54 protein-coding genes and 2 riboswitches (1 of these 56 running past the window's edge) are annotated in these 56,192 nt (G+C 71.3%); of the genes, 18 read left to right on the top strand and 36 right to left on the bottom strand.

Going from position 1 to position 56,192, the window contains the following annotated elements:
* Both ABT057_RS37565 and ABT057_RS37560 read left to right on the top strand, forming a co-directional pair.
* Window positions 1–57 carry the final stretch of a TetR/AcrR family transcriptional regulator gene (locus tag ABT057_RS37565; protein WP_352348385.1) on the top strand. Its footprint begins 570 nt before the window's first position, so the window shows 57 of its 627 coding nt (coding positions 571–627); its start codon lies beyond the left edge, outside the window; it ends in the stop codon at window positions 55–57.
* Window positions 58–593: 536 nt separating this feature from the next.
* On the top strand, window positions 594–2,066 hold the full coding sequence (locus ABT057_RS37560; protein ID WP_352348384.1) for a phytoene desaturase family protein: 1,473 nt from the start codon (window positions 594–596) through the stop codon (window positions 2,064–2,066).
* Between the two features lie 66 nt (window positions 2,067–2,132).
* Here ABT057_RS37560 and ABT057_RS37555 read toward each other — a convergent pair whose 3' ends face one another.
* The 6 genes from ABT057_RS37555 to ABT057_RS37530 all read right to left on the bottom strand — a co-directional run bounded on the left by ABT057_RS37555 (window position 2,133) and on the right by ABT057_RS37530 (window position 7,023).
* Window positions 2,133–3,158: an SCO2102 family sporulation regulator gene (locus ABT057_RS37555; protein WP_352348383.1), complete on the bottom strand. Its 1,026-nt coding sequence runs from the start codon at window positions 3,156–3,158 to the stop codon at window positions 2,133–2,135.
* A gap of 56 nt (window positions 3,159–3,214) precedes the next feature.
* Window positions 3,215–4,138: a methylenetetrahydrofolate reductase [NAD(P)H] gene (metF, locus tag ABT057_RS37550; RefSeq protein WP_352348382.1), complete on the bottom strand. Its 924-nt coding sequence runs from the start codon at window positions 4,136–4,138 to the stop codon at window positions 3,215–3,217.
* Between the two features lie 118 nt (window positions 4,139–4,256).
* Window positions 4,257–4,904: a thiamine phosphate synthase gene (thiE, locus tag ABT057_RS37545; protein WP_352348381.1), complete on the bottom strand. Its 648-nt coding sequence runs from the start codon at window positions 4,902–4,904 to the stop codon at window positions 4,257–4,259.
* A 74-nt stretch (window positions 4,905–4,978) separates the two neighbouring features.
* Window positions 4,979–5,344 carry an Rv2175c family DNA-binding protein gene (locus ABT057_RS37540; protein WP_352348380.1) on the bottom strand — a complete coding sequence of 122 codons (366 nt, stop codon included), beginning with the start codon at window positions 5,342–5,344 and terminating at the stop codon, window positions 4,979–4,981.
* Between the two features lie 55 nt (window positions 5,345–5,399).
* Window positions 5,400–6,641, bottom strand: a complete 1,242-nt coding sequence (locus tag ABT057_RS37535; protein ID WP_352348379.1) for an NAD(P)/FAD-dependent oxidoreductase — start codon at window positions 6,639–6,641, stop codon at window positions 5,400–5,402.
* A gap of 28 nt (window positions 6,642–6,669) precedes the next feature.
* On the bottom strand, window positions 6,670–7,023 hold the full coding sequence (locus ABT057_RS37530; RefSeq protein ID WP_352348378.1) for an avidin-fold protein: 354 nt from the start codon (window positions 7,021–7,023) through the stop codon (window positions 6,670–6,672).
* A 52-nt stretch (window positions 7,024–7,075) separates the two neighbouring features.
* A riboswitch (TPP riboswitch) is annotated at window positions 7,076–7,187 on the top strand.
* Here ABT057_RS37530 and thiO point away from each other — a divergent pair.
* The 5 genes from thiO (at window position 7,185) to ABT057_RS37505 (ending at window position 12,320) form a co-directional block, all read left to right on the top strand.
* Complete coding sequence (gene thiO, locus ABT057_RS37525) at window positions 7,185–8,351, top strand: glycine oxidase ThiO (RefSeq protein WP_352348377.1); 1,167 nt, start codon at window positions 7,185–7,187, stop codon at window positions 8,349–8,351. Its footprint overlaps the riboswitch before it by 3 nt.
* Complete coding sequence (thiS, locus tag ABT057_RS37520) at window positions 8,348–8,548, top strand: sulfur carrier protein ThiS (RefSeq protein WP_352348376.1); 201 nt, start codon at window positions 8,348–8,350, stop codon at window positions 8,546–8,548. The genes thiO and thiS overlap by 4 nt, the downstream gene beginning before the upstream one ends.
* A 5-nt stretch (window positions 8,549–8,553) precedes the next feature.
* On the top strand, window positions 8,554–9,348 hold the full coding sequence (locus tag ABT057_RS37515) for a thiazole synthase (RefSeq protein ID WP_352348375.1): 795 nt from the start codon (window positions 8,554–8,556) through the stop codon (window positions 9,346–9,348).
* A gap of 100 nt (window positions 9,349–9,448) precedes the next feature.
* Complete coding sequence (gene pknB, locus ABT057_RS37510; protein WP_352348374.1) at window positions 9,449–11,395, top strand: Stk1 family PASTA domain-containing Ser/Thr kinase; 1,947 nt, start codon at window positions 9,449–9,451, stop codon at window positions 11,393–11,395.
* 34 nt (window positions 11,396–11,429) lie between these two features.
* Window positions 11,430–12,320 carry a deoxyribonuclease IV gene (locus ABT057_RS37505; protein ID WP_352348373.1) on the top strand — a complete coding sequence of 297 codons (891 nt, stop codon included), beginning with the start codon at window positions 11,430–11,432 and terminating at the stop codon, window positions 12,318–12,320.
* A gap of 73 nt (window positions 12,321–12,393) precedes the next feature.
* Here the strand turns inward: ABT057_RS37505 and ABT057_RS37500 are convergent, their stop codons facing one another.
* Window positions 12,394–13,026 carry a sulfite oxidase-like oxidoreductase gene (locus ABT057_RS37500; protein WP_352348372.1) on the bottom strand — a complete coding sequence of 211 codons (633 nt, stop codon included), beginning with the start codon at window positions 13,024–13,026 and terminating at the stop codon, window positions 12,394–12,396.
* Between the two features lie 201 nt (window positions 13,027–13,227).
* Here ABT057_RS37500 and bfr point away from each other — a divergent pair, with 201 nt between their 5' ends.
* Window positions 13,228–13,707, top strand: coding sequence for a bacterioferritin (bfr, locus tag ABT057_RS37495; RefSeq protein ID WP_129309588.1), 480 nt, complete (start codon window positions 13,228–13,230; stop codon window positions 13,705–13,707).
* Here the strand turns inward: bfr and ABT057_RS37490 are convergent.
* On the bottom strand, window positions 13,704–13,946 hold the full coding sequence (locus ABT057_RS37490) for a (2Fe-2S)-binding protein (protein WP_352348371.1): 243 nt from the start codon (window positions 13,944–13,946) through the stop codon (window positions 13,704–13,706). The genes bfr and ABT057_RS37490 overlap by 4 nt on opposite strands.
* A 122-nt stretch (window positions 13,947–14,068) precedes the next feature.
* On the bottom strand, window positions 14,069–15,421 hold the full coding sequence (locus ABT057_RS37485) for a class II 3-deoxy-7-phosphoheptulonate synthase (RefSeq protein ID WP_352348370.1): 1,353 nt from the start codon (window positions 15,419–15,421) through the stop codon (window positions 14,069–14,071).
* 84 nt (window positions 15,422–15,505) lie between these two features.
* Between ABT057_RS37485 and ABT057_RS37480 the strand changes: the two genes are divergently transcribed.
* Together ABT057_RS37480 and ABT057_RS37475 are read left to right on the top strand one after the other, a co-directional pair.
* Window positions 15,506–15,598 carry a trp operon leader peptide gene (locus tag ABT057_RS37480; protein ID WP_352348369.1) on the top strand — a complete coding sequence of 31 codons (93 nt, stop codon included), beginning with the start codon at window positions 15,506–15,508 and terminating at the stop codon, window positions 15,596–15,598.
* Between the two features lie 108 nt (window positions 15,599–15,706).
* Entirely contained in the window at window positions 15,707–17,560 is a 1,854-nt protein-coding gene (locus ABT057_RS37475) for an anthranilate synthase family protein (RefSeq protein WP_352348368.1), read from the top strand.
* A gap of 12 nt (window positions 17,561–17,572) precedes the next feature.
* Here ABT057_RS37475 and ABT057_RS37470 read toward each other — a convergent pair whose 3' ends face one another.
* The 3 genes from ABT057_RS37470 to ABT057_RS37460 all read right to left on the bottom strand — a co-directional run bounded on the left by ABT057_RS37470 (window position 17,573) and on the right by ABT057_RS37460 (window position 20,314).
* On the bottom strand, window positions 17,573–18,220 hold the full coding sequence (locus tag ABT057_RS37470; protein ID WP_352348421.1) for a response regulator: 648 nt from the start codon (window positions 18,218–18,220) through the stop codon (window positions 17,573–17,575).
* Window positions 18,221–18,294: 74 nt separating this feature from the next.
* The gene (macS, locus tag ABT057_RS37465) at window positions 18,295–19,530 is read right to left on the bottom strand and encodes a MacS family sensor histidine kinase (protein ID WP_352348367.1); all 1,236 of its coding nucleotides are present in this window, start codon (window positions 19,528–19,530) and stop codon (window positions 18,295–18,297) included.
* A gap of 25 nt (window positions 19,531–19,555) precedes the next feature.
* Entirely contained in the window at window positions 19,556–20,314 is a 759-nt protein-coding gene (locus ABT057_RS37460; protein ID WP_352348366.1) for a lysophospholipid acyltransferase family protein, read from the bottom strand.
* A gap of 158 nt (window positions 20,315–20,472) precedes the next feature.
* On the opposite strand from ABT057_RS37460, the gene ABT057_RS37455 reads away from it, so the two are divergent.
* Complete coding sequence (locus ABT057_RS37455) at window positions 20,473–21,252, top strand: alpha/beta hydrolase (protein WP_352348365.1); 780 nt, start codon at window positions 20,473–20,475, stop codon at window positions 21,250–21,252.
* On the top strand, window positions 21,245–21,934 hold the full coding sequence (locus ABT057_RS37450) for a hypothetical protein (protein WP_352348364.1): 690 nt from the start codon (window positions 21,245–21,247) through the stop codon (window positions 21,932–21,934). The genes ABT057_RS37455 and ABT057_RS37450 overlap by 8 nt, the downstream gene beginning before the upstream one ends.
* On the opposite strand, the gene ABT057_RS37445 is transcribed toward ABT057_RS37450, so the two are convergent.
* The 6 genes from ABT057_RS37445 to ABT057_RS37420 form a co-directional block, all read right to left on the bottom strand.
* Window positions 21,931–22,707: an endonuclease/exonuclease/phosphatase family protein gene (locus ABT057_RS37445; protein ID WP_352348363.1), complete on the bottom strand. Its 777-nt coding sequence runs from the start codon at window positions 22,705–22,707 to the stop codon at window positions 21,931–21,933. The two genes, ABT057_RS37450 and ABT057_RS37445, sit on opposite strands and share 4 nt — an antisense overlap.
* Before the next feature lie 68 nt (window positions 22,708–22,775).
* Entirely contained in the window at window positions 22,776–23,729 is a 954-nt protein-coding gene (locus tag ABT057_RS37440; protein ID WP_352348362.1) for an ROK family glucokinase, read from the bottom strand.
* 53 nt (window positions 23,730–23,782) lie between these two features.
* On the bottom strand, window positions 23,783–24,286 hold the full coding sequence (locus tag ABT057_RS37435) for a DUF5304 domain-containing protein (protein WP_352348361.1): 504 nt from the start codon (window positions 24,284–24,286) through the stop codon (window positions 23,783–23,785).
* 164 nt (window positions 24,287–24,450) lie between these two features.
* Window positions 24,451–25,617: an ArsA family ATPase gene (locus ABT057_RS37430; protein ID WP_352348360.1), complete on the bottom strand. Its 1,167-nt coding sequence runs from the start codon at window positions 25,615–25,617 to the stop codon at window positions 24,451–24,453.
* 32 nt (window positions 25,618–25,649) lie between these two features.
* Complete coding sequence (locus ABT057_RS37425; protein WP_352348359.1) at window positions 25,650–26,102, bottom strand: SRPBCC family protein; 453 nt, start codon at window positions 26,100–26,102, stop codon at window positions 25,650–25,652.
* Window positions 26,103–26,182: 80 nt separating this feature from the next.
* On the bottom strand, window positions 26,183–26,938 hold the full coding sequence (locus ABT057_RS37420) for a metallophosphoesterase family protein (protein ID WP_352348420.1): 756 nt from the start codon (window positions 26,936–26,938) through the stop codon (window positions 26,183–26,185).
* Window positions 26,939–27,252: 314 nt separating this feature from the next.
* Between ABT057_RS37420 and ABT057_RS37415 the strand changes: the two genes are divergently transcribed.
* On the top strand, window positions 27,253–29,049 hold the full coding sequence (locus ABT057_RS37415) for an AMP-dependent synthetase/ligase (protein WP_352348358.1): 1,797 nt from the start codon (window positions 27,253–27,255) through the stop codon (window positions 29,047–29,049).
* Window positions 29,050–29,066: 17 nt separating this feature from the next.
* On the opposite strand, the gene ABT057_RS37410 is transcribed toward ABT057_RS37415, so the two are convergent.
* Window positions 29,067–30,698: a GMC oxidoreductase gene (locus ABT057_RS37410; RefSeq protein WP_502974029.1), complete on the bottom strand. Its 1,632-nt coding sequence runs from the start codon at window positions 30,696–30,698 to the stop codon at window positions 29,067–29,069.
* Between the two features lie 53 nt (window positions 30,699–30,751).
* On the bottom strand, window positions 30,752–31,894 hold the full coding sequence (locus ABT057_RS37405) for a glycosyltransferase family 4 protein (protein WP_352348357.1): 1,143 nt from the start codon (window positions 31,892–31,894) through the stop codon (window positions 30,752–30,754).
* 86 nt (window positions 31,895–31,980) lie between these two features.
* Between ABT057_RS37405 and ABT057_RS37400 the strand changes: the two genes are divergently transcribed.
* Window positions 31,981–33,216: a glycosyltransferase 87 family protein gene (locus ABT057_RS37400; protein WP_352348356.1), complete on the top strand. Its 1,236-nt coding sequence runs from the start codon at window positions 31,981–31,983 to the stop codon at window positions 33,214–33,216.
* 93 nt (window positions 33,217–33,309) lie between these two features.
* Here the strand turns inward: ABT057_RS37400 and ABT057_RS37395 are convergent, their stop codons facing one another.
* From ABT057_RS37395 to ABT057_RS37375, 5 genes are all read right to left on the bottom strand, one after another.
* Window positions 33,310–34,536, bottom strand: coding sequence for a hypothetical protein (locus ABT057_RS37395; protein ID WP_352348355.1), 1,227 nt, complete (start codon window positions 34,534–34,536; stop codon window positions 33,310–33,312).
* A 39-nt stretch (window positions 34,537–34,575) separates the two neighbouring features.
* Window positions 34,576–35,592 carry a C40 family peptidase gene (locus ABT057_RS37390; protein WP_352348354.1) on the bottom strand — a complete coding sequence of 339 codons (1,017 nt, stop codon included), beginning with the start codon at window positions 35,590–35,592 and terminating at the stop codon, window positions 34,576–34,578.
* Window positions 35,593–35,823: 231 nt separating this feature from the next.
* Entirely contained in the window at window positions 35,824–36,864 is a 1,041-nt protein-coding gene (locus ABT057_RS37385) for a C40 family peptidase (RefSeq protein WP_352348353.1), read from the bottom strand.
* A 223-nt stretch (window positions 36,865–37,087) separates the two neighbouring features.
* Complete coding sequence (locus ABT057_RS37380; RefSeq protein WP_352348352.1) at window positions 37,088–38,431, bottom strand: NYN domain-containing protein; 1,344 nt, start codon at window positions 38,429–38,431, stop codon at window positions 37,088–37,090.
* A 35-nt stretch (window positions 38,432–38,466) separates the two neighbouring features.
* Window positions 38,467–38,706, bottom strand: a complete 240-nt coding sequence (locus ABT057_RS37375) for a hypothetical protein (protein ID WP_352348351.1) — start codon at window positions 38,704–38,706, stop codon at window positions 38,467–38,469.
* 167 nt (window positions 38,707–38,873) lie between these two features.
* Here ABT057_RS37375 and ABT057_RS37370 point away from each other — a divergent pair, with 167 nt between their 5' ends.
* Window positions 38,874–39,578, top strand: coding sequence for a rhomboid family intramembrane serine protease (locus ABT057_RS37370; protein WP_352348350.1), 705 nt, complete (start codon window positions 38,874–38,876; stop codon window positions 39,576–39,578).
* Window positions 39,575–39,856 carry an Lrp/AsnC family transcriptional regulator gene (locus ABT057_RS37365; protein ID WP_089101146.1) on the top strand — a complete coding sequence of 94 codons (282 nt, stop codon included), beginning with the start codon at window positions 39,575–39,577 and terminating at the stop codon, window positions 39,854–39,856. The genes ABT057_RS37370 and ABT057_RS37365 overlap by 4 nt, the downstream gene beginning before the upstream one ends.
* Window positions 39,857–40,028: 172 nt before the next feature.
* Here ABT057_RS37365 and ABT057_RS37360 read toward each other — a convergent pair whose 3' ends face one another.
* The 7 genes from ABT057_RS37360 to ctaE all read right to left on the bottom strand — a co-directional run bounded on the left by ABT057_RS37360 (window position 40,029) and on the right by ctaE (window position 49,403).
* Complete coding sequence (locus ABT057_RS37360; RefSeq protein ID WP_352348349.1) at window positions 40,029–42,179, bottom strand: protein kinase domain-containing protein; 2,151 nt, start codon at window positions 42,177–42,179, stop codon at window positions 40,029–40,031.
* 66 nt (window positions 42,180–42,245) lie between these two features.
* Window positions 42,246–43,619, bottom strand: coding sequence for an aminotransferase class V-fold PLP-dependent enzyme (locus ABT057_RS37355; protein ID WP_352348348.1), 1,374 nt, complete (start codon window positions 43,617–43,619; stop codon window positions 42,246–42,248).
* A 143-nt stretch (window positions 43,620–43,762) separates the two neighbouring features.
* Window positions 43,763–43,879, bottom strand: a riboswitch (SAM riboswitch).
* A 74-nt stretch (window positions 43,880–43,953) separates the two neighbouring features.
* Entirely contained in the window at window positions 43,954–45,018 is a 1,065-nt protein-coding gene (trpD, locus tag ABT057_RS37350; protein WP_352348347.1) for an anthranilate phosphoribosyltransferase, read from the bottom strand.
* A 133-nt stretch (window positions 45,019–45,151) separates the two neighbouring features.
* Window positions 45,152–46,816: a cytochrome bc1 complex cytochrome b subunit gene (gene qcrB / locus ABT057_RS37345; protein WP_352348346.1), complete on the bottom strand. Its 1,665-nt coding sequence runs from the start codon at window positions 46,814–46,816 to the stop codon at window positions 45,152–45,154.
* Window positions 46,813–47,874, bottom strand: a complete 1,062-nt coding sequence (gene qcrA, locus ABT057_RS37340) for a cytochrome bc1 complex Rieske iron-sulfur subunit (RefSeq protein ID WP_352348345.1) — start codon at window positions 47,872–47,874, stop codon at window positions 46,813–46,815. The genes qcrB and qcrA overlap by 4 nt, the downstream gene beginning before the upstream one ends.
* Complete coding sequence (gene qcrC, locus ABT057_RS37335) at window positions 47,871–48,683, bottom strand: cytochrome bc1 complex diheme cytochrome c subunit (RefSeq protein ID WP_352348344.1); 813 nt, start codon at window positions 48,681–48,683, stop codon at window positions 47,871–47,873. Before qcrC ends, qcrA begins: the two co-directional genes overlap by 4 nt.
* A gap of 99 nt (window positions 48,684–48,782) precedes the next feature.
* On the bottom strand, window positions 48,783–49,403 hold the full coding sequence (ctaE, locus tag ABT057_RS37330; protein ID WP_352348343.1) for an aa3-type cytochrome oxidase subunit III: 621 nt from the start codon (window positions 49,401–49,403) through the stop codon (window positions 48,783–48,785).
* Between the two features lie 146 nt (window positions 49,404–49,549).
* On the opposite strand from ctaE, the gene ABT057_RS37325 reads away from it, so the two are divergent.
* Window positions 49,550–49,951 carry a hypothetical protein gene (locus ABT057_RS37325; protein ID WP_352348342.1) on the top strand — a complete coding sequence of 134 codons (402 nt, stop codon included), beginning with the start codon at window positions 49,550–49,552 and terminating at the stop codon, window positions 49,949–49,951.
* Window positions 49,952–49,978: 27 nt separating this feature from the next.
* Here ABT057_RS37325 and ABT057_RS37320 read toward each other — a convergent pair whose 3' ends face one another.
* From ABT057_RS37320 to ctaC, 4 genes are all read right to left on the bottom strand, one after another.
* The gene (locus ABT057_RS37320; RefSeq protein ID WP_352348341.1) at window positions 49,979–51,241 is read right to left on the bottom strand and encodes a L,D-transpeptidase; all 1,263 of its coding nucleotides are present in this window, start codon (window positions 51,239–51,241) and stop codon (window positions 49,979–49,981) included.
* 130 nt (window positions 51,242–51,371) lie between these two features.
* Window positions 51,372–51,770: a cytochrome c oxidase subunit 4 gene (locus ABT057_RS37315; RefSeq protein WP_352348340.1), complete on the bottom strand. Its 399-nt coding sequence runs from the start codon at window positions 51,768–51,770 to the stop codon at window positions 51,372–51,374.
* Window positions 51,767–53,497, bottom strand: a complete 1,731-nt coding sequence (gene ctaD, locus ABT057_RS37310; RefSeq protein ID WP_352348339.1) for an aa3-type cytochrome oxidase subunit I — start codon at window positions 53,495–53,497, stop codon at window positions 51,767–51,769. Before ctaD ends, ABT057_RS37315 begins: the two co-directional genes overlap by 4 nt.
* Window positions 53,494–54,453 carry an aa3-type cytochrome oxidase subunit II gene (gene ctaC / locus ABT057_RS37305; protein WP_352348338.1) on the bottom strand — a complete coding sequence of 320 codons (960 nt, stop codon included), beginning with the start codon at window positions 54,451–54,453 and terminating at the stop codon, window positions 53,494–53,496. The genes ctaD and ctaC overlap by 4 nt, the downstream gene beginning before the upstream one ends.
* A 305-nt stretch (window positions 54,454–54,758) precedes the next feature.
* Between ctaC and ABT057_RS37300 the strand changes: the two genes are divergently transcribed.
* A partial coding sequence (locus ABT057_RS37300; protein ID WP_352348337.1) for a cysteine desulfurase/sulfurtransferase TusA family protein occupies window positions 54,759–56,192 on the top strand: 1,434 nt, incomplete at its 3' end.

Raw genomic sequence — 56,192 nt, 5'->3', positions numbered from 1 at the left:
GACGTCCACGCGGCGCTGTCGCGGCTGCTCCAGGGGCGGGTGAGCGGCGGCCGCTGAGCGGTGGGAACGCAGAAGCGCCGGTCCGCTGTGGCCGCGTCCCCCGCGGGCCACCCCGAACCGGCGCCTCCTTCTGCTCCCCCGTTCCCCCCGATCCCCGTTCCCCCCGATCCCCCGTTTCCCCCGATCGGTCGTTCACCCGGGACCCCCGTGCCTCGCTCCCGCCGAACCGAACGAACCGGCCGGCGGAAGGAGCGGATCGAGGGCCGCTCCGTTCCGGCGCCCCGTGTCGCCGGTGCCGGAGCCGCGCCCCTTTCCGTGCCTCCACTCTCCCGTTCGCGCAGGCCCGCCCCCATCCGCGCGTGTACTCAACTCCCTGCCTAGGTACGTGTACTCAGACCTGCGTGCTCAACCCCACGACTCCGCACGGCCCTCTGGTCACGAACGCGTCCGTGTCCGTACTCCCCGGGGTGAGCGGGATCTTCGCGGTGTTCCACCCGGGTGCGGCGGCGGGAGGAGCGGCGGCTCTCCCGTCCGCCGGGAGTCCCGCCGGGCTGACGGCGTCACTGTCGGTGGCGGCCGATAAAGTCGCGGGCATGGCACGGATTGCGGTGATCGGCGCCGGGATGGGCGCGCTGGCGACCGCCGCCCGGCTGGCCGTCGTGGGCCACCGGGTGGCGGTGTACGAGCGTACGGAGACGTACGGCGGAGCGGTGCGCCGCTTCGAGCGGGACGGCTTCGGCTTCGACACCGGGCCGGGGATCCTCCCCCTGCCCGCGGTCTACCGGGACCTGTTCGTCAAGACCGGCAAGGAGCCGCTGGAGGCCTGCGTCGAGCTGGTCCAGGTCGACCCGTCGTCCCGGCAGGTCTTCGCGGACGGCACCGAGGTGTCCCTGCCGAACGCCTCGCGCGCGGGTGTCGTCTCGGCCCTGGACGCCGGACTGGGCCCGGGCGCCGGACAGCGCTGGGGCGACTTCCTGGTCCGGGCCCGCGAGGCCTGGGACCGCACCCGCCGCCCGCTGCTGGAGGAGCCCCAGTGGCCGAACTGGTCGGTGCTGGCGGAGCGTGAGCCCTATCCGGCGGTCCCGCACAAGCGCCTGCTGCGCACACGCCGGGCCGGCACGCTCGCCGAGGTCGGCGCCTGGGAACTGCGCGATCCCCGGCTGGCCGCCCTGTTGGAGGGGCACGCGCTCGCGTACGGGCTGGATCCCCGGACCGCCCCGGCGAGCGCGGCCGTACTGCCGTACATGGAGCACGCCTTCGGCACCTGGTATGTGCGCGGCGGCATCCGCGAGCTGGCCCGGGCGGTGTACGAGCGCTGTCTGGCCCGCCGGGTCGAGTTCGTGTTCGGCGCCGAGGTGGCCCGGGTGCTGGAGAAGGACGGCCGGGCGACGGGCGTGGAGCTGAGCGGCGGCGAGGTGGTGGAGGCGGACTTCGTGGTCGCGCCCGGCAGCGCGCCGGGGCTTCCGGTCCGCGGCGAGGCCGAGGTCGCCCCTCAGCGGGGCCTGCCCAGCCGGCTGACGGTGCTGCTCGCGCTGAGCGGTGGCCGCCCGGAGGGGACCGTGCACCGCACGGTGGTGCACACCCAGGACCGCGAAGGCGAGCTGGAGAGCCTGTTCGGTGCGGCGCCGGGGGTGCCCGAGCGGCCGACGGTCACGGTGCTGCGGCCCGACGACCCGGCCCTGGTGCCGGACGACGGCCATGAGGCGGTCACGCTCAGTGCCGTGGTCCCGGCCGGCGCGGAGATACGCGAGGAGCACGTGGAGGCGCTGGTGTCGGCCGCCGAGCGGGCCGTACCGGGACTGCGGGAGCGCGTGCTGTGGCGTGCCGTGCGCACCCCCGCCGACATCGCGCGGGAGACCGGCGCGGCGGGCGGGTCCGTGCCGGCACCGGCGCTGGCCGCGGCCGGGGGCCGGCTGCTGCACCCGGCGAACTCCACGTCCCTGCAGGGCCTGTTCACGGCCGGAGGCTGGTCGCACCCGGGCGGCGGGCTGCCGCACGCGGGCATGTCGGGCGCGCTGGTGGCCGGACTCGTGGTGGAGGGACCGGAGTTCCGGGGCTCGCAGTGAGCGGTGAGCGGTAGGCGGCGAGCGGTGAGCGCGGCGAACCGCCTGTGAGAACCGATACTGCGCGCGTCAGAACCGGTACTGGTCGTCGTAGCCGTTGCCCTGGCCCTGCTGCCCCTGCTGCCCTTGCTGTCCCTCGCCCTGGTACGGGTACTGCTGCTCGGGCGGCAGGTCGGTGCCGAACGGGTCGTCGGTGTTGCGCTGTTGCGGGACCCATACCCCGCCGGCCGGGGTCTCGCCGTAGCCGCCGGTGCCGTACTGGTCCTGACCGTAGCCCTGCTGCCCGTACTGCTGCTGGCCGTAGCCGGCGTCGTAGGAGCCCCCGCCGTAGGTCTGGGTGCCGATGTACGGGTCGGAGTAGGCGGCGTACTGCTGCTCACCGGTGGTGTCGTAGCCGTACTGCTGCTGGTTGTACCCGGAGTAGCCGTCGTAGCCGTAGGTCTGGTCGGCGCCCTGGGCGGCCGTCGCGTACTGGTCCTGGGACTGGCCGGTGGCGGCGGCGTAGGCCGCGTCGCTGTATATGCCGTACGCGTTGGTGTCGTCGGGCATGGGCTGCGGCTCGTAGACCTGGGTGGTCTCGGCGGCGGAGGGCTGGGTGCCCCGGGCGGCCGGGGCGAAGACGTCGTCGCGGTCGAAGTCGTCGTCGGCGTAGGGGCCCTTGGCGGCGTAGGAGTCCGGGTCCTGGCCGTAGGCCGGGGCCTCGCCGCCGAAAGCGGTCCCGTCGTCGTAGGCCGCCTCGCCCGCCTGGGGGCCGGGGCCGTCCAGGGACGGGTCGTGGTCGTCTGCGTCCTGGCCCTTGCCGCGGCGGCGCCCCGGCAGCGCGGCCTGACCGTCACCGTCATTGCGCCGGACGGCCCAGCCCTCGGCGAAGCCGCGGCGGAACGACAGGGTGACGTAGGTCTGGCCGACCGCGAAGGCGACAGCGCCCAGCCCGATGACGATGACCGACGGGATCAGGACACCGAGCACCACGCCGAGGAAACCGACGAACGCGAGCAGCCGCCAGCGCAGTCGTGCCTTGTACTGCAGCAGCACCTCGCCGAGCAGCCACAGCGCGACGATGCCGAACGCGATGTAGAGGACCGTCCAGCCCATGTACGCCCCTCTCCCAGTGGCCGCTACGCAGTGTGTCTTATGTGGGTGCGACCGGTCTAGGCCTGCGGCGGGTGGTGCAGACCCAGGTTCTCGTAGATTTCCAGCGTCGCCGTGGAGTTGTTGAGCGTGATGAAGTGCAGCCCGGGCACTCCCTCGGCCAGCAGCCGTGCGCAGAACTCCGTGGCAAAGTCGATACCAATGGAGCGTACAGCGGCCGCATCGTCTTTGGCTGTGAGGATCCGCTCTTTGAGCTCGGCCGGGAAGTGGGCGTTGCTGAGCTTGGGCAGCCTTTCCAGCATCTTCACACTCGTCACCGGCAGGATCTCGGGGATGACCGGGGTCGCACAGCCGGCCGCCGCCACCCGGTCACGCAGCCGCAGGTAGGACTCGGGCTGGAAGAACATCTGGGTGATGGCGTAGTCCGCGCCGGCCCGGCACTTGTCGACGAAGTGCTCGACGTCCCTGTCCCAGTCGCTGGAGCGCGGGTGCATCTCGGGGAAGGCGGCGACGCCCACGCAGAAGTCGCCCGCCTCCTTGATGAGCCGGACGAGTTCGGCGGCGTAGGTGAGGCCCCGCGGGTGCGGGACCCATTCGCCCATCGGGTCGCCCGGCGGGTCGCCGCGCACGGCGAGGATGTTGCGGATCCCGGCGTCGGCGTACTGGCCGATGATGTTGCGCAGCTCGGCGACGGAGTGGTCCACGGCGGTGAGGTGCGCGACCGGCGTGAGCGTGGTGTCGACGACGATCTGCTGGGTCTCCTTGACCGTGGTCGTCCGGGTCGAGCCGCCGGCGCCGTACGTCACCGAGACGAAGTCCGGGGCGACCGCCTCGACCCTGCGCAGCGCGTTCCACAGGCTCCGCTCACCCTTGGGCGTCTTCGGCGCGGCGAACTCAAACGAGTACGTCGTCTTGCCGGTCTCCAGGATGTCGCGCACGGTGCGTGCGCGGTCCGTCCGGGTGGATGCGGTTCCAAAGGCCATACCCGCAGGTTAACCAGGGGGCGACGGTCACCCAACCGAACGTGGGGCATTTGCCCGAATTGTCGGCCTGTTTGTCCACCCTTCGGACAGGCGTTCCGGCCGGAAACCGCCCCGCCGGTCAGAGCTGACGCAGCCGCTTCGTGAACTCCGCGGCCGCGGCTCCCGGGTCGTCCGCCTCGGTGATCGCGCGCACGACCACCACCCGGCGGGCGCCCACGTCGAGCACCTCGTCGAGGTTGGCGAGGTCGATGCCGCCGATGGCGAACCAGGGGCGGTCGGTGCCCAGGGCGGCGGTGGAGCGGACCAGACCGAGGCCGGGGGCGGGCCGGCCGGGCTTGGTGGGGGTGGGCCAGCACGGGCCGGTGCAGAAGTAGTCCACGCCCTCCTGGACGGCGGCGGCGCGGGCCTCCGCGTCGGAGTGGGTGGAGCGGCCCATCAGGACGTCGTCACCGAGGAGGGCGCGGGCCGCGGGGACGGGCAGGTCGCCCTGGCCGAGGTGGAGGACGTCGGCGCGGGCGGCATGGGCGACGTCCGCCCGGTCGTTCACCGCGAGCAGCTTTCCGTGCCGGGCGCAGGCGTCGGCGAACACCTCGAGGTGTTCCAGTTCCTCGGCGGCCTCGATGCCCTTGTCGCGCAGCTGCACGATGTCGACACCGCCGGCGAGGACCGCGTCCAGGAACTCCGGAAGGTCTCCCTGGCGGGTGCGGGCGTCCGTGCACAGGTAGAGGCGGGCGTCGGCGAGGCGGCCGCGGGCGGTGTCAGGCATACGAAGGTCCCCCAGGGAGGTGCGCACGGGGGCGTCGGGCCCCCGTGCACCGGGTGTCGGCTCTGCTGTGCTGGTCAGACGGCGAGCGCCTGGGCGCGGCGCTTCACCTCCGTGCCGCGATTCTCGCTGAGGGCCTGCGCGGGGGTGCCGGGCAGGCTCTCGTCGGGGGTGAAGAGCCACTCCAGCATCTCCTCGTCGGAGAAGCCGTCGTCCCGCAGGAGCGTCAGGGTCCCGGACAGGCCCTTGACGACCTTGTCCCCGTCGATGAAGGCGGCGGGGACGTGCAGCGCACGATTCTCCCCGCGGCGTACGGCGATGAGCTGGCCCTCCTTGACCAGCTGCCGGACGCGCGTCACGTCGACATCGAGCATTTCCGCGATGTCGGGCAGCGTGAGCCAGGCGGGGACGAGAGCATCGATCTTTGCGTCAATCTCGGTCACGACAACAAGCCTGCCATCTGCCACTGACAGTCGGAAGCCGGACGGGCCGTCCCCGCTACGCGATGGCCGCCTTCAGCGGTCGCGCCGGGTCCGCGAGCAGCCGCGGATCCATGGGCGTGCCGGCCTCGATCAGGCGCCTTCCCTGGGCGAGGTCGCGCGGCCGGCCCACGGCCAGCAGGGCCATCAGGCGGTCCCCGCGCAGCCAGCACACGGTCCAGGCCGGTCCGGTCGGGTCGCCGCGCCACAGGAGCGTGTCGGCGGCGGCGTGGTGGCCGGCGTACTGGACGAAGCGGCCGAACTGTTCGGACCAGAAGTACGGGACCGGGTCGTAGACCACCGGGGGCTCGTCGGTGGCGGCGCCGAGGATGTTCGCGGCGACCGTGCGCGGCCCCTGGAGGGCGTTGTCCCAGTGGTGGACGAGCAGCCGCTCGCCGTACCGTCCCGAGGGGAAGGAGGCGCAGTCGCCGACCGCGTACACGTCCGGCACGGAGGTGCGCAGACGGTCGTCGGCCACCACCTCGCGGTGGGCGCCCAGCTCGACGCCGGAACCGGCCAGCCAGGCGGTGGCGGGGCGGGCGCCGATGCCGACCACGACGGCGCCGGCGGGCAGCCGGGAGCCGTCGTCCAGGACGACCGCGCCGGGCTCGACGGCCGCCACGCGCGCGTGGGTGCGCAGAACGATGCCGCTGTCGGCGTACCAGGAGGTCATCGGGGCGGCGACCTCGGCGGGCAGGGCGCCTGCGAGGGGCCGGTCGGCGGCCTCCACGACGGTGACCGCGCAGCCCGCCTCGCGCGCGGCGGTGGCGAACTCCGCGCCGATCCAGCCGGCGCCGACGACCACGATGTCGTGCTGGCGGGCGAGCACCGGCCGCAGCCGCTCGGCGTCGTCGAGGGTGCGCAGCAGATGGACGCCGGGCACGCCCTCGGCGCCGGGCAGCCGGACCGGTTCGGCGCCGGTGGCGAGGACGAGGATGTCGTACGGGACGGGGCCGGCCTCGGTGTCCACCTCGTGGTCGGCGGGGCGCAGCCCGAGCACCTCGCGGCCGAGCACCAGCTCGATGCCGAGGCTCTCGAAGTCGACGTCGAAGGCGGAGCCCTCCGCCTTGCCGAGCAGGACGGCCTTGGAGAGCGGTGGCCGGTCGTAGGGCTGGTGGGGTTCGGCACCGATCAGTGTGACGTCGCCGTCGTAGCCCTGTTCGCGCAGCGCGACCGCGGTCTGTACACCGGCCATCCCCGCGCCGACGACGACCACCCGCCGCCCGCCCGGCCTGTCTTCTCCCTGCGTCTGCTCGCTCACCTGATCACCATAGACAACTGACGAAGAGTCAGTCAGTGGTCTGCGCCGTGACCTGCTCCACAACGCTCGTACCGCTGCCCTCCTGCGACTCCCACGCCCAGGTCTCGTCCAGGCGCACCCGCCCGTCGGGCAGTTCGACGACGGTCGAGACGCAGTGCCCGGCGGACGTCGACCCGTCGTGCTTCAGCTGGACGTACCGGAAGTCGAGCCGGTCTCCCTCCCGGGTACCCACCAGATGCCCGCGTACGACGTCGCCGCCCGCGTAGTCGGCCCAGATCACACCGTCGCGCTCGTGGTACGTGAAGCGGGTGCGGGTGCCGACCTGGCCCGGCGCCTGGTCGGTGACGGGGGCGAGGACGAGACCGTCGAGCGAACGCGGCACGGGCGGAGGCTCCCTTACTGAGGCATACGGCGTCGGGCTAGGGTGGCCCCAGTAGAGCACTCGCGGGAGCCCGGACGCACCGGGCTGAGAGGGAGGCTGGCGGCCTCCGACCGTACGAACCTGATCCGGGTCATGCCGGCGAAGGGAGGGGCTGGACGCCCATGTCGCGTACACGCACAGCAGACGTCCTCGTCGTGGGGGGCGGGATCATCGGGCTGGTCACGGCGTGGCGGGCCGCGCAGCGCGGGTTCGCCGTCACGGTGGTGGACCCCGAGCCGGGCGGCGGGGCCGCTCGGGTGGCGGCCGGGATGCTGGCCGCGGTCACCGAACTGCACCACGGCGAGCAGACCCTGCTCGGTCTGAACCTGGCCTCGGCCCGCCGCTATCCGGAGTTCGCGGCGGAGCTGACGGAGGTGACCGGCCAGGATCTCGGCTACCGCCGGTGCGGCACGCTCGCGGTCGCGCTGGACGCCGACGACCGTGCCCATCTGCGCGAACTGCACGCGTTGCAGGCGCAGTCGGGGCTCGAGTCGGAGTGGCTCGCGGGACGGGACTGCCGGCGTCTGGAGCCGATGCTCGCACCCGGCGTGCGGGGCGGGCTCCGTGTCGACGGCGACCACCAGATCGATCCCCGGCGGCTGGCCGACGCGCTCGTCGTCGCCTGCGAGCGGACGGGCGTGGTCTTCCACCGGGCGTGGGCCGAACGGCTCTCCGTGGCGGGCGAGCGGGCCGCGGGGGTCGTGACGCGTGCGGGTGCCGCCCTGGACGCCGGGCAGGTGGTGCTGGCGGCGGGGAGCCTGAGCGGGCGGCTCGCGGGCGTCCCGCAGGACGTGCTGCCGCCGGTGCGGCCGGTGAAGGGGCAGGTGCTGCGGCTGACCGTGCCGCCCGCTCACGCGCCGTTCCTGAGCCGGACCGTACGGGCCGTGGTGCGCGGCAGCCAGGTCTACCTGGTGCCGCGGGAGAACGGTGAGCTGGTCGTGGGCGCGACGAGCGAGGAACTGGGCTGGGACACGACGGTGACGGCGGGGGGCGTGTACGAGCTGCTGCGGGACGCGCACGAGCTGGTGCCGGGGATCACCGAGCTGCCGCTGACGGAGACGCGCGCGGGGCTGCGGCCGGGCTCACCGGACAACGCGCCGCTGCTCGGGCCGACGGAACTGGACGGGCTGCTGCTGGCGACCGGGCACCACCGCAACGGGGTACTGCTGACGCCGGTGACCGGGGACGCCATGGCGCACGCCCTGGTCACCGGTGAACTCCCCGAAGAGGTCCGCCCCTTCACTCCGCGGCGCTTCGGTGCCGCCGTCCTCACGGAGCAGCCCGCGTGAACATCTCGGTGAACGGTGAGCGGCGGGTGGTCGCTCCCGGTACGGCCCTCGACAGCGTCGTACGGTCTTTGTCGCCGGCGCCCTCCGGAGTGGCCGCCGCGCTGAACGAAACCGTCGTCCCGCGCGCGGAGTGGTCCGCGACGGCCCTCGCCGACGGCGATCGTGTGGAAGTCCTGACCGCCGTGCAGGGAGGCTGAGCGCCATGGCCGACGATCCCCTGGTTCTCGGGGACACGACCTTCTCGTCCCGTCTGATCATGGGTACGGGGGGCGCTCCCAGCCTCGAGGTGCTGGAGCGGGCGCTCGTGGCGTCCGGGACGGAGCTGACGACGGTCGCGATGCGGCGGGTGAACCCCTCGGTGCACGGCTCCGTGCTGTCCGTGCTCCAGCGGCTGGGCATCCGGGTGCTGCCGAACACGGCGGGGTGCTACACGGCCGGCGAGGCGGTGCTGACGGCCCGGCTGGCGCGGGAGGCTCTCGGGACCTCGCTGGTCAAACTGGAGGTCATCGCCGACGAGCGGACGCTGCTGCCGGATCCGGTGGAGCTGCTGGAGGCGGCGGAGACGCTGGTGGACGACGGGTTCACGGTGTTGCCGTACACGAACGACGATCCTGTGCTGGCGCGGAAGCTGGAGGACGTCGGCTGCGCCGCGGTCATGCCGCTCGGGTCGCCCATCGGCTCCGGCCTGGGCATCCGCAACCCCCACAACTTCCAGCTGATCGTGGAGCACGCGCGGGTGCCCGTGATTCTGGACGCCGGGGCCGGTACGGCGTCGGACGTGGCACTGGCGATGGAGCTGGGCTGTGCGGGGGTGATGCTGGCCTCGGCGGTGACGCGGGCGGCGGATCCCGAGCTGATGGCGTCGGCGATGCGGGCGGGCGTGGAGGCGGGCAGGCTGGCCCGCCTGGCGGGACGCATCCCCCGGCGCTACTTCGCCGAGGCGTCGTCTCCCGCGGAGGGCCTGGCCAGCCTGGATCCGGAGCGCCCGGCGTTCTGACCCCGCGCTCCGGCGTGTGGCGCGTCACAGGTCGGCTGCAGTCCTGCTCCGAAGGGGTGGAAGCCGGGGTGCTGTCAGTCGTGGCTCGTAGACTCGCTGCGTGGACACGACCCTTCAGGACCCTCTGATCGGGCAGGTGCTCGACGGTCGGTACCGCGTCGACGCGCGGATCGCGGTGGGCGGGATGGCCACGGTCTACCGGGCCGTGGACACCCGCCTCGACCGCGTGCTCGCGCTCAAGGTGATGCATCCGGCGCTCGCGGCCGACGGGTCGTTCGTCGAGCGGTTCATCCGGGAGGCCAAGTCCGTCGCGAGGCTCGCCCACCCCAATGTCGTACAGGTGTTCGACCAGGGGACGGACGGGTCGTATGTGTATCTCGCCATGGAGTACATCGCCGGCTGCACCCTGCGTGACGTGCTGCGCGAGCGGGGCGCCCTGCAGCCGAGGGCCGCGCTCGACATCCTGGAGCCGGTGCTCGCCGCGCTCGGCGCCGCACACCGGGCCGGGTTCGTCCACCGGGACATGAAGCCGGAGAACGTGCTGATAGGGGACGACGGCCGGGTCAAGGTCGCCGACTTCGGACTCGTGCGCTCCGTGGACACGGTGACCAGTACGACCGGCGCCGTGCTCGGCACGGTCTCCTATCTCGCCCCGGAGCAGATCGAGCAGCCCGGCGCCGCCGACCCCCGGGTCGACGTCTACGCGTGCGGTGTCGTGCTCTACGAGATGCTCACCGGTGAGAAGCCGCACGACGGCGACTCCCCCGCGATCGTGCTCTACAAGCACCTGCACGAAACGGTCCCGCCGCCGTCGGCCGCCGTACCCGGCCTGGCGTTCGAGCTGGACGAGCTCGTGGCCGCCGCCACCGCCCGCACCCCGGACCTCCGGCCGGTCGACGCCGTCGCGCTGCTCGGGCAGGCCCGGGAGGCGCGGGGCGCGCTGAGCGAGGAGCAGCTGGACGCCGTACCCCCGCAGGCGGTGTCCGCCGAGCACGACAACCGTGAGGACCGGACGAGCGTCATTCCGCGCTCGTTGACCGTGCCGCGGCTGCTGCCGGTCAACGAGGACGAGGCGGGTCGCGGTGGTCACGGCGACCCGTTCAACCGGACCTCCCTGTTGCAGAGCCCGCCGCCCCTGCCGCCCCGGCGCCGTTCCGTGCGGCCCCGTCGTGGACTGGTCGCGCTCGTCACCGTCGTCCTGCTGGTCCTCGGCGTCGGTGCGGGCGTCTGGTACATCAACTCCGGGCAGTTCACCAAGGTCCCGGCGGTGCTCACCCAGACCCAGGCGAGGGCGGAGAAGCGGCTGGAGGCGGCCGGGCTGGAAGTGGGCAGGGTCCGGCACGCCTACAGCGACACCGTGAAGCGCGGCACCGTCATCAGCACCGATCCCGAGCCGGGCGCCCGGATCCGCAAGAACGACTCGGTCACCCTCACCGTCTCCGACGGTCCGCAGACCGTGAAGGTGCCGGACGTGACGGGGTCCCGGCTGGCCAAGGCCAAGGAGCTGCTGAAGTCGGGCGGCCTGGCACCGGGGCTGGTCACCGAGGAGTTCAGCGACGACGTCACCGAGGGCGCCGTGATCAGCACCAGCCCCGCGGCGGGGACCGAGCGCCGCGCGGGCTCGGCGGTCTCCATCGTCGTCAGCAAGGGCAGCCCGATCGACGTGCCGGACGTCACCGGCGAGGACCTGGACGACGCCAAGGCCGAGCTGGAGGAGGCCGGGCTGAAGGTCGAGGTCTCCTCCGAGCAGGTCAACTCCGAGTTCGACAAGGGGCAGGTCGCGGCGCAGACCCCCGAGGCGGACAGCCAGGCCGCCGAGGGTGACACCGTCACGCTGACCCTGTCCAAGGGGCCGGAGATGGTCGAGGTCCCCGACGTGGTCGGCCAGAGCGTCGGCGACGCGAAGAAGTCGCTGAAGGCCGCCGGCTTCGAGGTCGACGAGGACCGCGGGATTCTCGGCCTGTTCGGCGACACGGTGAAGAGCCAGTCGGTGGAAGGCGGAGACACCGCGCCCAAGGGATCGACGATCACGATCACCATCCGGTGACCGGGAGGGGTTGGGGGCATGACACCCTGAACGGGTGAGTCAGCGCCCCCGCCAGAAGTCCCCCTTCCCGTCCCGCAACCCCGTCGGCGGCCATGTCCCCGTGGCCGGCGGACTGCACTCCGTGGGGCTGTCGTACGCCCGTGACCTGCGGGCGGAGACGGTCCAGGTCTTCGTCGCCAACCCGCGCGGCTGGGCCACCCCGGCCGGCAATCCGGCGCAGGACGAGGCGTTCCGGGAGGCCTGTGCGGCGGAGTCGGTCCCGGCGTACGTCCACGCGCCCTATCTGATCAACTTCGGTTCGCACACCGAGGCGACGGTGGAGCGGTCGGTGGAGTCGCTGCGGCACTCGCTGCGCCGGGGGCGGGCGATCGGTGCGCTGGGCGTGGTCGTGCACACCGGGAGCGCGACGGGCGGGCGGGAGCGGTCCGTGGCGTTGAAGCAGGTACGGGAGCACCTGCTGCCGCTGCTGGACGAGCTGACCGAGGACGACGACCCGTTTCTGCTGCTGGAGTCCACCGCCGGGCAGGGGGCCTCGCTCTGCTCCCGGACCTGGGACTTCGGGCCGTACTTCGAGGCGCTGGACGCCCATCCGAAACTCGGCGTCTGCCTCGACACGTGCCATGTCTTCGCCGCCGGACACGACCTGACGGGACCGTCCGGCATGCACGAGACTCTGGATCTGCTGGTGGAGACCGTCGGCGAGGGCCGGCTGAAGCTGATCCACGCCAATGACTCCAAGGACGTGGTCGGCGCGCACAAGGACCGGCACGAGAACATCGGCGCGGGTCACATCGGTGAGGACCCGTTCCGTGCGCTGATGACCCACCCGGCGACGGCGGGCGTCCCGCTGGTCATCGAGACACCCGGCGGCAAGGAGGGCCACGCGGCGGACGTGGAGCGGCTGAAGAAACTCCGGGACGGGTGAGGCGGCTGTCCTCGTTCTCGAACAGCACGTGGGCTCGTCACCGGAGACGGGCGACGAGATCTTGGTGCGGGGCTCAGAGCTCCGGCCCGTCCCCCGGCTCCTCCTGGTAGGAGTACCGCTGTTCCTTCCAGGGGTCGCCGATGTTGTGGTAGCCCCGTTCCTCCCAGAAGCCGCGGCGGTCGGCCGTCATGTACTCGACGCCGCGGACCCACTTGGGGCCCTTCCAGGCGTAGAGGTGGGGGACGACCAGCCGGACCGGGAAGCCGTGCTCGGCGGTGAGCAGTTCGCCGTCCTTGTGGGTGGCGAAGACGGTGCGCTCCGAGGCGAAGTCCGCGAGCCGCAGATTGGAGCTGAAGCCGTACTCCGCCCACACCATCACATGGGTGACGTCGGCGGCGGGCGGCGCGAGGTCCAGGACGGCCCTGGCCGGGATCCCGCCCCACTCGGCGCCGAGCATGCTGAACTTCGTCACACAGTGCAGATCGGCCACCACGGAGGTGTACGGCAGGGCCGTGAACTCCTCGTGGTTCCAGCACCGCTTCCCGCCCTCGGCGGTGGCACCGAACACCCTGAACTCCCAGCGTTCGGGCCGGAACCTCGGTACCGGGCCGTAATGGGTGACGGGCCAGCCCCGCTGCAGTCGCTGTCCCGGCGGGAGCTCGGACGATGCTGCTTCTCCCGTTGCGCGCTCCTCCGGCTGACCCATGTCTCCATCCTGACAGACCCGACACAGTGCACATGACCAGGCATGTACCGCCTTCTGTGGAATCGGGCAACTACTACTAAGCATGGACTAACTTACTAAGTACGCACTTACTGGACGATCTTCGGTGCCGGTGAAATCATGCGGCGGCAACCTCCCCCCATTCCCCCGTCCCGTTCCCCCCAGGCGGAAGGAGCCTCTGCGATGCAGGGCGACCCCGAGGTCATCGAGTTCCTCAACGAGCAGCTCACCGGCGAGCTCACCGCGATCAACCAGTACTTCCTGCACGCCAAGATGCAGGAGAACTTCGGCTGGACGAAGCTCGCGAAGTACACGCGCCACGAGTCCTTCGACGAGATGAAGCACGCGGAGGTGCTCACCGACCGGATCCTGTTCCTGGAGGGGCTGCCGAACTACCAGCGACTGTTCCATGTGCGCGTGGGCCAGACCGTCAAGGAGATGTTCGAGGCCGACCGGCAGGTCGAGGTCGAGGCGATCGACCGGCTGCGGCGCGGCATCAAGGTGATGCGGGAGAAGGGCGACATCACGTCCGCGAACATCTTCGAGGACATCCTGGCCGACGAGGAGCACCACATCGACTACCTCGACACCCAGCTGGAACTGGTGGAGAAGCTCGGCGAGGCCCTCTACATCGCCCAGCTGATCGAGCAGCCGGAGAGCTAGGCCGCTTCTTCCAGCCCTTCCGGTCCCGACAGTTTCGAGAGAACCGCGTCCCTCCGGTCGGCCAGGTCCCGACGGGAGCACGCGCCCCGGCCGAGGATCGCCTGGATACGACGTACACACGAGCCGCAGTCCGTCCCGGCCTTGCAGGCGGAGGCGATCTGGCGGGGTGTGCAGGCGCCGTTGTCCGCATGCTGCTGGACCTGCGCTTCAGTCACTCCGAAGCAGCTGCAGACGTACACGCGGATTCACCTCCCGCCGAGATCGATAAGGCTAACCTAACCTTACCCGGCACTCGGCGACCACAAAAGTGGAGTGGGGCGCGGATCACATACGATCCGCGCCCCACTGTCATGACCGATGCCTACTGGTCCCGGTACATCTCCGCGACGAGGAACGCCAGGTCGAGGGACTGGCTGCGGTTCAGCCGCGGGTCGCAGGCCGTCTCGTAGCGCTGGTGGAGGTCGTCGACGAAGATCTCGTCGCCGCCGCCGACGCACTCGGTGACATCGTCACCGGTGAGCTCGACATGGATGCCGCCCGGATGGGTGCCCAGGCCCTTGTGGACCTCGAAGAAGCCCTTGACCTCGTCGAGCACGTCGTCGAAACGGCGGGTCTTGTGGCCGGAGGCCGCCTCGAAGGTGTTGCCGTGCATCGGGTCGGTCACCCACGCCACCACCGCGCCGGACGCCGTGACCTTCTCGACCAGCTCGGGCAGCTTGTCGCGGACCTTGTCGGCGCCCATGCGGACGATGAAGGTCAGCCGGCCGGGCTCGCGGTCGGGGTCGAGGCGCTCGATGTACTGCAGCGCGTCCTCGGCCGTCGTCGTCGGGCCCAGCTTGATGCCGATCGGGTTACGGATCCGCGAGGCGAACTCGATGTGCGCGTGGTCCAGCTGCCGGGTGCGCTCACCGATCCACACCATGTGCCCGGAGACGTCGTACAGATGCCCGGTGCGGGAGTCGACCCGGGTCAGGGCCGCCTCGTAGTCCAGCAGCAGCGCCTCGTGCGAGGAGTAGAACTCGACGGTCTTGAACTCCTCCGGGTCGGTCCCGCAGGCCCGCATGAAGTTCAGCGCGCTGTCGATCTCGCGCGCCAGCTGCTCGTAGCGCTGGCCGGACGGCGAGGAGCGCACGAAGTCCTGGTTCCAGGCGTGCACCTGGCGCAGGTCGGCGTAGCCGCCGGTGGTGAAGGCGCGCACCAGGTTCAGCGTGGAGGCGGAGGCGTGGTACATCCGCTTCAGGCGCTCGGGGTCCGGGATCCGGGCCGCTTCGGTGAAGTCGAAGCCGTTGACGGAGTCGCCCCGGTACGTCGGCAGGGTCACGCCGTCGCGGGTCTCGGTCGGCTTGGAGCGCGGCTTGGAGTACTGGCCGGCGATCCGGCCGACCTTCACCACGGGCACGGACGCGGCGTACGTCAGCACGGCGCCCATCTGGAGCAGGGTCTTCAGCTTGTTGCGGATGTGGTCGGCCGACACCGCGTCGAAGGCCTCGGCGCAGTCGCCGCCCTGGAGGAGGAACGCCTCTCCCTTGGCGACGGCCGCCATCCGGGCGCGCAGCTGGTCGCACTCGCCCGCGAAGACGAGCGGCGGATACGACTCCAGCTCCGCAACGACTGCGCGCAGAGCCTCGGGGTCGGGGTACTCGGGCTGCTGCGCCGCGGGCAGGTCTCGCCAGGTGTTGCCGGCGCTCGGGCCGGTCTTAGCGTTCACGGTCACGCACTCAACATTACGGGGTCGTGTCGAGTCGTTTTCGCCCGGCTCGACAGGTGAGACGCCCTCCCGCTCAGGTGCGCATGGGGTATGGTGCGTCGCATGTTCGCGCCTTCGACCCGGAATTCGACCCTGAATTCCCTCCGGAACTGGTGGTGGACCGCTCATCCGGCGGCCCACTGACTGCGCGTACGCAAGACTTCGCGAAGGCCGCCCGAGGGGCGGCCTTCGGCGTTTCCGGGGTCCGTTCCTCACCGACATCGACGCAAGCCGAAAGACGGAAGAGGAAGCATGGACCTGACACAGCTCGTGCACGACGAACGCCCCTTCGCACTGCTCCGCCGCCGAACCCCCGGCCACGACGCGAGCGCGGTGGAACTCCTCCTCGGACCGGTCACCGCCCACGACCGCCTCGCCTCCCTCCCCGACGAGTGCCTCGCCCTGATCCCCTTCCGGCAGATCCGCGAGCGCGGCTTCGACGTGCGGGACGACGGGACACCGCTGGCGGTCCTCACCCCCGAGGAGCGCTACGACATCCCGCTCGCCGAGGCGCTGGAACAGCTCCCCGCGCACGAGGTGCGGGTCGAGGGCGGCGGCTTCGACGTCGGCGACGAGGAGTACGGCGAGATCGTCGGACGGGTGCTGCGGGACGAGATCGGGCGGGGCGAGGGCGCGAACTTCGTGATCCGGCGCACCTACGAGGGCGAGCTCCCGGGATTCGGCAGAGCCGACGCCCTCGCGCTGTTCCGGCGGCTCCTCACGGGCGAGCGGGGCGCGTACTGGACGTTCGTCGTGCACACCGGGGACCGGACGCTGGTCGGGGCCAGCCCCGAGGTGCACGTCCGGATGTCCGGCGGCACGGTCGTCATGAACCCGATCAGCGGGACGTACCGCTATCCCGCCGGGGGACCCACCCCCGAACACCTGCTGGACTTCCTCGCCGACGGCAAGGAGATCGAGGAGCTGTCGATGGTCGTCGACGAGGAGCTCAAGATGATGTGCACGGTCGGCGACATGGGCGGGGTGGTCGTGGGGCCCCGGCTGAAGGAGATGGCGCACCTCGCGCACACCGAGTACGAGCTGCGCGGGAAGTCCTCGCTGGACGTGCGGGAGGTGTTGAAGGAGACGATGTTCGCGGCCACCGTCACCGGCTCCCCGGTGCAGAACGCCTGCCGGGTCATCGAACGGCACGAGGTCGGCGGGCGCGGCTACTACGCGGGCGCGCTGGCGCTGCTGGGCCGGGACCCGAGCGGGACGCAGACCCTCGACTCCCCCATCCTCATCCGGACCGCCGACATCGACGCGGCCGGGCGGCTGCGGGTCCCGGTCGGCGCCACGCTCGTGCGGGGTTCGGACCCGGCGGGCGAGGTCGCGGAGACACACGCGAAGGCGGCGGGGGTGCTGGCCGCTCTGGGCGTGCGTCCGGCCCGGCCACGCGCGGAGGCCGTACGGCCGCGGCTCGCCGACGACCCCCGGGTGCGGGCCGCGCTGGACGGGCGGCGGGCCTCGCTGGCGCCGTTCTGGCTGCGGATGCAGGAACGGACCGGGGAACTCGCCGGGCACGCGCTCGTCGTGGACGGCGAGGACACCTTCACGGCGATGCTCTCGCACGTCCTGCGGGCCGGCGGCCTCGAGGTGACCGTGCGCCGCTACGACTCGCCCGGTCTGCGGGAGGCCGTCCTCACGCACGAGGGGCCGGTGGTGCTGGGCCCCGGTCCGGGCGACCCCTCCGACCTCACCGACCCGAAGATGCGCTTCCTGCGGGAGCTGACCGCCCGGGTGCTCCGGGAACACCGGCACGGGGTGCTCGGCGTCTGCCTCGGGCACGAGCTGGTCGCGGCCGAACTGGGGCTGGACATCGTACGGAAGGAGGTGCCGTACCAGGGGGCGCAGACGGCCGTCGACCTGTTCGGGCGGGAGGAGACCGTCGGCTTCTACAACAGCTTCGTGGCGCGGTGCGACGACGAGGCCGCGCTGGAACTCGCCGCGCACGGGACCGAGGTGAGCCGGTCCGCGAACGGCGAGGTGCACGCCCTGCGGGGGCCCGGGTTCGCCGGGGTGCAGTTCCATCCGGAGTCGGTGCTGACCCTGAACGGCGCGGTGATCGTACGGGAACTGCTGGGGGCCCTGCGGCCGGTCGGCTAGCCGGACGGGGCCTCACTCGTCGTCGAGGCCCCGCTCGATGGCGTACCGGACCAGTTCCACCCTGTTGTGCAGCTGGAGCTTGCCGAGGGTGTTCTGCACGTGGTTCTGGACCGTGCGGTGGGATATGACGAGGCGTTCGGCGATCTGCTTGTAGCTCAGGCCCTTGGCGACCAGCCGCAGCACCTCGGTCTCCCGGTCGGTCAGGCGCGGCGTGTCCGGCCCGTCGGTACCGGGCACGGGGCCGGGGTCGGAGGCCAGCCGGCGGTACTCGCCGAGGACCAGCCCGGCGAGACCGGGGGTGAACACCGGGTCGCCGACGGCCGTCCGGCGCACCGCGTCCAGAAGTTCGTCCGTGGACGCCGACTTCAGCAGGTAGCCGGTCGCGCCGGACTTCACCGCCTCCAGCACGTCGGCGTGCTCGCCGCTCGCGGAGAGCACGAGGACGCGCAGCGCCGGATTGGCGGCGACGACCTCCTTGCACACCTGGACACCGGGCTTGGCGGGGAGGTTGAGGTCCAGGACGAGAACGTCGGGCGTGACGGCCTTCGCGCGCCGCACCGCCTGCTCGCCGTCACCGGCCGTGGCCACCACGTCGAAACCGGACTCGGCCAGGTCCCGGGCGACCGCGTCGCGCCACATGGGGTGGTCGTCCACCACCATGACCTTGGTCCGCTCCGGTCCCGGCCCCTGGTCCGGCCCCCGCTCCCGGCCCTGTCCGGGTCCCTGTTCCTGGCTCATCGGCGTCCCGCCCTCCCCCGCTGCACGTCCTGCTCCTTCGGTACCGTCAGTTCGACCTCGGTGCCCTGGCCCGGTGTCGAGATCAGTTCGGCGCTGCCGCCGAGGTCGCGCAGCCGGCCCCGGATCGACTGGGCGACCCCGAGCCGCCCCTCGCCCTCGGCCTGCGCGAGCCGCCCCTCCGGGATGCCCGGTCCGTCGTCCCGGACCGTGACGATCACCTCGTCGGGCTCGTCCTCGACCAGGATCCAGGCCCTGGCCTCCTCCCCGGCATGCCTGCGCACGTTGTCCAGGGCGGCGCCGACGGCCGCGGCCAGTTCCCGCGCCGCGGCCGGAGTCAGCAGCACCGGGGCGCCGGGCTCGGCGAGGCTGACCCGGGCCGCGGCGTACGGGGCGAGCAGTCCGCGCAGGTCGACGGGGCCGTCGCCCTCTCCGGCCGCCTCGGGCTCTTCGACCAGGCGGACGACGGCCCCCTCGGCCTCGTCCTCCGACACCCGGGAGACCGGGACGAGCCCGCCGGAGACCAGGGTGCGCAGCGCGACCTCCTGCTCCCCCGCCATCCGGCCCAGCTCGGCCGCCTCGCCGCCGATGACCACACCCCTGCGCTGCACCATGGCCAGCACCTGGAGCACCCCGTCGTGGATGTCCCGGGCGAGCCGTTCCCTCTCCCGGGTGGCGGCCTCGATCTCCAGGGCGCGGGCGAGGGTGCGCTCGGAGGCGCGGGCGACCTCGACGACGTAGCCGATGGCGATGGAGGCGACCCAGACGAGGATCACGTTGTGGACGGTGTCGCGGGCCGGGTGGCCGCGCTCGATCAGGTTGGCGGCGGCGACCGGTGTGGAGGCGAACGCGGCCCAGCGCCAGCCGCCCTTGATGGCGAAGGCGAGGACCGATCCGGCCGTCCAGATCGAGGGCAGGGTGGGACCGCCGCGGTCGATGTGCTGCTGGGTCACGACCAGCGGGGTCAGGAGGATGCCGGTGAGCGCGACGGCGAGGTCGACGGCGAGGAAGCGCTTGGTGCAGGCGGTGGCGTTCTGCACCCGGGGGACGGTGGCCAGGGTCCAGACGAAGAGGACGGCGAAGTAGCCGATGGCGACGCCGGGGCGGTCGTAGTCGTCGTACGCGGAGGCGGACAGGCCGACCGCGTACAGCATCGTCAGGACCCGGTAGGCGGTGAGCGCGCGCCACAGCGGCAGCTCGACCGACATCCTCATGACTCTCTCGCGCCTGGCCATCCGTGCCCCCACCCGGCCTGTCGGCCTACTGCTCTCTTTCCTTGTCCGCCTGGTCCTTCTCGGCCTGGGCCAGCGCCGCCCTGGCGGCCTTCTCCGCTTCCTTGTCGGCCTTCGCCGCCTCCGCGATCTGCCGCTTGGCGGCGGTCGCGTAGATGTCGACGTACTCCTGGCCGGAGAGCTTCATGATCTCGTACATGACCTCGTCGGTCAGGGCGCGCAGCACGAAACGGTCGTGGTCCATGCCCTCGTAGCGGCTGAAGTCCAGCGGCCTGCCTATCCGGATGCCCGGCCGCATCACCTTCGGCAGGATCTTCCCCGGCGGCTGGATCTTCTCGGTGTCGATCATGGCGACCGGGATGACGGGCGCGCCGGCGGCGAGCGCCACGCGCGCGAGGCCGCCGGGCTTGCCGCGGTAGAGGCGGCCGTCGGGAGAGCGGGTGCCCTCGGGGTAGATCCCGAACAGCTCCCCGCGCTCCAGCACCTCTATCCCGCTCCTGATCGCGGCCTCACCGGCACCGCGCCCGCCGGAGCGGTCCACCGGGAGCTGGCCGACGCCCCTGAAGAAGGCGGCCGTCAGCCGGCCCTTCACACCGGGCGTGGTGAAGTACTCGGCCTTCGCGATGAAGGTGACCTTGCGGTCCAGGACCGCGGGCAGGAAGAACGAGTCCGAGAAGGACAGGTGGTTGCTCGCCAGGATCGCGGGGCCCTCGGCCGGGATGTTCTCGAGGCCCTCCACCCAGGGCCTGAAGGTGACCTTGAGTGGTCCCCCGACCGCAACCTTCATCGCGCCGTACAACAACCGAGTGCCTCCTGTATGTGTCCTCAGACCTTATCCCGGGGCGGCGGCAAAGGCTCCGACGGCCCTGGTCGGTGTCAGTGGGGTCGCGTACCGTGAACCACACGTCCCTCCCGTGAAGAACAGACGAAGACAGGAGACCGAAGGTGCCGGTCCTTCCTGGAGCCGAGCCGTACCGCCATGAGGGCGGGGAGACCGGGGTCCTCCTCTGCCACGGCTTCACCGGTTCCCCGCAGTCGCTGCGCCCCTGGGCCCGGTATCTGGCCGGGCAGGGTCTGACCGTCTCCCTGCCGCTGCTGCCCGGGCACGGCACACGCTGGGAGGACATGGCCCTCACCGGCTGGCCCGACTGGTACGCGGAGGTGGACCGCGAGTTGCGGGCCCTGCGCGAGAGGTGCGCGCAGGTGTTCGTCTTCGGGCTGTCCATGGGCGGTGCCCTCGCCCTGCGGCTGGCCGCGAAGCACGGCGAGGCGGTGCGGGGCGTGGCCGTCGTCAATCCGGCGAACAAGGTGCACGGACTGTCCGCGTACGCCCTTCCCGTGGCCCGCCATCTGGTGCGGTCGACGAAGGGGATCACCAGCGACATCGCGAAGGAGGGCGGCGAGGAGGTCGGGTACGACCGGGTGCCGCTGCACTCGGCGCACTCCCTGCGAATCTTCCTGCGGCAGGTCGACGGTGAGCTCCCGCAGGTCACCCAGCCGCTGCTGCTGTTGCGCAGCGCCCAGGACCATGTCGTACCGGCGGCGGACTCGGCCCGGATCCTTGGCCGGGTGTCGTCGGCGGACGTGACCGAGATCCTCCTGGAACAGAGCTACCACGTGGCAACGTTGGACCACGATGCGGACCGGATCTTCGAGGAGAGCTACGCGTTCATCGCCCGGATCGCGCCCAGTGTCGGCAAGGAAGGGACGGCCGTAGGTGGCTGAGCACGACTCCGACCGCGAGGACCGGGAGAACCGGGAGGAGCGGGACGGCCAGGGCGGCCTGGAGGGCCTGGACGCTCGTCAGGGCCCGGAGCCGGAGGAGCAGAGTGTGCCGTTCGACGAGGAGGCGGCGTGGGCGGCCATCGTCGCGGGGTACGGCGAGGAGCCGCCGGACCCGCCGGGGGCCAGGCCGTTCAGGTCGATCGAGGATCTGGCGCTGCCGGACATCGGGACCGACGACGACGGATCCGGGGCGGGCGGGGGCGAACCGGGCAGAGAGCCCGCCGAGGACCCGGGCGAGGACGCGGGCGAGGAGCAGAAACCGGCCAAGCCGCTGGGCAGCTCCATCTCCTTCGCGCCCGGCGTGGGCCCGCGCGACCACTCGCTGCGCGAGCCGGCCGAGGAAGCCTTCGACGAGGACGACGAGGACGACGACGAGGGTCACTTCGTCCCGCCGGAGCCGCCGCCCCTGCCGGAGGCCGACACCACGGCCAAGTTCGCCTGGCTCGGGGTGATCGGCGGGCCGGTGCTGCTGTTGCTGGCGGTGCTGCTGGGCTGGGACATGACGTGGTGGCTGACGACCCTCTGCCTCGGCGGCTTCCTCGGCGGCTTCGCCACCCTGGTGGCCCGGATGCGCCCGGACGACGAGGACGACGAGGATCCGGGGCGGGGAGCGGTGGTCTAGCGGGGAGCGGCGGTCTGGCCGTCGGCGGGGACGCGGAGGGCGGCGAGGACCGGCAGATGGTCCGTGGCCGCCCTCAGGTCGTCCTCGGTGATGCCGGGGAGTCCGGTGGGGACCCCGCAGCCCAGTACCTCCACTCCCTTGGTCGCGAAGATGCCGTCGATACGGCGGTCCGGGGCGGTGGCGGGGAAGGTGTGCTCGGTGCCCCAGGGCGCGGCGGTACGGCAGTCCCGGAGGTCGGTGGCCAGTCGGCCGAAGGTGCGTCCGTCGGGGCGTTCGTTGATGTCGCCGCCCGCGACCGCGTGTTCCACGCCCATCCCCGCGAGCCGGTCGAGGAGCATCCCGCCCTGCTCGTAGCGCTCCCCCCGCTCCAGACTCAGATGGCAGCTGAGGACGCCGAGGCGGACGCCCGCGATGCGGACGACCGCGGTGGCGAAACCGCGCCGGTACCGTCCGGGGGTGAGGGGCAGCAGGACGTCCTCGGTGCGTTCGACGGTCGCCCGCAGGCTGCAGAGGACGGCGGGGCCGGCCGCAGTGCCGCCGCCGGTGAGGATCACCTGGCCGGTGGCCGCGGCGAGCCGGGCGAGTTTCTTGCGCCATCGGAAGAAGATCGGGGCTTCCTGGATCAGCACCAGATCGGGGGCGCAGGCGGAGATGACGCGGGCGAGGGCGGCGGTGTCGTCCCGCATGGAGCGGATGTTGTAGGTGAGAACCCTGACGACGGCTGAACCGTCCGGCTCCGTGATCGAGTGGGGAAGCACCAAGGTGGTCTCCATGGCGATCAACATACGACGATGCCCGCCGTCCCGGGACCGGGCACGGCGGGCACTGCGGCCGGGGACGCCTACATGATCGGGTCGGGTTCTCTCGCCAGGTCCGCCGCGCCGACCAGGCCGGCCTTGTTGCCGAGCTGAGCCGCGATGACGTCCGCCACCGGGCGCCAGTTGCCGCCGACCAGCCAGCGCTTGTAGGACTTGCGGATCGGGTCGAGGACCAGCTCGCCCTCGTCCGAGAGGCCGCCGCCGACGATGAAGGCGGACGGGTCGAAGAGGGAGGCGAGGTCGGCGAGGCCGGCCCCGGCCCAGCGGGCGAGCTCGCGGTAGGAGTCGACGGCCACCGGGTCGCCCTGGCGGGCGGCCATGGAGATGTGCTTGCCCTCGATGCCGTCGGGGGTGCCGTCGCCGAGGCCGAGGAGGGTCTCGGCGTGTTCCGGGGTGGCGTTGGCGCGCTGCTTGGCGTACCTCACCAGCGCCCGCCCCGAGGCGTACTGCTCCCAGCAGCCCTGTGAGCCGCAGCCGCACAGCAGACCGTCGGGGACCATGCGGATGTGGCCGAACTCGGCGGCGACGCCGAAGTGGCCGCGGCGCAGCTTGTTGCCGATGATGATGCCGCCGCCGAGGCCGGTGCCGAGCGTGATGCAGATGACGTTGCGGTGGCCCTTGCCCGCGCCGAACTTGTACTCGCCCCAGGCCGCCGCGTTGGCGTCGTTCTCCACGACGACGGGGAGGCCCACGCGGGCCTCGACCTTGTCCTTCAGCGGTTCCTGGCGCCAGTCGATGTTGGGGGCGAAGTAGACGGTGGAGCGCTGCCGGTTGACGTAACCGGCGGCTCCGATACCCACGCCGACGATCTCGTGGCCCGCGCGGGCGCCCTCCACCGCGGAGGCGATGGCGTCCACGATCGCCTCCGGCGTGCCCGGGGTCGGCACCTTGTAGGTCGAGAGGATGTTTCCTTCCTCGTCGACCACGCCGGCCGCGATCTTCGTGCCGCCGATGTCGACGCCGATGGTGAGTCCCATGAATCCCTCAGTTCCGGTCGAGCCCCGCTACGGCCAACCGTACCCGAGCGGTGTCAGTCCAAATCGATGCGTTCGCCGGGGCCGGCGCCCGTCCCCTCGTCGCGGTCGTGGGCGGTGCGCGGGTCCTGCGGGTCCTTCGCGCGGGTGGTCCAGCGGGTCTCCTGGTGCTGGACGGCGGAGCGGTAGGCGGCGAGGAGTTCGCCGCCGGCCGCCGCGAGGTGGTCGAAGACGTCGGGGTTGCGCTCGATGACGGGTTCGACGGCGGCCTTCGCCTGCTGGACGACCTGGCGGACCACCTGCTGGGCGGCGGGTCCGGCGACGGCGCCGAGCAGCGGGGACTGGATGCCGGAGAGTTTGTCGGCGACCGCGTCGACGAGCCTGCGCAGCTCCTCGGCGGCCGAACCCTCCGGCCGGCCCTGCTCGGCACGGCGGCGGGCCTTCTCCCGGGCCAGGTCCTCGGCGCAGGCGGTGGCCCAGGCGTCGGCGTCGGTCGCGCGGGGCTCCTCGGCGGCGGTCTCGGCCCCGGCGGCGTCGGGAGTGGGACGCTCTTCACTCATGACGGACTCCTGACGGCTCCTGGCGGACGTCCGACGGGACCGGGTACGGCGGGCTCGTCGGAGGCGGCACGTCTGATTACGGCTCGTCCCTACGACGTTACCCGAACGGCGGTACGTCGTTCACCGTGTCCGCGGCCGAGTGCACCGTGTCCGCGGCCACAGCTTCACCGTGCCTGCGGCCACAGCCCCGGATCCGGCGCGAACCGGATGCCCAGCCCTCCGTCGCGGAGGGCGGCGCCGTCCACCGTGCACCGGCGCAGGGCCGAGGGCAGCGGCACGATCCGGCGGAACGGCCCCGCGGTGAGGACGAGTTCGTCGCCGCGCCGGACGAGGTCCAGCTCGTCGCGTATGGCGCCGGGCAACGGGATCTCCCAGACGAACACGCCGTCCTGCGCGAGCCGGTCGGCCACGGGCCACCCGACCGGGGAGGTCGCCGTGTTGACGCCGGGGACGGCGAGGGCGGTCAGGTCGTCGGCGCCCCGGGGGTCGTGGCCCAGGTGGGCGACCGGTCGGGCCGCCGCGCCCCACTCCCCCAGGACCTTGCGCTGCTGGGTGACCAGCCGGTCCGCCCAGCCGCCGTCGGCGGCCGTCTCCGGCAGGACCCGGTTGGCGACGAGCGACTCGACCGGCAGGGCGCGCAGGGCGAGGCCGAGACGGGCGTCGCGGACCGCGTCGGCGCCGGCCGGGCCGGGCTCGGCGACGAGCCGTACGACGGTGTCGCGGTCGGCGAGGACCGCCTCCACGGCGGCCAGCTCCACGTCCCAGCGGGCGGTCGTCTCGTACAGCCACTCGGCGGGCATCGGCACCCCCGCCAGGCGGCCCAGGACGGGGCGCAGGGCGCGTGCGGCCTGCCGTTCCGGCGGAAGGAGCCGGCGCAGATAGCGGCGCAGTTCCTCGGGGAGGGCGAGCAGGGCGAGGGCCTCGGCGGTGGGCGGCAGGTCGACGACGAGCAGGTCGTGCGCCTCGGCGAGGGCGGCGTCCCGCAGGGCGCGCAGCAGGGTCAGCTCCTCGGCGCCGGGCAGCGGGGTGACCTCCTCGGGGTCCAGCCGGGAGGCGCCGAGCAGGTCGAGGACGGTGGAGGCACGCTCCTGGAAACCGGCGAGGTCGTCTCGGAAACCGGCGGTGGCGTCCGGGCGCCAGGCGGAGAGGCCCTCCGCGACCCGGACCGGTTCGGCGCCCGTGCGCATGCCGAGCGCGGCGCCGAGGGTGTCGGTGCGGTCGGTGCTGAGGACGAGGGTGCGGGTTCCCTCGCGGGCGGCGGCGAGGGCGGTGGCGGCGGCGACGGTGGTACGGCCGCTGCCGCCGGGGCCGGTGATCAGGATGGTGCGCATGGGGGTGAACCGTAACGGAGGCGGGACCGCCGTCAGGACGGCTGCTTACCCCCAGACTCCACGCGCTTCTTCAGGCCCGCCAGCGCCCGGTCGATGATGACCTTCTCCGCCTTGCGCTTGATCATGCCCAGCATCGGGATCTTGACGTCGACCGTCAGCTGGTAGGTCACCTCGGTGGCGCCCGCGCCTGCCGCCTTGAGGAGGTAGGAACCGTCGAGCTGACGGAGCATCTGGGACTTGACCAGGGTCCAGGACACCTCGTGCTCGCCGGTCCAGGTGTAGCCGAGGACCTGGTCGTCCTTGATGGCGCCGGCGTCCATGACGAGACGGACCTGCTCGGCCCGGCCCTGGGCGTCCTCCTTGAGGACCTCCGCCTGCTTCACCTCGCCGGTCCAGTCCGGGTAGCGGGCGAAGTCCGCGATCACGGCCATGACGTCGGCCGGGGCCGCCTCGATCGTGATGCTCGAGCTGGTGTGTTCCGCCATCGCCGTGACTCCTCCGGATACGGGCCCGTAAAGGTACGTGTGTGCAGCGTGAAGGCTACCGCGCGCTCAACCGGGCGACTTCACCACTCCAGCGCCCACGGCCTGCCGCTCCCCGCGAAGTGCCCCACGTTCACGCACTCGGTCGCCCCGATCCGCATCCGCCGGGCCAGCGGCTGGTGGACGTGGCCGAAGAGGGAGTAGCGGGGGCGGGTGCGGCGGATCGCGTCCAGGAGGGCGCGGCTGCCGCGTTCGAAACGGCGCGCCACGGTGTCGTAGACGAGTTCGGGGACCTCTGGCGGGATGTGGGTGCACAGGACGTCGACCTCGCCGACGGCCTCGATCTTCGCCGCGTACTCCTCGTCGCTGATCTCGTAGGGGGTGCGCATGGGGGTGCGCAGGCCGCCGCCGACGAAGCCGAAGACCCGGCCGCCGATCTCCACCCGCTGACCGTCGAGGACGGTCGTGCCCTCGCCCGCGTACTCGGGCCACAGAGCCGGCATGTCGACATTGCCGTAGGTGGCGTAGGTCGGGGTCGGGAAGGCGGCGAACAGTTCGGTGTACTGCTTGCGCACGGCCTTCTCGATCAGCGCGGCCCGGTCCCCGCCGATCCCGCCCCACAGGCGGGCGCCGAACTCGCGGGCCTCCTCGAAGCGGCGGGCGGTGCGCAGTTCGACGAGCCGGTCGGCGTTCTCCGCGCCGAAGAGGTCGGGGAAGATGCCGCGGGAGTGGTCTGCGTAGTCCAGGAAGAGGACGAGGTCACCCAGACAGATCAGAGCATCGGCACCTTCCCCGGCCAGGGCCAGGTCGCGGGCGTTGCCGTGCACATCGCTGACCACATGGATGCGTGTGGATGCCATGACGATCAAGAGTAGGCGTGTGGGGCATACGTGAACAGTGCCGACGGGAATAGCGGTTACTGGCCAGTCAGTAAAGGGGTGGACTACTGTCGGGCCGGAACACCATCCGTGTGACGCGGCGAACATCTCTCCGTACCCCCCTGTCGAAGAAGCCATACCGGCGGGTAACGTCCGGGCAGTCCAGACGTGCTCAGAGATTCAACGATCGAAGCCCTGAGCGCAGCCCGAGCCTTGGACCGCACCGTCGCAGCACACAACGTCGTGGCGCCGGCGCCCTATGAGGAGCAGCAGTCTTGCGCGAGTTCAGCCTTCCGGCTTTGTACGAGGTCCCTGCGGACGGCAATCTGACCGACATCGTCCGCAGAAACGCCGCGCAGCATCCCGACGTCGCCGTCATCGCCCGCAAGGCCGGCGGCGGGTGGCAGGACGTGACCGCGAAGGCCTTCCTGGCCGAGGTGCACGCCGCCGCCAAGGGCCTCATCGCCTCCGGTGTCCAGCCGGGCGACCGGGTCGGCCTGATGTCGCGCACCCGCTACGAGTGGACGCTGCTCGACTTCGCGATCTGGAGCGCGGGCGCGGTGACCGTGCCGGTGTACGAGACCAGCTCCGCCGAGCAGGTGCAGTGGATCCTCTCCGACTCGGGCGCGACCGCCGTGATCGTCGAGCTGGACGGCCACGGCGCCGCCGTCGAGTCGGTGCGGGACTCGCTGCCCGCGCTGAAGCACGTCTTCCAGATCGAGGACGGTGGCGTCGAGGAGCTCGGGCGGCTCGGCAAGGACGTCTCCGACCGGGCGGTCGAGGAGCGCAGCTCGCTCGCCAAGGCCGACGACCCGGCGACCATCGTGTACACCTCGGGCACGACGGGCCGGCCCAAGGGCTGTGTGCTCACCCACCGCAGCTTCTTCGCCGAGTGCGGGAACGTCGTCGAGCGGCTGCGCCCGCTGTTCCGCACCGGCGAGTGCAGCGTGCTGCTGTTCCTGCCGCTCGCCCACGTCTTCGGCCGGCTGGTGCAGATCGCCCCGATGATGGCGCCGATCAAGCTGGGCATGGTCCCGGACATCAAGAACCTCACGGACGAGCTGGCGTCGTTCCGCCCCACGCTGATCCTGGGCGTGCCGCGCGTCTTCGAGAAGGTCTACAACTCGGCGCGGGCCAAGGCGCAGGCCGACGGCAAGGGCGCGATCTTCGACAAGGCGGCGGACACCGCGATCGCCTACAGCAAGGCGCTGGAGCTGCCGTCGGGCCCGCCGCTCGGGCTGAAGATCAAGCACAGGGTGTTCGACAAGCTGGTCTACAGCAAGCTGCGCGCGGTGCTGGGCGGCAAGGGCGAATACGCGATCTCCGGCGGCGCCCCGCTGGGCGAGCGGCTCGGCCACTTCTTCCGCGGTATCGGCTTCACGGTCCTGGAGGGCTACGGGCTGACCGAGTCCTGTGCGGCGACCGCCTTCAACCCGTGGGACCGGCAGAAGATCGGTACGGTCGGGCAGCCGCTGCCGGGCTCGGTGGTGCGGATCGCGGACGACGGCGAGGTGCTGCTGCACGGCGAGCACCTGTTCAAGGAGTACTGGAACAACCCGGGTGCGACGGCCGAGGCGCTGGCCGACGGCTGGTTCCACACCGGTGACATCGGCACCCTCGACGAGGACGGCTACCTCCGGATCACCGGCCGCAAGAAGGAGATCATCGTCACCGCGGGCGGCAAGAACGTCGCCCCGGCCGTGATCGAGGACCGGATCCGGGCGCACGCCCTGGTCGCGGAGTGCATGGTGGTGGGCGACGGGCGGCCGTTCGTGGGCGCGCTGATCACCATCGACGAGGAGTTCCTCGGCCGTTGGGCGGCCGAGCACGGCAAGCCGGAGGGATCCACCGCGGCGTCGCTGAACCGGGACCCGGACCTGCTGGCCGCGATCCAGTCGGCGGTCGACGACGGCAACGCCGCGGTGTCGAAGGCGGAGTCTGTGCGGAAGTTCCGTGTTCTCTCCTCCCAGTTCACGGAGGACTCGGGCCACCTCACGCCGTCGCTGAAGCTCAAGCGCAACGTGGTGGCGAAGGACTACGCGGCGGAGATCGAGGCGATCTACGCCAAGTAGTCACCCGAGTACGAAGGTCATGGCGCGGTGTCCTCGGCGAGGACCCGCGCCATCGTGCGTTCGGCGAGCGCGGTGATGGTGACGAACGGGTTCACCCCGATGTTGCCGGGCACCAGTGAGCCGTCGGTGACGTACAGCTTCGAATACCCCTTCACGCGCCCGTAGCTGTCGGTCGCCTTCCCCAGCACGCAGCCGCCGAGCGGGTGGTAGGTGAAGTCGTCGGCGAAGACCTTGCTGGGGGAGCCGAAGAGGTCGGACCGGTAGATCGTCGAGTTCGCCGAGTTGATCCGGTCGAACAGCTTCTTCGCCATGCCGGAGGAGACCGAGCTCTGCGCGGCGCTCCAGTTGAGGCTCAGGGCGTTGTTGGCGTACGAGAACGCGGCGCGCTGCGGGTTCTTGGTGATCGCCAGATAGAGGCTGACCCAGTGCTCGAGGCCCGTCGGCAGCGGGGCTATCTCCGCGAAGACGGGGTTGTCGGTGTTGGCCCAGTCGTCGATGCCCATCACCGGCATGGTCGACTGGTTGGCGCCGACCGTGTCCCACAGGTGGTTGGCCCGCCCGAGCATCACGTTGCCGTTGGGCCCCCAGCCGGTCCCGACGCTCGCGTCCAGTGCCGGGAGCGTGCCCGTCTGCCGTGCCCTGACCAGGAGTTCGCTGGTCCCCAGGCTGCCGCCGCCGAGGAAGAGGTAGGTGCAGCCGTACTGCTTGGTCTCGACGACCGCGCCGGTGTCGTCGATGCGGTCGGCGGTGAGAACCCAGCTGCCGTCGCTCGCCCGGCTGATCCCGCGGACCTTCTCCATGGTGTGGATGGTGACGTTCCCGGTGCCGAGCGCGGCCGCCAGATATGTCTTGTCGAGGCTCTTCTTGCCGTAGTTGTTGCCGTAGATGACCTCCTGCCCGAGGGCCGACTTGGTGGCGGTGCCGGCGGCCTCGCGCTGCATGTAGCCGAAGTCGTAGACGCTGGGCACGAAGGTGGTCTTGAGACCGGTGTTGGCGGCGTGCTTCCGCGAGACCCGGGTGAACTGGTACCACTCGGTCGATTCGAACCAGGCGGGGTCGATCGTGTTGACGCCGAGCATGGCGCGGGCGCGCGGGAAGTACGTGCTGTACATCTCCGTGGCGTCCACCGTGGGGAACTGCTCGGCGAAGTAGGACTGCAGCGGGGTGACCGCCATCGAGCCGTTGACCAGGGAGCCGCCGCCCACGCCGCGGCCGACGAAGACGGACATGTTGTCGAAGTGCACCCGGTCCAGGGCCCCTGGGTAGGGGTTGATGTCCTTGTTGACGACGTCCAGCCACAGGAAGGTGGCGAGCGGCGCCTCGGTACGGGTCTTGAACCACATGGAGCGCTGGTCGGGGTTGGCGGTGTTGCAGAAGACCTTTCCGTCGGAGCCGGTGGTGTTCCACAGCCGGCCCATCTCGATGACGAGGGTGCGGATGCCGGCCTGGCCGAGGCGGAGGGCGGCGACGGAGGCGCCGTAGCCGGAGCCGACGACGATCGCGGGCGCGGACTCGACCGCGGCGGGCTCGTCCGCCTGGGCCGACTTGAGTCCCACGCGGGTGAAGCCGAGGGTGGCCGCCGTCTGGAGGGCGGCCATACCAAGGATGTGACGTCTCGTCAGCTGACGCTGCATCAGTTTGGCTGTCATGTGCGCAGCATCAGCTGATTGCCGTCAATAGGCCAGACCAAAAGGGGAAAAGTCTAGAGCAACGTCTTCAGCCGCTCCGCGAGGAGATCCCAGCGCCACTTCTCCTCCACCCACTGCCGCCCCCGCTCCCCCATCCGGCGGCGCAGCCCGGCGTCCTGCAGCAGCACCACGATCCGCTCGGCGGCGTCGGCAGGGGAGCCGCCCGGCACGACCCATCCGGTCTCCCCGTCGAGCACGGCGTCGGGCGCGCCGCCGGAGTCCCCGGCGACGACGGGCAGGCCGGTCGCGGACGCCTCCAGGTAGACGATCCCGAGCCCCTCGACGTCCAGCCCGCCGCGCCGCGTCCGGCAGGGCATCGCGAAGACGTCCCCTGCGCCGTAGTGCGCGGGCAGCTCGGACCACGGCACGGCGCCGGTGAAGCGCACCGCCCCCGCGACCCCGGTCTCCTGCGCGAGCCGCCGCAGGTCCTTCTCGTACGGCCCGCCCCCGACGATCAGCAGGACGGCGTCCGGCTCGGCGGCCAGGATCCGCGGCATGGCCAGGATCAGCGTGTCCTGCCCCTTGCGCGGCACCAGCCGCGAGACGCACACCACCACCGGCCGGCCGGTCAGTCCGAGCCGTGCCCGCACCTCGTCGCCGCCGGAGCTGGGGTGGAAGGTCTTCTCGTCGACGCCCGGCGGCAGCTGCACCATCCGCCCGGCCGCCGCGGGACCGAGCGCGGGCGCGATCCGCGAACGCGTGTACTCACCGAGGTAGGTGATCGTGTCGGTGGTCTCCCCGATCCGGCCGAGCAGCTGCCGGGAGGCGGGCAGCTGCGCCCAGCCGGCCTCGTGCCCGTGGGTGGTCGCCACCAGCCGCCGGGCACCGGCCCGGCGCAGCGCGGGTGCCATCAGGCCGAGCGGCGCGGCCGCCCCGAACCACACCGACGTGCACCCGTGCTCCCGCAGCAGCCCTACGGCCCGCCGGGTCGCCCCGGGCGTGGGCAGCAGCATGGTCGTGGAGTCCCGTACGACGGTGAAGGGCTGCTCGGCGTCGAAGGCGGCGGTCGCCTCGATGCCCTCCCGGGACCGCTTCCAGGTGGAGGCGTAGACGACCAGGCGGTCCGGGTCGAGCCGGAGCGCCATGTTGTGCAGGAACGCCTGGATACCGCCGGGGCGGGGCGGGAAGTCGTTCGTCACGATCAGGGTCTTGTGCATAGCGGCCATCGCAGCCGACCTTATCCAAACGCCACTCACAGCCGCGCGGGGCCGCGCCTCACAGCCGACGGGGGGATCATGGCCGCATGACGACGAAGGCCCCGGGGTCACCCCTGACCCCGCTGCTCACGACCTGGGGCGTGACCCGGCTCGTCCTGCTGCTCTTCGTCTTCAAGGTGTTCGTCTTCCCCGGCCCTGACGTCACGACCGACGTGTCGTCGATCTACCAGGGCTGGTACGACGTCCTGCGCACCGGCACGTTTCCGCGGGCCGACGTCACCTGGCAGTACCCGCCCGCCGCCGCCCTCGCGATCCTCTCCCCCGCCCTCCTTCCCTTCCTCTCCTACGCGCAGGCCTTCTTCGTCCTGGCCTTCCTGGCGGACCTGGCCGTCCTGACGCTGCTGCTCTCGTCGGGTCTGCGCCCCGGCCGCTCGCCGCGCGGCGCCTGGCTGTGGGTGGCGGGCGTGCCGCTGCTCGGCCCGACGGTCTACGCCCGCTACGACGTGATGGTGACCGCGGTGGCCGTGGCCGCGCTGGTCGCGGGTGCCCGGCATCCCCGGGCGATGGGCGCGCTGACGGGCCTGGCGGCCATGCTGAAGGTCTGGCCGGTCCTCCTCCTTGCGGGAGCGGCACGCCGCCGCTCCTGGACCGCGGCCGCGCTGACGGCCGCCGTACTGTCCGCCCTCTTCGCGCTCACCGTGCCGGGCGCCTTCGCCTTCCTCACCTTCCAGCGGGACCGGGGCACCGAGGTGGAGTCGCTGGGCGCGCTCGTCTTCCACACGGCCCGCTGGTTCGGCTGGCGGGGCGAGGTGCTGCTGAACTACGGCTCGGTGGAGTTCCTCGGCCCGTACGTGGCCGTGGTGAGCGACGCGGCCCTGTTCCTGACCGCCCTCGCCTTCGGCTGGCTGCTGCTGTGGCGCCTGACTGCGAAACGCTTCGCCCCGCACACCCTCGCCGACGCGGCGTTCACGGCCGTCCTGCTGTTCACGGTCACCAGCCGGGTGATCAGCCCCCAGTACCTGGTGTGGCTGGTCGGCCTCGCGGCGGTCTGCCTCTGCTTCCGCGCGACCCGCATGACCGGCCCCGCAGCACTGGTCCTGGCCGCCTGCCCCCTGACGGTCCTGGAGTTCCCCGTGTTCTTCGCGGACGTCGTCGACAGCACCCCTCTCGGCATCACCCTCCTCCTCCTGCGCAACGGCCTCCTGCTCACCGCCGCCCTCACGGCAGCCGCCCGGCTGTGGCAATCGACGGCCCCCCGGCCCGTCCCGGCCTCCCTCCCCGATCAGCCCACCCTCACCCACGAACGCACCCCCGCCTCCTGACGCAGCCCCACCCCCACCCCCACCGCCGTACACCGCACGCCCCTCGCGGGCGCCGGCGCCCGCGGCGACGGGCGAGGCGATCGCGCGGCCGACTCAGCCGAGCCGAGTCTTCAGGTAGGTCCGCCAGGCCGCGGTGAAGTCCGGCAGGGACGTGCCCAGCACGGTGCTCAGCGCGGTCTCCACCGCTCCCGCACGATTCCGGTGGGTGGCGACGGACCGGTAGAAGGCGTTCAGTTTCGTCTCGCCCCAGCGGTCGGCGATCATCCGGCAGGCCAGCCAGCCGCCCTCGTACGCCTGGGCGAGGCGGGTCGGGTCGGCGGAGAAGCCGAAGGCGCTGTCGGTGGGGAGCGCCGCCGGGACGTCTCCCCCGGCGACGGCTCCGCGGAGTTCGGGGGCCACCTGCCGCGGGGTGCGGCCGGTGCCGCGGTAGCCGACCCAGTCGGCGTATCCCTCGGACAGCCACAGCGGGGTGGCCGCGTTCGTGTGGGCGCGGGTGGCGACGTGGGTGGTCTCGTGCGTGAGGACGACCTGCCGGCCGAGCGAGCCGAGCTGGGCGTACGCCTCCGGGTTGACGACCACCCGGTCGGCCGGCGTCCGTGCCCCGCCACCGGTCTCGCCGCCGGTCTCGCCGCCGGTCTCGCCGGTGGTGACCGCGGCGATCCCCCGGTAGGAGGAGGCGGGCGAGCCCAGCAGCCCCGCCATGGCCTGGAGCGACCCCGGCACGAGGACGACGACGTGTCCCGCCCAGTCCGTGCCCCAGGCCGCCGACACCTCCGGGACCGCGCGGTCGGCGAGGTCCGCGAAGGAGCGGAGCCTGGCCGCCGGCTGCCCGACCCCCAGCACCAGGCTGTGCACGCCCCGTACGGCGCTCACCGCTCCCTGGTCCCACAGCTGCTCGCCGGCCTGCTGCGCGGGCCGCTCGGAGGCCACCGACCAGCCTCCGCCGGAGTCCCGGGTCAGGCGCAGGGTGCGGGCCGCGGTCACCGGGGCCCGGTCGTAGCCCTCGACGCGGTAGCTCAGCGTGGCCTCGGCGGTGGCGGAGTCGCCCGCACGGCGGACGGCGGTGACCCGGTAGGACCAGGCGGCCAGCGGGACTGCAGCGAGGTTCGCGTACCCGGCCGTCGTACCGGTGGCGGCGTAGGCCCGGGAGTCGTGGGCGAGGACGGCGGCCGCCCGCCGGTCCAGCACCCGCTGGACCTCGGCCCCGGCGGTGTCGGCCGTCGGGCGCCCGCCGCAGCCGGCCAGGGCCACGAGCAGTGAGACGAGCAGCAGACAGAGCCCGAGGACCCCGGATCCACGCACCCGCCCACGATCAGCCATCCCCCAGATCGTACGGTGGCCCGCCCCGAGGGGTCCCGGTCAGGGCCTGGTCACCGATGACACCGGCATCATCCCGACCGGGTCGTAGCGCACCGGCGCGCCCGGGTAGGGGGCGTGGATGACCTGGCCGTTGCCGACGTACATGCCGACGTGGCTGGCGTCGGAGCGGTAGGTGACGATGTCGCCCGGCTGGGCCTGGGAGAGCGGGACGCGGCGGCCGGCGTGCGCCTGGGCCTGCGAGGTGCGCGGCAGGGACACCCCGGCCCGCGCGTACGACCACTGCATCAGCCCCGAGCAGTCGAAGCCGGAGGGGCCGTTCGCGCCCCAGACGTACGGCTTGCCGAGCGCGGAGCGGGCCGCGGCGAGCGCGGCGGCCGCCCGGCCCGAGGCGGGGACGGCACCGGCGAGGTCGGGCAGGCCGGAACGGCCGGAGCGGGTGGCCCGGTCGTAGGCGGCGCGTTCGGCGGTCGACAGGGCGTTGAGCAACTGTCGGGCGCGGGCGAGTTTCCGCTCCACGGTCCGCTTGTGCCGGAAGACGGCCTTGCGGCTCTTCTCCAGCGCGGCGAGCTTGCCGGTGGCCTCGGTGCGCTCCTGGGCGAGCACGCGCATCGCGCCCTGGAGGTCCTTGAGCTCCTCGGCCTGATGGAGGGTGATCCGGTCGAGGGTGGCCGCCTTGGCGAGGTAGTCGTCCGGGTCGTCGGAGAACAGCAGCGCCAGGGCGGGGTCGAGGCCGCCCGCCCGGTACTGGGCGCCGGCCAGCGCGCCGAGCCGCTCACGCAGGTCGTTGATGCGCCCCTGCTGCCGGGCGATCCGGTCCTGCGCGTCGCCCACTTCCCCGCGCAGGTCGTCGGCGCGTTCCTCGGCCTTGTTGAAGGCCTCGGTGGCTTTCTCCGCCTCCTCGTAGAGCCGGTCCACCTCGGCCCGGGTGTCGTCGTGCGGCGCGGCCGCGGCCGGTACGGCGGACACGAGGGCGGTGGCCGCGGCGGACAGCGCGCACAGGGCGCGGCCTACGCCCCGGTCGGACCCGGACGGTGCAAGGCGGCGATGGGACCCCACGGAAAGCCGCGCTCCTTCCACTGGCTGACGAAACGCGGCAGACAGTAGCCCCGTGTCCAGGTGGTGGCCAAAGACCTCCGGGGGGCGCGCACAGGGGCGCCCCGCCGCTGACGCAGGTCACCGACGGGGCGCGGGGTCACTTCGAGTTGTCGTAATTCGCCCGTTCGGGCGGTCGCGTGTCCTGATCTTGGAACGGACCCGCGGGGGTGGGGGACCCCTCCGGCGCGAGCGTCAGACGCGGACGCCGAACATGAACGGGCCGCCGATCGTGCTCATCGACTCGTACCGGACGACGGTGCCGGTGCGCGGGGCGTGCAGGATCTGGCCGTTGCCCGCGTAGAGGCCGACGTGGTGCAGGTCGTTGAAGAAGAACACCAGGTCACCGACCTTCAGGTCGCTGACGGAGTAGATCTTCGTGCCTATGGTGGCCTGCGACTCGGAGGTGCGCGGTATGGAGACGCCGGCCTGGGCGTAGGACCAGGAGGTCAGGCCCGAGCAGTCGAAGGTGGTGGGGCCGGAGGCGCTGTAGACGTACGGCATGCCGAGCCTCGTCTTGGCCGCGGCGAAGGCGGCGGCGGCCCGGCTGGAGGCGGAGCCGGTGTTGCCGAGGTCGACACGCTCGGCGGAGGACCGGTTGGCGCGGTCCTGCTCGGCGGCGAGCGCCTGCTTCTCCTTGGCGGTCAGGGTGTTGTAGAGCTGCCGCGCCTCGGCCAGCTTGGTCTGGGCGATCTTCTTCTGCTTGGCCAGCTCGGTGCGGGCGGAGGCGAGGTCCTTGAGCTTCTCGGCGGCCTCGGCGCGCTCCTGGGCGAGCTCGCGCTGCTTCTCCTGGATCTTCTTCAGCGCCTCGACCTGCTGGGCGCTGAGCTGGTCGGCGGTGGACGCCTTGTCCAGGTAGTCGTCCGGGTCGGACGACAGGAAGAGCTGCAGGGAGGAGTCGATGCTGCCGGTGCGGTACTGGGCCGCGGCCGCCAGGCCCATGGAGTCGCGCAGCTCGTTGAGATCCGCCTGCCCACGGGCGACGTTGTCCTGGATGGTGGAGATCTCCTTCTGGAGCTTCTCCTGCTTCGCCTCGGCCCCGTTGAGCTTCTCGGAGGCCTGCTCCTGCTCCTCGTAGAGCTTGTCGACCTTGGCCTTCACCTCGTCCTTGGTGAGCTTCTCGCCAGGTGCCGCGTTGGCGGCCTGGGAGCTCAGGGCGACGGCAGCGGCTGCTGCGGTGGTCAGCAGAGTGACGCGCGTGCGGCTCGGCTGCTTCGGTCGACGGTGGGACGCCACGGAGACGGGCTCCTTCTTTTGAGTGATCACCCGTGTGGAGGTTCGAGCACCAGACCTTAGTGACCTCGCTGTGATCAGTTCAAATCCCCAGGCACAAAAATCACGTCACGCAACGCAGTTTTTTCACTTAACTCACGTGCCGTGATGCCCGGTTGACGCTACGTTGCGTGACGATACCGCCAATTCGGTCATTAAACCTGCAACTTCGACATCCCGGCAGACCTCAGGACAGTCGTTTCAGAAGCACCACGGAGGCCACGGGCCGGGCCCCGGCCTTGGCGACCCCGTCGGCGACCTCACGGTCGGTGGAGGCGACGATGACTGGCCTGCCCGGCGGCTCGGCGCGCACCAGCTGGCGGATCAGCTCGTCGGCCGTGACACCCGGCTTGGAGAACAGCACCCGCACCCCGCGCGGCGGCGCGAGCAGCACCGGAGCGGCCAGCTCGGCGCCGTCGAACACACAGGTGACCTCGGCGCCGGTCTGCGCCGCGAGCGCCGAGAGCTGGCCGAGCAGCCGCAGCCGCTGCTTCTCCAGCGGCATCTGCGGATAGCCGGTCTTGGTGACGTTGTAGCCGTCGACCACGAGATGCGCCTGCGGCAGCGCGAGCAACTGGTCGAGAATGGCCGGATCGTGCTCCGACAGGGCGCGCGCGGCGATGTCCTTCGGGGTCATCCGCCCCGGTTCGACCGCGTCCACGGTCTCCGCCGGGCGCACCGATACCGGGGGCAACGCCAGTTCGCGCCGCAGCCCCTGCGCCGCGTCGAGTACGGTGTCCAGCAGCAGCCGTACCCGCATGTCCTCGACGCTGCGCCCCTCGCGGGCCGCACGCCGGGTGGCCTCCAAGGCGGCCTCGGCCTCCCCGAGACGGGCCTTCAGCCGCCGCGACTCACTCTCGGCGGCCGACACCTGGGCCTGCCCGTCGGCCCGTACCGCCTCGATCTCGCTCTGCACCTTGCGCAGCGCGGCCTCACCGCGCTTGACGTCGCTGAGGGCCGAACGCAGCTTGCGGTGAAGGGATTCCGCTTCCTTCTTCGCCGCGTCCAGTTCGGTGCGCAGCCGCTCGGTGTCCGCACGGGTCTGCTCGCGCGCGTGCGCGAGCTCCTCGCGCAGCCGCTCCAACTCGGCACGGTTCTCTTCGTCCGCGCGCTCGGCGTCCGCCCGCTGCGCCTCCTCGCCGGCCGCGGTCACCAGCTTCACCCAGCCGGTGGGCCGCAGTACGTAGGCCGCGGCCGCCACGTCGAGCGGGTCCGCGGCCGGGGTCGGCGAACCGGAGTCGAGAGCGCCGGACAGCTCCGGCTGGACTTCTCTGAACTTCTCCGCGATGCGCTGCCGGAACAGCGGATCGGTCTCCAGCGCCGCCGCCATCGCGTTGCCCGCGAACTTGGCGCGGCGGTTCGGGGCGAACCGGGCGTACTGCCTCAGCTGGGCGGGAAGTTCGCCGACGGTCAGCCCGCCGAAGCCGTCGGAGACGATCTGCACGACCCGGCGGCGCACGCCGTCGGGCAGCGGACGGTCGAGCACCTCAGCGGCGCCGTCGCCCGGCCCCCCGCCTGAGCTCTCCACCATCCGTCACACCCCAATGCTGTGCGGGGCCCGCTCCCTCAGGAGCCGGCGCCCGGCCGATCCACGAGTTCCACCTGATCCACGGCGTTGCACCAGCGGCACCGCACCGACTCGATGGTCTCACTGACCACCTCGCGCTCCTCCACGCTGGGCTCACCGGCGAGGTCGAGGTGGACGTACTCGACGACCTTCGACGAGCGCGTCACGTCGAACCGGGTGAGGTTGCCGCAGAGGGTGCAGCGCCACCGCGTGGTCGCGGTCGGCAGGGGAACGGTCATCGCGGCTGCCAGCCTTCCTTCCAGTGTCCGTGACGCCCCGGACTACCCGGAGCGTGTGGCTCGTAACCCTACGGCCTGGCGCGTACTCGCCGCCCATCCGTTCCAGGGGCCGGTCGGCGGCGAGGCGGTACGTCCCGGTGCGTCCGATTGCGTCACACTCTGTGCTCATGATCGGTAAGCGTCTTTCGGCGCCGGTGACATACGGACTGATCGGCGTGTGCTGTCTGGTCTTCGTGACCGGCCCGGCCTCGGGGCTCAATCCGGCCTACGGCACCGGCGACGAGCTGCTCGCCGCCCAGCGGGCCTGTTTCCGCCACTGGGGCGTCGTCCCCGCGGAACTCTTCGCGGGCTCGGCACGAGCCGCCCTGTCCCCGGTCACGGCCCTGTTCGTCCACGGCAGCTGGGTGCACCTCCTGGGGAACATGCTGTTCCTCTACGTCTTCGGGGCGATGACCGAGGACCGGATGGGCCGCCTGCACTTCACGCTCTTCTACGTCGGCTGCGGCTCTCTGGCCCTGCTGGGGTACGCCGCCGCCCACGCGGACTCCCCGCAGTCGCTGGTGGGCGCCTCCGGGGCGATCTCGGCCGTCCTCGGCGCGTTCCTGTACCTGTTCCCCCGGGCCCGCGTGACCAGTCTTCTGCCGTTCCTGTTCTTCCTGCCGCTGCGGTTCCCCGCCTGGGTGGTGCTGCCGTTCTGGGCGGCGCTCCAGTGGATCGCGGTGGGGCAGGCCTCCCAGGGGCCCGGGGTGGCCTATCTGGCGCACCTGGTGGGCTTCGGGCTGGGCTTCGGCTACGCGTGGGCCCGTTTCGGCCGTACCACTAGAGTGAAGGGCGCCCCAGCTCCGGCCCCCCAGGGAGAGAACCAGCCGTGATCACCGCGATCGTCCTCATCAAGACCAGCGTGGACCGGATCCCCGAGATCGCGGAGCGGATCGCCGCGCTGGACTCCGTCAGCGAGGTGTTCTCCGTGACGGGCACCTACGACCTGATCGCGATGGTCCGGGTCAAGCAGCACGAGGACCTCGCCGAGGTCATCCCCGGCAGCATCAGCAAGATCCCGGGCGTCGAGGCGACCGACACGCATGTCGCGTTCCGCACCTACTCCCAGCACGACCTGGAGGCGGCGTTCGCGATCGGCCTCGACAGCTAGCGCCCTGGCTAGTGCTGTGACCGGAAAGGTTTGCCGGATAGCTCGCGGCGTCCGGTGCGGTGCATCGCAAGGCGGAGCATGACCCGTGTACTGGATGTACTCGGGTGATGCGACAACGCGGCGAGGCGCCGTGCCGGGCGTCGCGACCCGGTGAACCTTTCCGGTCACAGCACTAGGTCTTCAGGGCGAGGGCGGTGATGCCGTCGGCGGTGGCGGCGTAGATCCGGTCGTCGTGGACGACCGGGCTCTGGGTGCCGATGGACGCTCCGCCCTCGGCCCGTCGCTGCCAGGTCCGCTCGCCCCGTCGGTTCACGCCGTAGAGCGTCGAGCCCTGGCTCAGGTAGACGGTGCCGCCCGCGACCACCGGATCGCTGTACTGGCTGCCCTCGCCGGTGAGCAGGAAGGTCCATGCCACCGATCCGTCGGCGGGGTCCAGGGCCACGAGCTGGTAGCCGGTGGCGGTGAGAGCGCGGCCGCCGAAGGCCGTCCAGGTGAGGTAGCGGCCGCCGCCCACCTCGTCGTCGGCCCGGTCCCACAGCGACGTGCCCGTCGGGCTGAGGCCGTGCAGCGTCTTCTCGCCGCCCGAGCCGACCACCAGTACGTTCCCGACCAGCGTGGGCCGCCCGGTGTCGAGGCCCACCCGCGCCGTCCACCGCCGCTTCCCGCTCGCCGCGTCCAGGGCCCGCACCTCGTCCCCGAAGGTGCCGGCGTACACCACCCCGTCCGCGACCATGGGCTCGCTGGTCGGCGCCGCCCCCGTGGACGTGCTCCAGCGCACGCTGCCGTCCGGGGCGAACGCCCGGACACCGCCCGCGTCCGAGGTCCTGCCGTACGACACGAGGACCAGCCTGCCCGAGGCCACCGGGAACTGGCTGGTCGCCGCGGCGAGCGGCCTGGTCCAGCGCACCTTCCCGGCGTGGCTGAGCGCGCAGAGCTTCGTCGCTCCCTCCTGTCCGTCGAACAGCAGGCAGTACACGCCGTCGACGGTGGCGAGCGGGGACATGACCTGGCCGCCCAGCGGGGTCCGCCAGACCTTCACCCCGTTCAGCCCCACGGCGTGCAGCGAGCCGTCCGCGCCGCCCACGTACAGCCGCTTCCCGTCGGGCGACAGCGCGGCGCAGGGCCCGCGCTTCCCGCCCAGCCCCTGGACCTTGTACTGCCAGCCCGCCCGGGGCGCCGCCGGTGTGCCCGACGAGGAGGGGCCGGCCGTGACCCGGTCCCGGCCGGCGGACGAGTCCCGCAGCAGCAGCCATCCGCCGAGGCCCCCGGCCGCGGCCACCCCCGCGCCGCCGCCCAGGGCCGCCAGCAGCCGGCGCCGCGAGGGCGGCCGTGGTGCGGGCTCCCCGGCCTCCGGCAGGTCGGTGACCGTCACGGGCGCCACGTACTCGACCCGGCTCTCCCGTTCCCCCGAGCCGTGTTCCGCGACCCAGCGCTCACCGCCGTCGGCCCAGCCGGGTGCCTCCTGGGCCCCTTCGGCGTACCAGCCGGACCGCAGGCCCTCGCGCAGGGAGCGCGCGGTGTGTCCCGTGGCCGCGACCACGTCCGCGGGCGTCGGCCGGGTGCCGGGGTCGTCCCGCAGACACGACTCGACCAGCGGCAGATGCTCCTCCGGCACGGCGGACAGATCGACGTCCCCGGTGAGGATCCGCAGCAGGACGACCGAGTCCTGTCCCTCGCCGAACGGTTCCTTGGCGCCGGCCGCGTACGCCAGGACCGCGCCCAGCGAGAAGACGTCGCTGGCCGGGCCCACCTGGGCGCCGTTGCGGATCTGCTCCGGCGAGACGTAGCCGACCGAGCCGACCACCACCCCGGTCCGGGTCAGCGCCGTCCCCTCCAGCGCCCGGACGATGCCGAAGTCGATGACCCGGGGACCGTCCGGCGCCAGCAGGATGTTGGAGGGCTTGAGGTCGCGGTGGACCAGCCCCTTGCCGTGGATCGCGGCCAGTGCCTCGCCGAGCGCGGCCGCGAGGAGCCGGACCGCCCCGGCGGGCAGCGGCCCGCCGTCGAGCACCGCGTCGCGCAGGTTCGGCCCGGCCACGTACTCGGTGGCCATCCACGGGCGTAAGGCCCCGGTGTCCGCGTCCACGACCCGGGCGGTGTACGTCCCCGCGCCGCCCACGGTCTGCGCGGCCCGCACCTCATGCCGGAACCGTGCCCGGAAGGTCCGGTCCTCCGCGTGTTCGGCCCGCACCACCTTCAGCGCCAGCCGCAGCCCGCCCCGCGCCTCGGCGAGGTACACCTCGCCCATGCCGCCGGATCCCAGCCTGCCCATGACCTGGTAGGGACCGATGGTCCGAGGATCCGTCTCGCGCAGCTCCTGCACCCGTGCTCCCCCTGCCTCCGTACAGCTGCCGAGGGGAGCGTATCGGTCCGGATGGACACGGGTCCGTCAGACGGCGGGGACGCAGCGGCCGTCCTCGGTGCGGTACGTCCACTTCGCGCCGTCGGCCACCAGCTCGCGCACGGCCGCGACGAAGCGGTCCACGTGCTCGTCGGGCGTGCCGGCGCCGAAGCTGACCCGGATGGCGTTGAGGGACTTCTCGCCCGGGGCCGCCTCGGGGGCGCCGCACTCGCCCTGGGCCTGCGGGTCGCTGCCCAGGAGGGTGCGGACCAGCGGGTGGGCGCAGAAGAGGCCGTCGCGGACGCCGATGCCGTACTCGGCGGAGAGCGCCGCGGCGAAGTGGGAGCTGTTCCAGCCCTCGACGACGAAGGAGATGACGCCGACCCGGGGGGCGTCGTCGCCGAAGAGGGAGAGGATCCGGACCTCCGGGACCTCGGCGAGGCCGGTGCGCACCTTCTCGATCAGGTACCGCTCGCGGGCCACCAGCGTGTCGAAGCCGGCCTCCGTGAGGGCCTTGCAGGCCGAGGCGATGGAGTAGGCGCCGATGACGTTCGGGGAGCCGGCCTCGTGGCGGGCCGCGCTGTCGTGCCACTCCACGTCCACTCCCCCGTCCTCGCGCCGGGTGACCTTGCGGCTGGCGCCGCCGCCCGCGAGGTACGGGTCGGCCGCCTGCAGCCAGTCGGCGCGGCCGGCCAGGACGCCGGAGCCGAAGGGGGCGTACAGCTTGTGGCCGGAGAAGGCGACCCAGTCGACGTCCAGGTCCCGGACGGACACCGGGTGGTGCGGGGCGAGCTGGGCCGCGTCCAGGACGATGCGGGCGCCGTGCGCGTGGGCGGCCGCCGCGAGCTCCCGTACGGGCCACAGCTCGCCGGTGACGTTCGAGGCGCCGGTGACGCAGACCAGGGCCGGTCCGCGAGGGTCGCGGTCGGCGAGGGCCCGCTCCAGGGTCTCCACGGCCCGGCCCGGGGTGCGCGGGGCGTCGAGGTAGGTGACCCGGGCGTCCCGCCAGGGCAGCAGCGAGGCGTGGTGCTCGGTCTCGAAGACGAAGACCTGGCAGCCGGCGGGGAGGGCCGCGGCGAGGAGGTTCAGGGAGTCGGTGGTGGAGCGGGTGAAGACCAGCTGGTCGTCGGGGCGGCAGTCGAGGAACTCGGCGACGGTCCGGCGGGCGTTCTCGAACAGGTCCGTCGACAGCTGCGAGAGGTAGCCGGCGCCGCGGTGGACGCTGCCGTAGTACGGGGCGTAGGCCGCGACGTCGTCCCAGACGCGCTGGAGGGCGGGGGCGCTGGCCGCGTAGTCGAGTGCCGCGTAGGTGACCTCGCCGCCCGTCACCAGCGGGACGGTGACATCTCGTCCGAGAACGGGCAGAGGCGTACAAACAGCCGGAACGGAGGCAGCGGTGAAGGCAGCGGTGGCGACGGACATGACGGAACTCCCGTGAGAGGAAAGAGAGAAGAGTGAAAAGGGTGTGCGGAGGCGGGGCTCGGCGCCCTATCGCATTCGCTTGCTCACGGAAGACTCCCTCGAGACCAGGACCCCTGGACTGTGCCTCTCGGAAGAGAGTGAGGGGTCCGCGCTTGCCGTAGACCTCACTGCCTACGGCCTGGTCTTCACCCGGGGCACCCCGCCACGGACGGAGGGTTGCCGGACAGTCGGCCGGGGCCTCATGACTGTCACTCATGACCTGTGCAGAAACGTACGTGAAGTGATCGTCGCCCCGCAACCCGTGTCCGGATCGCGGGACGATCACCCGGGCTCGCTATGCGTTGGTGGCGGCCACCCAGCGCTCCAGGACCCGCTTGGCCGCACCCGAGTCGATCGACTCGGCCGCCTGGTCCATGCCGGCGCGCAGTTGCCCGGCCAGGGTGCCGGAGCCGGGCTCCAGGGCCACCAGCGCGGCCGCCGAGTTCAGCAGTACGGCGTCGCGGACCGGGCCCGTCTCGCCGTCCAGCAGGCGGCGGGCGACCTCCGCGTTGTACGACGGGTCGCCGCCCCGCAGGGCCTCCACCGGGACCAGTTCGAGGCCGACGTCACGCGGGTCGAAGCTCTCCTCGGTGACCTTGCCGTCGCGGACGATCCACACCCGCGAGGTGGCCGTGGTGGTCAGCTCGTCGAGGCCGTCGTCACCCCGGAAGACCAGGGAGGAGTTGCCGCGCTCGGCGAAGACGCCCGCGACGACCGGCGCCATGCGGGGGTCGGCGACGCCGACCGCCTGGGCGCGCACCCGGGCGGGGTTGGTCAGCGGCCCGAGGACGTTGAAAACGGTACGGATGCCCAGCTGGCCGCGGGCCGCACCCGCATGGCGCAGCGCCGGGTGGAACTTGATCGCGAAGCAGAAGGTGATCCCGGCCTCCCCGGCCACCTCGGCCACCCGCGCCGGGGTCAGCTCCAGATTGACGCCGAGCTTCCCCAGGACGTCCGAGGCACCGGACGCGGAGGACGCGGCCCGGTTGCCGTGCTTGACGACCGTGGCGCCGGCGCCGGCCACGACGATCGCCGACATGGTGGAGATGTTGACGGTCTTCGCGCCGTCGCCGCCGGTGCCGACGATGTCCACCGTGCGGCCGGGCACCTCGATGACGTTGGCGTGCTCGTACATGGTTCGCACGAGGCCGTTGATCTCCTCGACGGTCTCGCCCTTGGCCCGCAGGGCCACCACGAACCCGGCGATCTGCGCGTCCGTCGCCTCACCCTGCATGATCCGGTCCATCGCCCACGCCGTGGCCTCGGCGCTCTGGTCCCGGCCGTACAGCAGCGAGTTCAGCACGTCGGGCCAGGAACGGCCCGCCGCGGTGTCGCCTCCAGCGGGGGTCACAGCGCTCATAGCCGCTCCTGGGTGTCGTAGAGCCGGTCGTGGAACCGTACGGGCCCCACCCTATCCAGGTCAGGGCACGGCGAAGGGCCCCGTCCGAACACCGGACGGGGCCCTTCGTGCAGGCGTGGCGACGCCTCAGTGATCAGTGATGGCCGTGGCCGCTCGTGATCTCCTTGTACTCCTCCACGGTCGGCTTCGGGATCTGCTGGTCCTCGCCGAAGTACGCGCCGCTGATCTTGGCGCGCAGCTTCTGGGAGCGCTTGATCTTGCGCTCGACGCCGTTCTCGTCGACCGCCGGGCCGATCGCGGCCGGCTCGTACTGGTCGTGCGCCGTGAGCGTGTGCAGCTGCTCCTGGCTGAGCGGCTCGTGGACCTCGATGAACTCACCGTGCGGCAGGCGCTTGATGGTGCCGGTCTCGCGACCGTGCAGCACCTTCTCCCTGTCGCGGCGCTGCAGGCCGAGGCAGATGCGCTTGGTGAGGACGTACGCGATGACCGGTCCGACGAAGAAGAAGATCCGGACGAACCAGGTGATCGAGTTGATCGACAGGTTGAAGTGGGTGGCCCAGAGGTCGTTGCCACCACCGACCAGCGTGATCATGTACATCGTGACCCAGGCGACGCCCAGCGCGGTGCGCGTCGGGGCGTTGCGCGGACGGTCCAGGATGTGGTGCTCGCGCTTGTCGCCCGTGATCCACGACTCGATGAAGGGGTAGAGCGCGAGCGCCGCGAGGACGACACCGAACAGGACCAGCGGGATGAACACGCCCAGGACCAGGGTGTGGCCCCAGAGGTTGATCTCCCAGCCCGGCATGAAGCGGATCAGGCCCTCGGCGAAGCCCATGTACCAGTCGGGCTGGGCGCCGGTGGACACCTGGTCCGGACGGTAGGGGCCCATGGCCCAGATCGGGTTGATCTGCGCGATGCCCGCGATGGCCGCGATGACACCGAAGACCAGGAAGAAGAAGCCTCCGGCCTTGGCCATGTACACCGGCAGCAGCGGCATGCCGACGACGTTCTTGTTGCTCTTGCCGGGGCCCGCGAACTGCGTGTGCTTGTGGTAGAAGACCAGGATCAGGTGGCCGACCACCAGACCGAGCATGATGCCCGGCAGCAGCAGGATGTGGATCGAGTAGAACCGCGCCACGAAGTCGTGGCCCGGGAACTCGCCGCCGAACAGGAACATCGAGATGTACGTGCCGACGATCGGCATCGACAGGATGGCGCCCTGGGTGAAGCGGACACCGGTGCCGGAGAGCAGGTCGTCCGGGAGCGAGTAACCGGTGAAGCCGGTGAACATGCCCAGGACGAACAGCAGGAAGCCGAACAGCCAGTTGATCTCACGCGGCTTGCGGAACGCGCCGGTGAAGAACACTCGCATCATGTGCACGAACATGCCGGCGAGGAAGATCAGCGCCGCCCAGTGGTGGATCTGCCGGATGAGCAGACCGCCGCGCACGTCGAAGGAGATGTGCAGGGTCGAGCTGAACGCCTCGGACATCAGCTGTCCCTGGAGCGGGATGTAGCTGCCGTGGTACTCCACCTCGTTCATCGACGGGTGGAAGAACAGCGTCAGGTACACACCCGTCAGGATGATGATGATGAAGCTGTAGAGGCAGACCTCGCCCAACATGAACGACCAGTGGTCGGGGAAGATCTTGCGCATGTTGGCCTTGGCGAGGGAGTAGATCCCCAGCCGGCCGTCGGCCCAGTCGGCGATCCGCTCGCCGGCCGGAGCCTTCCCGCGGTTGTCGCGGCCCGCCGCACCGGCGGCGGATGTGCTCGTGGTGTTCTCGTTGGTGCTCATCCGCGCTCCCAGAAAGCAGGACCGACGGGCTCTTCGAAGTCGCCGAGCGCCTCGAGGTAGCCCTGGTCGTCCACGCCGATGCGCAGCTGCGGCAGCGGGTGACCGGCCGGGCCGAAGATGACCTTGGCTCCGTCGGAGAGGTCGAAGGTGGACTGGTGGCAGGGGCACAGCACGTGGTGCGTCTGCTGCTCGTACAGGGAGATCGGGCAGCCGACGTGGGTGCAGATCTTCGAGTACGCCACGATCCCCTCGTGCGACCACTCGAGTTCCTGCTTGTCCTTGATGTCCTCGGGCTGGAGCCGGACGATCATCAGGGCGGCCTTGGCGATCTCGTTCTGGAAGTCCTCGGCGTCCTCCTCCAGGCCCTGCGGCTTGCAGAACGTGAGGGAACCGACGGCCACGTCCGAGGCCCGCAGCGGCTCGTTCGTGTTCATGTTGACGAGCAGCTTGCCCTTGGCCCACAGCGTGTGGCGCAGCTTGTCCTCGGGCAGCGGGCCGAGGTCGCGCAGCAGCACGACTCCGGAGAGCGGCACCAGGGTGAGGGCGCCGAACATCGTGTTGCGGATCAGCTTGCGGCGGCCGATCGCCGACTCCTTGGCGCCCTGCTTGAAGTCCGCGTGGACCTTCGCACGGACCTCGGGGTCGGCCGCGATCGCGTGACGCTCGTCGGCGACCTCGACGTCCGACATCAGGGTGCGGGCCCAGTGGACCGCGCCGGCGCCGATGGTGAACAGCGCCGTGCCCAGGGTCAGCCCCAGCGCGAAGTTCAGCGCGCTGAGGTGACCGATCGGGAACACGAAGACCGACTTGTCGGCGGGGATCGCCACGTAGGAGGCGATGAAGCCGACCGTGGCGAGCATCGACAGCGTGAACAGGAAGGCGACCGCGCGCTCGGACCGCTTGGCGGCCCGCTCGTCGATGTCCTGGACACGGTGCTCGTGGGGCGGCAGCCCGGGGTCGGCGAACGGGTTCTTCTCGTCCGCGACGCCTACGGCCGTCCCGTGCGCGTGGCCCTGCTCAGCGGGCAGGTTCTCTTCTGGAATGTCTTGGCTACTCATGACTTCTTGGCCTTTGCGGTCCGAGCGGCGACCCAGACGGCGACCGCGATCAGGGCGCCGAGGCCGAAGATCCAGGAGAACAGGCCCTCACTGACCGGCCCGATGCCGCCCAGCTCCAGACCACCGGGGTTGTTGGTCTCACTGCCGTTGACCGCGTGCAGGTACGCGATGATGTCCTTCTTGTTCTGCTCCGACAGGGTCGTGTCGGGGAAGGAGGGCATGTTCTGCGGGCCGGTCTGCATGGCCTCGTAGATGTGCTTCGGGTCCACGTCCTCCAGAGTCGGAGCGTACTTGCCCTTGGTGAGGGCACCGCCCTTGCCGGTGAAGTTGTGGCACTGCGCGCAGTTGGTGCGGAACAGCTCGCCGCCCTTGGCGATGTCGGCGCCTTCCGGGCCGTACTGGGCCTCGGTCGGGACGTTCGGGCCGGCGCCCAGCGAGGAGATGTACGCGGCCAGCTGGTCGATCTGGGCCTGGGTGTAGATGGTCTTCTTCGAGGGCACCTGGGCGCCCTGGGAGGTGGCCGCCGGCATACGCCCGGTACCGACCTGGAAGTCGACGGCCGCGGCGCCCACGCCGACCAGGCTCGGACCGTCGGAGCTGCCCTGACCGCCGGTGCCGTGGCAGCTGGCGCAGCCTACGGCGTAGAGCTTCTTGCCCTCGTCGATGGCCAGGGACTGGGCGGTTTCATCTGCCTGCGCCTTGCTCGCGGGCGCGAACGCGGCGTACAGCCCCCCCGTGCACGCCAGCGCGAGGAGTAGGACGACGAGCGCCGCCAGCGGATGGCGTCGTCGTGCGGAGAGCTTTTTCACGGATTACCCCGGTGTCAGGATCTTCTGCGTCGATGCTTCGTCGATGCTTCGGCGGTGCTTCTGGATGTGCGCGTTGTGCGGCGCGTGGAGCGGGCCCGGCTACTTGATCATGTAGATCGTGGCGAAGAGGCCGATCCAGACGACGTCGACGAAGTGCCAGTAGTAGGACACGACGATGGCCGCGGTCGCCTGCTCATGCGTGAACCTCTTCGCCGCGTAGGTGCGGCCGAGGACGAACAGGAAGGCAATGAGGCCACCCGTCACGTGCATGCCGTGGAAGCCGGTGGTCAGGTAGAACACCGAGCCGTACGGGTCGGAGGAGAGCGAGAGCCCGTCCTTCTTCACCAGCTCGGTGTACTCGTAGATCTGACCGCCGATGAAGATCGCACCCATGACGAAGGTGATGATGAACCAGCCCCGGAGCTTCTTCACGTCACCGCGCTCGGCGGCGAACACGCCGAGCTGGCAGGTGAGGGAGGAGAGCACCAGGATCGTGGTGTTGGTGGCCGAGAACGGGAAGTTCAGGGACTCGGCCATCTCCTTCCAGTGATCAGGGCCCGTCACCGATCGCAGGGTGAAGTACATCGCGAAGAGGGCCGCGAAGAACATCAGCTCGGAACTCAGCCAGATGATGGTTCCGACACTGGTGAGGTTCGGCCGATTGACCGACGGGTGCGCGTGCCCGGTATCTACTGTCGTTGCTGTCGCCACGACCGACATTATGTCGGTCGCTTATCCCGCCCTCACTCCGGGGGGTGCCGTTCGGAGTGTCTCTGCCATCCGTACCGGTGTTGACGTGGTGTTGAACGGAGTAACATCCGCCTCACAGGGCCTGTCCGTACGACGCTGACGTCATCGGAGGAACAATGCAGCCGACCGCCACGGTGCTGGTCTACAGCGACGACTCCAACACCCGAGAGCAGGTACGGCTCGCGGCCGGGCGCCGGCCCGCGCAGGACGTTCCCCTGGTGGAGTTCGTGGAGTGCGCCACCCCGGCCGCCGTCGTCGCGGAGCTCGACAAGGGCGGCATCGACGTCTGTGTCTTCGACGGCGAGTCCGTGCCCCTGGGGGGTATGGGGCTGTGCCGGCAGGTCAAGGACGAGGTGTTCCAGTGCCCGCCGGTGCTGCTGCTGATCGCCCGGCCGCAGGACGCCTGGCTCGCCACGTGGAGCCGGGCGGACGCCGCGGTGACCTTGCCGGTCGAGCCTGTGGAGTTCGCCGCGGCGCTGGCTGCCCTGCTGCGCCGGAAGAGGCTTCTGAGCGCCTGAGAGGGCGGGGGCTGTGGGGCGGCTGGGCTACACGGCCGCCGGCTGCAGGGTCGACGTGTCCTGATTGGTCTTCTGCTTGCCGGTCGCCGTCAGGGCACTGCCCTCGCTCCACTTCGGCCAGTCCAGGTTCCAGTCGCCGAAGCCGTTGCCGAACGGCTCCATCGTGTGGCCGTTGCTGCCCACGACCTTGACGACGTCGCCGGCGCGGACCGTGTCGAAGAACCACTCGGCGTTGGATGTGCTCATGCCGGTGCAGCCGTGGCTGACGTTCGCGGAGCCCTGGGAGCCCACCGACCAGGGCGCGGCGTGGACGTACTCCCCGCTCCAGGTGACCCGGGTGGCGTACTCGACCGGCAGGTCGTAGGACTCGGAGGAGCCCTCGGCTATGCCCACCGTGGTGCTGCGCATGCGTACGAGGCGTTCCTTGCCGAGGACGACCTTGACGCCGTTGCGGGTCTCGAAGCCCGGCTTGCCGGTGGTGACCGGGATGGTGTTGATCACCCGGTCGTTCTTGTAGACCGTCATGGAGTGGGCCGCGGCGTCGGTGACCGCGACGATCCGGTCGCCGATGGTGAGCTTCACCTCCTTCGACCTGCCGCCCCACAGCCCGTCGCTGATCCTGATGCCGTCCAGGTTGCTGTGGACGCGGATCGTGGCGTGGGCCGGCCAGTAGTCCCTGGGACGGTAGTGGAGCTCCTTGTCGTCCACCCAGTGCCAGGCGCCCGGCGCGGACGGTGTGGAGTCGACCTTGAGGCCGCGTTCCACGACGGCCCGCTGGGCCGGGTCCTTGACCGGCCGGTCGAGCTTCGCGGTGACGGGCTGGCCGACGCCGTACGTCCCGGCCTCCGGGCCGAGTTCGACCCCCAGGCGTTTCTGGGAGGTGAGCTTGCCGGTGTCGAAGGTGAGGACCCGGCGGCCGGGGGCGCCGTCGTCGTCCTCGGTGCTCACCCGGACCGTGTAGTGGGCGTCCGCGGCCAGCGGCTGGGTGCTGTGCCAGCGGGTGCCGTCGGCGGAGAGTTCGCCCGCCACGTAGCGGCCTGAGGCGTCCACGGCGATGACGTCCGTGATGGGCTCGTCGGCGTCCTCGGCGAGGACCTCCAGGGGCTTGGCCGGGTCGGCCTTCCTGCCGTCGCCCTGGAGGCCGCTGAAGGAGATCTGGTCGCTCGCGTCGTAGGGACGCTCGGCGAGGGGGTTGCCGTCCGAGCCGCAGGCGGTGACAGCCCCCGCGCCGAGGGCGATCACCAGCAGGACGCAGCTGACGACTGTGCGGGAGCGAGGTGTGTGGCTCATGACCTCACGCTAGGAAGTCACGTCAACCACGGCGCGCTGGGCGCCACGGATGGAGGACATGGATTGCGGCAAACGAGGGAGCCCGGACCTCCGTGTCGGAGTGTCCGGGCTCCCATGCGCTCGGCGTGTGCTACTGGGTGCGGTTCTCACCGTGGTAGTACTCGAAGACCCAGCCCCACAGGCCGATCAGGATCAGCGGCACGGAGAAGTACAGCAGCCACCAGCCGACCGCGACACCGAGGAAGGCCAGGGCGCCGCCGATGCCGAGCGACAGCGGCTGCCAGCTGTGCGGGCTGAAGAAGCCGATCTCGCCGGCGTCGTCCGCGACGTCCGCTTCCTTGTTGTCCTGGGCGCCCGCGTCCACCCGCCGGGCGGTGAAGCCCAGGTAGAAGCCGATCATGATGGACAGACCGAAGGCCAGGAAGAGGGCCGTCGTACCGGCCGGCTCCTTCGACCACACGCCATAGACGATCGCCATGACGAGGATGAAGACGCTCAGCCAGGTGAACATCCTGCCTTGGACCTTCACTTGCCGGCCTCCTTGCTGCCCTGGATGGCACCGTGGCCCGTGTGCTCCAGCTGCTCGAGCGCGGCGATCTCCGGGTGGTGCAGGTCGAACGCCGGGGATTCACTGCGGATCCGCGGCAGGGTGAGGAAGTTGTGCCGCGGCGGCGGGCAGGAGGTCGCCCACTCCAGGGAGCGGCCGTAGCCCCACGGGTCGTCGACGCCGACCGGCTTGCCGTACTTGGCCGTCTTCCACACGTTGTAGAGGAACGGCAGGATCGACAGACCGAGGACGAACGAGCTGATCGTCGAGACCGTGTTCAGGGCGGTGAAGCCGTCCTGCGCCAGGTAGTCGGCGTAACGACGCGGCATGCCCTCGGCACCCAGCCAGTGCTGGACCAGGAAGGTGCCGTGGAAGCCGACGAACAGCGTCCAGAAGGTGATCTTGCCGAGGCGCTCGTCGAGCAGCTTGCCGGTGAACTTCGGCCACCAGAAGTGGAAGCCGGCGAACATCGCGAAGACGACGGTGCCGAAGACGACGTAGTGGAAGTGCGCCACCACGAAGTACGAGTCGGACACGTGGAAGTCCATCGGCGGCGAGGCCAGGATGACGCCGGTCAGACCACCGAAGGTGAAGGTGATGAGGAAGCCCGTCGCCCAGAGCATCGGTGTCTCGAAGGACAACGACCCCTTCCACATCGTTCCGATCCAGTTGAAGAACTTCACGCCGGTCGGGACGGCGATGAGGAACGTCATGAAGGAGAAGAACGGGAGCAGTACGCCACCGGTGACGTACATGTGGTGCGCCCACACCGTCACGGAGAGGCCGGCGATGGCGATCGTCGCGGCGATCAGGCCCATGTAGCCGAACATCGGCTTACGGGAGAAGACCGGGATGATCTCACTGATGATGCCGAAGAACGGCAAGGCGATGATGTACACCTCTGGATGGCCGAAGAACCAGAAGAGGTGTTGCCATAGCAACGCACCGCCGTTGGCCGCGTCGAAGACATGGGCCCCGAACTTGCGGTCCGCCTCCAGGGCGAACAGCGCGGCCGCCAGGACCGGGAAGGCCAGCAGGACCAGGACACCGGTCAGCAGGACGTTCCATACGAAGATCGGCATGCGGAACATGGTCATGCCCGGCGCGCGCATGCAGATGATCGTGGTGATGAAGTTGACCGAGCCGAGGATGGTGCCGAAGCCGGAGAAGGCCAGACCCATGATCCACATGTCGGCGCCGACGCCCGGGCTGCGGACCGCGTCCGACAGCGGGGAGTAGGCGAACCAGCCGAAGTCGGCCGCACCCTGCGGGGTGAGGAAGCCGCCGACGGCGATCAGCGAGCCGAACAGGTACAGCCAGTAGGCGAACATGTTCAGCCGCGGGAAGGCGACGTCCGGGGCGCCGATCTGGAGCGGCATGATCCAGTTCGTGAAGCCGGCGAACAGCGGCGTCGCGAACATCAGCAGCATGATCGTGCCGTGCATCGTGAACGCCTGGTTGAACTGCTCGTTCGACATGATCTGCAGGCCCGGACGGGCCAGCTCGGCGCGCATGAACAGCGCCATCACGCCGCCGATCATGAAGAACGCGAAAGACGTGACCAGGTACAGCGTACCGATGGTCTTGTGGTCGGTGGTGGTGAGCCACTTGACCACGACGTTGCCGGGCTCCTTGCGCCGGACCGGCAGCTCGCTCTCGTAGGAGTCTGCGCCTGCCGCGGCACCCTGGGGTTCGTTGAGGATGCTCACAGGTTGTTCGTCTCCCGGTTCTTCTCATGGGCGGTCTGCTCGATGCCCGCGGGAACGTAACCGGTCTGCCCCTTCTTGGCGAGGTCCTTGAGGTGCTGCTCGTACCGCTCGGGGGAGACGACCTTCACGTTGAACAGCATCCGGGAATGGTCGACGCCGCAGAGCTCGGCGCACTTGCCCAGGAAGGTGCCCTCCTTGTTGGGGGTCACCTGGAAGGAGTTGGTGTGGCCCGGGATGACGTCCATCTTCATCAGGAACGGCACCACCCAGAAGGAGTGGATGACGTCACGCGAGGTGAGGACGAAGCGGACCGTCTTGCCCTCGGGGAGCCAGAGGGTCGGGCCCGGGTTGTTGGTCTGCGGGTTCCGCTCGTTGGGGACACCGCAGGTGTACACGCCGCCCGCGTCGGCCGGGAACGCGTCCTTGAACCGGGTCGGGATCGCGTCCAGGTTCTCGTCGGTCTTCGCGTCGCCGGTGGAACCTTCGACGTTCGCGATGTAGTTGAAGCACCAGCTCCACTGGAAGCCGACCACGTTGACCGTGACGTCGGGCTTCTTGTCGAGGCTCAGGAGCTTCGACTCGTCGCGGGCCGTGAAGTAGAACAGCACCGAGACGATGATGATCGGCACGACCGTGTACAGCGCCTCGATGGGCATGTTGTACCGGGTCTGCGGAGGAACTTCGACCTTCGTGCGGCTGCGCCGGTGGAAGAAAGCACTCCACAGGATCAGGCCCCACACCAGCACGCCGGTGGCCAGCGCGGCAGCCCAGGAGCCCTGCCACAGGGAGAGGATCCGCGGAGCCTCTTCCGTGGTCGGGGTGGGCATACCAAGGCGGGGGAAGTCCTTGTATGTGCAACCGGTGGCGGTCGCCAGGACCAGGCCCGCGGTCATTGCCTGCAGCAGCTTCCGCCGCATCGGGCGCCGCGGCGAGCGGTCGGAGCCGTTGGGACTCACGTAGCGCCTTCCCGAGAGTCTCGCCCGCGCGGATCGGCTGCGGCCTTCTCGCTGGTCGGTCGCCGCCCTGCGTCGGGCAGGGGTTTGGATGTTTATGCGGACCAAACCCTAGCCGACGCCCTCCGGGGGGTCGCGGGGAGGGTGGGGTACGCGCGGCGGGTCACCCGAAAGCGCCCAGTAGCTCGGGAGGTGTCGCTTGTGTGGCGAGTACGGGTGCGTTGTGGCTTGTCGGGCCCCGCGTCGCAGCCGCGGACGGGCACACCGCCGCGCCCCTTGAACACCCTCCTCCGTTCTACCGTTGCCGTATGGCCTACTTTGATGCCGCCTCAGCTGCGCCTCTGCACCCCGTCGCCCGTCAGGCGCTGTCGGCCTCCCTTGACGAAGGGTGGGCAGATCCCGGACGGCTGTACCGGGAGGGGCGGCGGGCGCGGATGCTGCTCGACGCGGCTCGGGAGGCGGCCGCGGAAGCCGTCGGCTGCCGGGCCGACGAGCTGGTGTTCACCTCGTCCGGTACGCGGGCCGTACAGACGGGCATCGCGGGGGCGTTGGCGGGGCGGCGGCGGATCGGGCGTCACCTGATCGTGTCTTCCGTCGAACACTCGTCTGTACTCCATTCGGCCGAACGGCATGAGGACGACGGTGGGACGGTGACACGGGTGGGTGTCGACCGGACCGGGGCCGTGGATGCCGACGCGTACGGCGAGGCCCTGCGGGCGGACACCGCGCTCGCGGTGCTGCAGTCGGCCAATCATGAGGTCGGGACCGAGCAGCCCGTCGCGGGTGTCGCCGAGAGGTGCCGTGCGGCCGGGGTGCCGCTGCTGGTGGACGCGGCGCAGTCGCTCGGCTGGGAGCGGGTGGACGGGGACTGGTCGGTGTTGACGGCCAGTGCGCACAAATGGGGCGGTCCCTCGGGGGTGGGGCTGCTCGTGGTGCGCAAGGGTGTGCGGTTCGCGGCGCGGGAGGCGGAGGAGTTCGGGAACCTGCCGGCGATCGTGGCGGCCGCGGCGTCCCTGCGGGCCGTGCGGGCCGAGGCCGGCCGGGAGGCCGTACGGCTGCGGGAACTGACCGGGCGGATCCGGACGCGGGTGCCCGAACTGGTGCCGGACGTGGAGGTCGTGGGGGATCCGGAGCGGCGGCTGCCGGGCGTCGTCACCTTCTCCTGCCTGTACGTCGACGGGGAGGCGCTGCTGCACGAGCTGGACCGGGAGGGGTTCTCGGTCTCGTCGGGGTCGTCCTGCACCAGCAGCACGCTGACGCCGAGCCATGTGCTCAGGGCGATGGGGGTGCTGAGTGAGGGGAACGTGCGGGTTTCGCTGCCGGTGGGGGCGGCCGAGGAGGAGGTGGAACGGTTCCTGACCGTGCTGCCGGGGACCGTGGCGGGGGTGCGGGAGAAGCTGGGGGCGCCGCGGTCCCCCGCGGTCGTGCGGGAGGACGCGCTCGTCGTGGACGCGCTCGGCAGGCGGTGCCCGATCCCCGTCATCGAACTCGCGAAGGTCATCGGGGACGTGCCGGTGGGCGGGCGGGTGCGGGTGCTCTCCGACGACGAGGCGGCGCGGCTGGACATCCCCGCGTGGTGCGAGATGCGGGGACAGGAGTACATCGGCGAGGAGCCGGCGGACCGGGGGTCGGCCTACGTGGTCCGCCGGGCCGGGGTCCGGCATCCGTCCGGCCCACGGGTCGGCGCTCGGGCCGGTACTCGGCTCGGGGGCCGGTTCCTCGCGCTCCGTCGCGGTCCGTCC

The sequence above is a fragment of the Streptomyces sp. NPDC002588 genome, assembly GCF_040295925.1.
GTDB lineage: Bacteria > Actinomycetota > Actinomycetes > Streptomycetales > Streptomycetaceae > Streptomyces.
Note: the sequence above shows the minus strand (reverse complement) of the source record. Positions and strands in the feature narration are given on the sequence as shown.

Bases quoted from the DNA above. Each gene is read 5' to 3' on its own strand.
- ABT057_RS37560 (WP_352348384.1), top strand. From the start codon at position 594: ATGGCACGGATTGCGGTGATCGGCGCCGGGATGGGCGCGCTGGCGACC.
- ABT057_RS37555 (WP_352348383.1), bottom strand. From the start codon at position 3,158: ATGGGCTGGACGGTCCTCTACATCGCGTTCGGCATCGTCGCGCTGTGG.
- metF (WP_352348382.1), bottom strand. From the start codon at position 4,138: ATGGCCTTTGGAACCGCATCCACCCGGACGGACCGCGCACGCACCGTG.
- thiE (WP_352348381.1), bottom strand. From the start codon at position 4,904: ATGCCTGACACCGCCCGCGGCCGCCTCGCCGACGCCCGCCTCTACCTG.
- thiO (WP_352348377.1), top strand. From the start codon at position 7,185: ATGTCGCGTACACGCACAGCAGACGTCCTCGTCGTGGGGGGCGGGATC.
- ABT057_RS37515 (WP_352348375.1), top strand. From the start codon at position 8,554: ATGGCCGACGATCCCCTGGTTCTCGGGGACACGACCTTCTCGTCCCGT.
- ABT057_RS37500 (WP_352348372.1), bottom strand. From the start codon at position 13,026: ATGGGTCAGCCGGAGGAGCGCGCAACGGGAGAAGCAGCATCGTCCGAG.
- bfr (WP_129309588.1), top strand. From the start codon at position 13,228: ATGCAGGGCGACCCCGAGGTCATCGAGTTCCTCAACGAGCAGCTCACC.
- ABT057_RS37480 (WP_352348369.1), top strand. From the start codon at position 15,506: ATGGTGCGTCGCATGTTCGCGCCTTCGACCCGGAATTCGACCCTGAAT.
- ABT057_RS37475 (WP_352348368.1), top strand. From the start codon at position 15,707: ATGGACCTGACACAGCTCGTGCACGACGAACGCCCCTTCGCACTGCTC.
- ABT057_RS37470 (WP_352348421.1), bottom strand. From the start codon at position 18,220: ATGGTGGTGGACGACCACCCCATGTGGCGCGACGCGGTCGCCCGGGAC.
- macS (WP_352348367.1), bottom strand. From the start codon at position 19,530: ATGGCCAGGCGCGAGAGAGTCATGAGGATGTCGGTCGAGCTGCCGCTG.
- ABT057_RS37460 (WP_352348366.1), bottom strand. From the start codon at position 20,314: ATGAAGGTTGCGGTCGGGGGACCACTCAAGGTCACCTTCAGGCCCTGG.
- ABT057_RS37445 (WP_352348363.1), bottom strand. From the start codon at position 22,707: ATGGAGACCACCTTGGTGCTTCCCCACTCGATCACGGAGCCGGACGGT.
- ABT057_RS37440 (WP_352348362.1), bottom strand. From the start codon at position 23,729: ATGGGACTCACCATCGGCGTCGACATCGGCGGCACGAAGATCGCGGCC.
- ABT057_RS37435 (WP_352348361.1), bottom strand. From the start codon at position 24,286: ATGAGTGAAGAGCGTCCCACTCCCGACGCCGCCGGGGCCGAGACCGCC.
- ABT057_RS37430 (WP_352348360.1), bottom strand. From the start codon at position 25,617: ATGCGCACCATCCTGATCACCGGCCCCGGCGGCAGCGGCCGTACCACC.
- ABT057_RS37425 (WP_352348359.1), bottom strand. From the start codon at position 26,102: ATGGCGGAACACACCAGCTCGAGCATCACGATCGAGGCGGCCCCGGCC.
- ABT057_RS37410 (WP_502974029.1), bottom strand. From the start codon at position 30,698: ATGACAGCCAAACTGATGCAGCGTCAGCTGACGAGACGTCACATCCTT.
- ABT057_RS37405 (WP_352348357.1), bottom strand. From the start codon at position 31,894: ATGCACAAGACCCTGATCGTGACGAACGACTTCCCGCCCCGCCCCGGC.
- ABT057_RS37400 (WP_352348356.1), top strand. From the start codon at position 31,981: ATGACGACGAAGGCCCCGGGGTCACCCCTGACCCCGCTGCTCACGACC.
- ABT057_RS37395 (WP_352348355.1), bottom strand. From the start codon at position 34,536: ATGGCTGATCGTGGGCGGGTGCGTGGATCCGGGGTCCTCGGGCTCTGT.
- ABT057_RS37380 (WP_352348352.1), bottom strand. From the start codon at position 38,431: ATGGTGGAGAGCTCAGGCGGGGGGCCGGGCGACGGCGCCGCTGAGGTG.
- ABT057_RS37375 (WP_352348351.1), bottom strand. From the start codon at position 38,706: ATGACCGTTCCCCTGCCGACCGCGACCACGCGGTGGCGCTGCACCCTC.
- ABT057_RS37370 (WP_352348350.1), top strand. From the start codon at position 38,874: ATGATCGGTAAGCGTCTTTCGGCGCCGGTGACATACGGACTGATCGGC.
- ABT057_RS37355 (WP_352348348.1), bottom strand. From the start codon at position 43,619: ATGTCCGTCGCCACCGCTGCCTTCACCGCTGCCTCCGTTCCGGCTGTT.
- trpD (WP_352348347.1), bottom strand. From the start codon at position 45,018: ATGAGCGCTGTGACCCCCGCTGGAGGCGACACCGCGGCGGGCCGTTCC.
- qcrB (WP_352348346.1), bottom strand. From the start codon at position 46,816: ATGAGCACCAACGAGAACACCACGAGCACATCCGCCGCCGGTGCGGCG.
- qcrA (WP_352348345.1), bottom strand. From the start codon at position 47,874: ATGAGTAGCCAAGACATTCCAGAAGAGAACCTGCCCGCTGAGCAGGGC.
- ctaE (WP_352348343.1), bottom strand. From the start codon at position 49,403: ATGTCGGTCGTGGCGACAGCAACGACAGTAGATACCGGGCACGCGCAC.
- ABT057_RS37325 (WP_352348342.1), top strand. From the start codon at position 49,550: ATGCAGCCGACCGCCACGGTGCTGGTCTACAGCGACGACTCCAACACC.
- ABT057_RS37320 (WP_352348341.1), bottom strand. From the start codon at position 51,241: ATGAGCCACACACCTCGCTCCCGCACAGTCGTCAGCTGCGTCCTGCTG.